Annotated in this window: 52 protein-coding genes, 6 tRNA genes and 1 other RNA gene (1 of these 59 running past the window's edge); 29 read left to right on the top strand and 30 right to left on the bottom strand. The window is 55.7% G+C overall.

What is annotated here, in order from left to right; all coding sequences use genetic code 11:
- Positions 1–78: 78 nt before the first annotated feature.
- The 4 genes from purC (at position 79) to ypfH (ending at position 4,543) form a co-directional block, all read left to right on the top strand.
- The gene (gene purC, locus HFD95_RS10035; protein ID WP_010260002.1) at positions 79–792 is read left to right on the top strand and encodes a phosphoribosylaminoimidazolesuccinocarboxamide synthase; all 714 of its coding nucleotides are present in this window, start codon (positions 79–81) and stop codon (positions 790–792) included.
- Positions 793–922: 130 nt separating this feature from the next.
- Positions 923–1,789 (top strand): neutral zinc metallopeptidase, encoded by an 867-nt coding sequence (locus HFD95_RS10030; RefSeq protein ID WP_033778684.1) that lies wholly within the window; start codon positions 923–925, stop codon positions 1,787–1,789.
- Positions 1,789–3,789 (top strand): tRNA(Met) cytidine acetyltransferase TmcA, encoded by a 2,001-nt coding sequence (locus tag HFD95_RS10025; RefSeq protein ID WP_167430187.1) that lies wholly within the window; start codon positions 1,789–1,791, stop codon positions 3,787–3,789. The genes HFD95_RS10030 and HFD95_RS10025 overlap by 1 nt, the downstream gene beginning before the upstream one ends.
- Before the next feature lie 73 nt (positions 3,790–3,862).
- Positions 3,863–4,543 carry an esterase gene (gene ypfH / locus HFD95_RS10020; protein WP_022624149.1) on the top strand — a complete coding sequence of 227 codons (681 nt, stop codon included), beginning with the start codon at positions 3,863–3,865 and terminating at the stop codon, positions 4,541–4,543.
- Between the two features lie 92 nt (positions 4,544–4,635).
- Here the strand turns inward: ypfH and HFD95_RS10015 are convergent, their stop codons facing one another.
- Genes HFD95_RS10015 through HFD95_RS10005 form a run of 3 tightly spaced genes read right to left on the bottom strand, consistent with a single transcriptional unit; the run spans position 4,636 to position 6,344 of the window.
- A complete protein-coding gene (locus HFD95_RS10015) occupies positions 4,636–4,824 on the bottom strand; it encodes a YpfN family protein (protein ID WP_003848800.1) in 189 nt (62 codons plus the stop codon).
- 22 nt (positions 4,825–4,846) lie between these two features.
- Positions 4,847–5,974, bottom strand: coding sequence for a succinyl-diaminopimelate desuccinylase (gene dapE / locus HFD95_RS10010; protein ID WP_010671351.1), 1,128 nt, complete (start codon positions 5,972–5,974; stop codon positions 4,847–4,849).
- A gap of 1 nt (position 5,975) precedes the next feature.
- A complete protein-coding gene (locus HFD95_RS10005; RefSeq protein WP_010671352.1) occupies positions 5,976–6,344 on the bottom strand; it encodes an ArsC family reductase in 369 nt (122 codons plus the stop codon).
- 284 nt (positions 6,345–6,628) lie between these two features.
- On the opposite strand from HFD95_RS10005, the gene HFD95_RS10000 reads away from it, so the two are divergent.
- A complete protein-coding gene (locus HFD95_RS10000) occupies positions 6,629–6,820 on the top strand; it encodes a hypothetical protein (protein ID WP_010259981.1) in 192 nt (63 codons plus the stop codon).
- 104 nt (positions 6,821–6,924) lie between these two features.
- Here the strand turns inward: HFD95_RS10000 and acrD are convergent, their stop codons facing one another.
- The 3 genes from acrD to narQ form a co-directional block, all read right to left on the bottom strand.
- Positions 6,925–10,041, bottom strand: a complete 3,117-nt coding sequence (gene acrD / locus HFD95_RS09995) for a multidrug efflux RND transporter permease AcrD (protein WP_033758593.1) — start codon at positions 10,039–10,041, stop codon at positions 6,925–6,927.
- 167 nt (positions 10,042–10,208) lie between these two features.
- Entirely contained in the window at positions 10,209–10,838 is a 630-nt protein-coding gene (locus tag HFD95_RS09990) for a response regulator (RefSeq protein ID WP_089415049.1), read from the bottom strand.
- Between the two features lie 136 nt (positions 10,839–10,974).
- Positions 10,975–12,663 (bottom strand): nitrate/nitrite two-component system sensor histidine kinase NarQ, encoded by a 1,689-nt coding sequence (gene narQ / locus HFD95_RS09985; protein ID WP_167430186.1) that lies wholly within the window; start codon positions 12,661–12,663, stop codon positions 10,975–10,977.
- 254 nt (positions 12,664–12,917) lie between these two features.
- Here narQ and HFD95_RS09980 point away from each other — a divergent pair, with 254 nt between their 5' ends.
- The 4 genes from HFD95_RS09980 to HFD95_RS09965 all read left to right on the top strand — a co-directional run bounded on the left by HFD95_RS09980 (position 12,918) and on the right by HFD95_RS09965 (position 16,950).
- Positions 12,918–13,190 (top strand): DUF1471 domain-containing protein, encoded by a 273-nt coding sequence (locus tag HFD95_RS09980; protein WP_167430185.1) that lies wholly within the window; start codon positions 12,918–12,920, stop codon positions 13,188–13,190.
- A gap of 278 nt (positions 13,191–13,468) precedes the next feature.
- Positions 13,469–14,965, top strand: a complete 1,497-nt coding sequence (gene ansP, locus HFD95_RS09975) for an L-asparagine permease (protein WP_010259970.1) — start codon at positions 13,469–13,471, stop codon at positions 14,963–14,965.
- Positions 14,966–15,107: 142 nt separating this feature from the next.
- Positions 15,108–15,686, top strand: a complete 579-nt coding sequence (nudK, locus tag HFD95_RS09970) for a GDP-mannose pyrophosphatase NudK (protein ID WP_010259968.1) — start codon at positions 15,108–15,110, stop codon at positions 15,684–15,686.
- Between the two features lie 190 nt (positions 15,687–15,876).
- Entirely contained in the window at positions 15,877–16,950 is a 1,074-nt protein-coding gene (locus HFD95_RS09965) for a DUF1176 domain-containing protein (RefSeq protein WP_167430184.1), read from the top strand.
- Here HFD95_RS09965 and ampH read toward each other — a convergent pair.
- The 5 genes from ampH to amiA form a co-directional block, all read right to left on the bottom strand.
- Positions 16,947–18,110, bottom strand: coding sequence for a D-alanyl-D-alanine-carboxypeptidase/endopeptidase AmpH (gene ampH / locus HFD95_RS09960; protein ID WP_010259962.1), 1,164 nt, complete (start codon positions 18,108–18,110; stop codon positions 16,947–16,949). The genes HFD95_RS09965 and ampH overlap by 4 nt on opposite strands.
- 256 nt (positions 18,111–18,366) lie before the next feature.
- Positions 18,367–20,367, bottom strand: coding sequence for a transketolase (tkt, locus tag HFD95_RS09955; protein ID WP_167430183.1), 2,001 nt, complete (start codon positions 20,365–20,367; stop codon positions 18,367–18,369).
- A gap of 57 nt (positions 20,368–20,424) precedes the next feature.
- Positions 20,425–21,375 (bottom strand): transaldolase, encoded by a 951-nt coding sequence (tal, locus tag HFD95_RS09950; protein ID WP_010259954.1) that lies wholly within the window; start codon positions 21,373–21,375, stop codon positions 20,425–20,427.
- Between the two features lie 346 nt (positions 21,376–21,721).
- Positions 21,722–22,636 carry an oxygen-dependent coproporphyrinogen oxidase gene (gene hemF, locus HFD95_RS09945; RefSeq protein ID WP_167430182.1) on the bottom strand — a complete coding sequence of 305 codons (915 nt, stop codon included), beginning with the start codon at positions 22,634–22,636 and terminating at the stop codon, positions 21,722–21,724.
- Positions 22,637–22,736: 100 nt separating this feature from the next.
- Positions 22,737–23,585 (bottom strand): N-acetylmuramoyl-L-alanine amidase AmiA, encoded by an 849-nt coding sequence (gene amiA / locus HFD95_RS09940; protein ID WP_010259947.1) that lies wholly within the window; start codon positions 23,583–23,585, stop codon positions 22,737–22,739.
- 207 nt (positions 23,586–23,792) lie between these two features.
- Between amiA and HFD95_RS09935 the strand changes: the two genes are divergently transcribed.
- From HFD95_RS09935 to HFD95_RS09890, 10 genes are all read left to right on the top strand, one after another.
- Positions 23,793–24,218 (top strand): GNAT family acetyltransferase, encoded by a 426-nt coding sequence (locus HFD95_RS09935; RefSeq protein WP_003848834.1) that lies wholly within the window; start codon positions 23,793–23,795, stop codon positions 24,216–24,218.
- Positions 24,208–24,675 carry a DUF2919 family protein gene (locus HFD95_RS09930; protein ID WP_010259942.1) on the top strand — a complete coding sequence of 156 codons (468 nt, stop codon included), beginning with the start codon at positions 24,208–24,210 and terminating at the stop codon, positions 24,673–24,675. The genes HFD95_RS09935 and HFD95_RS09930 overlap by 11 nt, the downstream gene beginning before the upstream one ends.
- Positions 24,676–24,740: 65 nt before the next feature.
- Positions 24,741–25,358 carry an RpoE-regulated lipoprotein gene (locus HFD95_RS09925; RefSeq protein WP_124890188.1) on the top strand — a complete coding sequence of 206 codons (618 nt, stop codon included), beginning with the start codon at positions 24,741–24,743 and terminating at the stop codon, positions 25,356–25,358.
- Between the two features lie 253 nt (positions 25,359–25,611).
- Complete coding sequence (locus HFD95_RS09920; RefSeq protein WP_167430181.1) at positions 25,612–26,628, top strand: sulfate ABC transporter substrate-binding protein; 1,017 nt, start codon at positions 25,612–25,614, stop codon at positions 26,626–26,628.
- Positions 26,628–27,461, top strand: coding sequence for a sulfate/thiosulfate ABC transporter permease CysT (cysT, locus tag HFD95_RS09915; protein WP_167430180.1), 834 nt, complete (start codon positions 26,628–26,630; stop codon positions 27,459–27,461). Before HFD95_RS09920 ends, cysT begins: the two co-directional genes overlap by 1 nt.
- Positions 27,461–28,336 carry a sulfate/thiosulfate ABC transporter permease CysW gene (gene cysW, locus HFD95_RS09910; RefSeq protein ID WP_010259929.1) on the top strand — a complete coding sequence of 292 codons (876 nt, stop codon included), beginning with the start codon at positions 27,461–27,463 and terminating at the stop codon, positions 28,334–28,336. Before cysT ends, cysW begins: the two co-directional genes overlap by 1 nt.
- Complete coding sequence (gene cysA, locus HFD95_RS09905) at positions 28,326–29,414, top strand: sulfate/thiosulfate ABC transporter ATP-binding protein CysA (RefSeq protein WP_033758582.1); 1,089 nt, start codon at positions 28,326–28,328, stop codon at positions 29,412–29,414. Before cysW ends, cysA begins: the two co-directional genes overlap by 11 nt.
- A gap of 81 nt (positions 29,415–29,495) precedes the next feature.
- On the top strand, positions 29,496–30,380 hold the full coding sequence (gene cysM / locus HFD95_RS09900) for a cysteine synthase CysM (protein WP_033788113.1): 885 nt from the start codon (positions 29,496–29,498) through the stop codon (positions 30,378–30,380).
- 168 nt (positions 30,381–30,548) lie between these two features.
- Positions 30,549–31,229: a response regulator transcription factor gene (locus tag HFD95_RS09895; RefSeq protein ID WP_033769729.1), complete on the top strand. Its 681-nt coding sequence runs from the start codon at positions 30,549–30,551 to the stop codon at positions 31,227–31,229.
- Positions 31,226–32,566: an ATP-binding protein gene (locus HFD95_RS09890; RefSeq protein WP_010259915.1), complete on the top strand. Its 1,341-nt coding sequence runs from the start codon at positions 31,226–31,228 to the stop codon at positions 32,564–32,566. The genes HFD95_RS09895 and HFD95_RS09890 overlap by 4 nt, the downstream gene beginning before the upstream one ends.
- 61 nt (positions 32,567–32,627) lie before the next feature.
- Here the strand turns inward: HFD95_RS09890 and crr are convergent, their stop codons facing one another.
- From crr to cysZ, 5 genes are all read right to left on the bottom strand, one after another.
- Positions 32,628–33,128: a PTS glucose transporter subunit IIA gene (gene crr / locus HFD95_RS09885; RefSeq protein WP_010259911.1), complete on the bottom strand. Its 501-nt coding sequence runs from the start codon at positions 33,126–33,128 to the stop codon at positions 32,628–32,630.
- 42 nt (positions 33,129–33,170) lie between these two features.
- On the bottom strand, positions 33,171–34,898 hold the full coding sequence (gene ptsI / locus HFD95_RS09880; protein WP_010259908.1) for a phosphoenolpyruvate-protein phosphotransferase PtsI: 1,728 nt from the start codon (positions 34,896–34,898) through the stop codon (positions 33,171–33,173).
- Positions 34,899–35,059: 161 nt separating this feature from the next.
- Entirely contained in the window at positions 35,060–35,317 is a 258-nt protein-coding gene (gene ptsH / locus HFD95_RS09875; protein WP_003848868.1) for a phosphocarrier protein Hpr, read from the bottom strand.
- 387 nt (positions 35,318–35,704) lie between these two features.
- On the bottom strand, positions 35,705–36,673 hold the full coding sequence (cysK, locus tag HFD95_RS09870) for a cysteine synthase A (protein WP_010671366.1): 969 nt from the start codon (positions 36,671–36,673) through the stop codon (positions 35,705–35,707).
- Positions 36,674–36,814: 141 nt separating this feature from the next.
- The gene (gene cysZ, locus HFD95_RS09865; protein ID WP_060680702.1) at positions 36,815–37,582 is read right to left on the bottom strand and encodes a sulfate transporter CysZ; all 768 of its coding nucleotides are present in this window, start codon (positions 37,580–37,582) and stop codon (positions 36,815–36,817) included.
- Between the two features lie 218 nt (positions 37,583–37,800).
- On the opposite strand from cysZ, the gene zipA reads away from it, so the two are divergent.
- From zipA to HFD95_RS09850, 3 genes are all read left to right on the top strand, one after another.
- On the top strand, positions 37,801–38,799 hold the full coding sequence (zipA, locus tag HFD95_RS09860; RefSeq protein ID WP_022624162.1) for a cell division protein ZipA: 999 nt from the start codon (positions 37,801–37,803) through the stop codon (positions 38,797–38,799).
- Positions 38,800–38,875: 76 nt separating this feature from the next.
- Complete coding sequence (ligA, locus tag HFD95_RS09855) at positions 38,876–40,903, top strand: NAD-dependent DNA ligase LigA (RefSeq protein WP_167430179.1); 2,028 nt, start codon at positions 38,876–38,878, stop codon at positions 40,901–40,903.
- Positions 40,896–41,114 (top strand): DUF3820 family protein, encoded by a 219-nt coding sequence (locus HFD95_RS09850; protein WP_003848878.1) that lies wholly within the window; start codon positions 40,896–40,898, stop codon positions 41,112–41,114. Before ligA ends, HFD95_RS09850 begins: the two co-directional genes overlap by 8 nt.
- Before the next feature lie 27 nt (positions 41,115–41,141).
- Here the strand turns inward: HFD95_RS09850 and HFD95_RS09845 are convergent, their stop codons facing one another.
- Complete coding sequence (locus HFD95_RS09845; RefSeq protein WP_031590532.1) at positions 41,142–42,152, bottom strand: bile acid:sodium symporter family protein; 1,011 nt, start codon at positions 42,150–42,152, stop codon at positions 41,142–41,144.
- Positions 42,153–42,246: 94 nt separating this feature from the next.
- Between HFD95_RS09845 and HFD95_RS09840 the strand changes: the two genes are divergently transcribed.
- Complete coding sequence (locus HFD95_RS09840) at positions 42,247–43,167, top strand: LysR family transcriptional regulator (RefSeq protein WP_010259882.1); 921 nt, start codon at positions 42,247–42,249, stop codon at positions 43,165–43,167.
- Here the strand turns inward: HFD95_RS09840 and HFD95_RS09835 are convergent.
- The 6 genes from HFD95_RS09835 to HFD95_RS09810 form a co-directional block, all read right to left on the bottom strand.
- Positions 43,164–43,505 carry a FlxA-like family protein gene (locus HFD95_RS09835; protein ID WP_010259880.1) on the bottom strand — a complete coding sequence of 114 codons (342 nt, stop codon included), beginning with the start codon at positions 43,503–43,505 and terminating at the stop codon, positions 43,164–43,166. The two genes, HFD95_RS09840 and HFD95_RS09835, sit on opposite strands and share 4 nt — an antisense overlap.
- Before the next feature lie 475 nt (positions 43,506–43,980).
- Positions 43,981–44,116, bottom strand: a non-coding RNA gene (locus tag HFD95_RS09830) — RtT sRNA.
- Positions 44,117–44,159: 43 nt separating this feature from the next.
- Positions 44,160–44,235 (bottom strand) — tRNA-Lys (locus HFD95_RS09825).
- A gap of 4 nt (positions 44,236–44,239) precedes the next feature.
- A tRNA-Val gene (locus tag HFD95_RS09820) sits at positions 44,240–44,315 on the bottom strand.
- A gap of 34 nt (positions 44,316–44,349) precedes the next feature.
- Positions 44,350–44,425 (bottom strand) — tRNA-Val (locus HFD95_RS09815).
- 41 nt (positions 44,426–44,466) lie between these two features.
- A tRNA-Val gene (locus tag HFD95_RS09810) sits at positions 44,467–44,542 on the bottom strand.
- A gap of 272 nt (positions 44,543–44,814) precedes the next feature.
- On the opposite strand from HFD95_RS09810, the gene gltX reads away from it, so the two are divergent.
- Positions 44,815–46,230: a glutamate--tRNA ligase gene (gltX, locus tag HFD95_RS09805; protein WP_010257834.1), complete on the top strand. Its 1,416-nt coding sequence runs from the start codon at positions 44,815–44,817 to the stop codon at positions 46,228–46,230.
- A gap of 33 nt (positions 46,231–46,263) precedes the next feature.
- Here the strand turns inward: gltX and HFD95_RS09800 are convergent, their stop codons facing one another.
- From HFD95_RS09800 to HFD95_RS09790, 3 genes are all read right to left on the bottom strand, one after another.
- Positions 46,264–46,617: a YfeC-like transcriptional regulator gene (locus HFD95_RS09800; RefSeq protein ID WP_010257835.1), complete on the bottom strand. Its 354-nt coding sequence runs from the start codon at positions 46,615–46,617 to the stop codon at positions 46,264–46,266.
- 24 nt (positions 46,618–46,641) lie between these two features.
- Positions 46,642–46,995 (bottom strand): YfeC-like transcriptional regulator, encoded by a 354-nt coding sequence (locus tag HFD95_RS09795; RefSeq protein WP_122889726.1) that lies wholly within the window; start codon positions 46,993–46,995, stop codon positions 46,642–46,644.
- Between the two features lie 111 nt (positions 46,996–47,106).
- On the bottom strand, positions 47,107–47,895 hold the full coding sequence (locus HFD95_RS09790) for a formate/nitrite transporter family protein (protein ID WP_010257841.1): 789 nt from the start codon (positions 47,893–47,895) through the stop codon (positions 47,107–47,109).
- A 359-nt stretch (positions 47,896–48,254) separates the two neighbouring features.
- Here HFD95_RS09790 and HFD95_RS09785 point away from each other — a divergent pair.
- Together HFD95_RS09785 and HFD95_RS09780 are read left to right on the top strand one after the other, a co-directional pair.
- Positions 48,255–48,330 (top strand) — tRNA-Ala (locus HFD95_RS09785).
- Between the two features lie 44 nt (positions 48,331–48,374).
- Positions 48,375–48,450 (top strand) — tRNA-Ala (locus tag HFD95_RS09780).
- Between the two features lie 326 nt (positions 48,451–48,776).
- Here HFD95_RS09780 and HFD95_RS09775 read toward each other — a convergent pair.
- Positions 48,777–49,967: a NupC/NupG family nucleoside CNT transporter gene (locus HFD95_RS09775; protein ID WP_010671371.1), complete on the bottom strand. Its 1,191-nt coding sequence runs from the start codon at positions 49,965–49,967 to the stop codon at positions 48,777–48,779.
- A 369-nt stretch (positions 49,968–50,336) separates the two neighbouring features.
- Here HFD95_RS09775 and HFD95_RS09770 point away from each other — a divergent pair, with 369 nt between their 5' ends.
- A complete protein-coding gene (locus HFD95_RS09770) occupies positions 50,337–51,578 on the top strand; it encodes an Nramp family divalent metal transporter (RefSeq protein WP_010257845.1) in 1,242 nt (413 codons plus the stop codon).
- A 362-nt stretch (positions 51,579–51,940) separates the two neighbouring features.
- Here the strand turns inward: HFD95_RS09770 and HFD95_RS09765 are convergent, their stop codons facing one another.
- Together HFD95_RS09765 and mgrA are read right to left on the bottom strand one after the other, a co-directional pair.
- On the bottom strand, positions 51,941–52,336 hold the full coding sequence (locus HFD95_RS09765; protein ID WP_167430178.1) for a DUF2502 domain-containing protein: 396 nt from the start codon (positions 52,334–52,336) through the stop codon (positions 51,941–51,943).
- A 172-nt stretch (positions 52,337–52,508) separates the two neighbouring features.
- Positions 52,509–53,498 carry an L-glyceraldehyde 3-phosphate reductase gene (mgrA, locus tag HFD95_RS09760; RefSeq protein WP_010257851.1) on the bottom strand — a complete coding sequence of 330 codons (990 nt, stop codon included), beginning with the start codon at positions 53,496–53,498 and terminating at the stop codon, positions 52,509–52,511.
- Between the two features lie 219 nt (positions 53,499–53,717).
- Between mgrA and ipdC the strand changes: the two genes are divergently transcribed.
- Together ipdC and glk are read left to right on the top strand one after the other, a co-directional pair.
- On the top strand, positions 53,718–55,370 hold the full coding sequence (gene ipdC, locus HFD95_RS09755) for an indolepyruvate decarboxylase (protein WP_167430177.1): 1,653 nt from the start codon (positions 53,718–53,720) through the stop codon (positions 55,368–55,370).
- 160 nt (positions 55,371–55,530) lie between these two features.
- Positions 55,531–56,496: a glucokinase gene (glk, locus tag HFD95_RS09750; RefSeq protein WP_010257856.1), complete on the top strand. Its 966-nt coding sequence runs from the start codon at positions 55,531–55,533 to the stop codon at positions 56,494–56,496.
- A 154-nt stretch (positions 56,497–56,650) separates the two neighbouring features.
- Here the strand turns inward: glk and HFD95_RS09745 are convergent, their stop codons facing one another.
- A protein-coding gene (locus HFD95_RS09745; protein WP_003848909.1) for a LytTR family DNA-binding domain-containing protein crosses the window boundary here: on the bottom strand, positions 56,651–57,135 show its 3' portion. The gene runs 244 nt beyond the window's last position; the window shows 485 of its 729 coding nt (coding positions 245–729); its start codon lies off the right edge, out of view; the stop codon is at positions 56,651–56,653.

Below are 57,135 nucleotides of genomic sequence, written 5' to 3'. Positions count from 1 at the left end.
TAAACGATTGCGTCAAGGCAATCGCCGCAGCGGCACTGGCCGCTGAACACCCGTTATTTCAAGTCTGGAGTGAACAAGATGCAAAAGCGAGCTGAGTTGTATCGCGGTAAAGCGAAAACCGTATACAGCACCGATAACCCGGATCTGCTGATACTCGAATTCCGCAACGATACGTCAGCAGGTGATGGCGCCCGAATAGAGCAATTTGATCGCAAGGGAATGGTTAACAACAAGTTTAACCATTTTATCATGACTAAATTGCAGGAAGCGGGTATCCCGACCCAGATGGAAGCGCTGCTGTCAGATACTGAAGCGCTGGTGAAGAAGCTGGAGATGGTGCCGGTAGAGTGCGTGGTACGTAACCGCGCCGCAGGCTCGCTGGTAAAACGTCTGGGCGTGGAAGAGGGCATTGTGCTCAATCCGCCGCTGTTTGATCTTTTCCTGAAAGATGATGCAAAGCATGACCCGATGGTCAATGAATCTTACTGCGAAACCTTTGGCTGGGTCAGCAAACAGAACCTGGCGCGGATGCAGGAGCTGACCTTTAAAGCCAACGAGGTGCTGAGCAAACTGTTCGACGATGCGGGCCTGATTCTGGTCGACTTCAAACTGGAGTTTGGTCTGTTTAACGGCGAAGTGACGCTGGGCGATGAGTTTTCGCCAGACGGTGCGCGCCTGTGGGACAAAGAGACGCTGGATAAAATGGATAAAGACCGTTTCCGCCAGAGTCTGGGCGGCGTGGTGGAAGCCTATGAGGCGGTTGCACAGCGGCTGGGCGTGAAGCTTGACTGAGTTTGCCTGCCGCGCAGAAAGAAAAAGGAGAGCCCCGGCTCTCCTTTTTTCATTTCAGGGTAAAGCTGGTGATTGCTGCCTCACACAACTAAAATCATGCCATCTGAAAAAATGACTGAGGGAATACAGCATGCGCTGGCAAGGGCGTCGCGAAAGCGACAATGTAGAAGACCGTCGCGATCAATCGTCCGGTTTAGGCGGCGGAGGCCGCCAGATTCGTCTGCCGCGCGGTAAAGGCGGTATTGTGCTGCTGATTGTCGTGGCCATCGCGGGTTATTACGGTTACGACCTGACCGCACTGCTGACAGGCGGCGAAGTTGCACCGACCAGCCAGCAGCAACAGCGCAGCGTCAGCGCCAATGATGATGAGGCTGCGAAATTCACGAAGGTGATTCTGGCCACCACGGAAGACACCTGGGGCAAACTGTTCCAGCAGATGAACAAACAGTATGTGCCGCCGAAGCTGGTGATGTATCGCGGCGCAACCCGCACCGGCTGTGGTACCGGACAGTCAGTCATGGGGCCGTTCTACTGTCCTGCCGATCAGACCGTCTACATCGACCTCTCTTTTTATGACGAGATGAAAACCAAACTCGGCGCGGACGGTGACTTCGCCCAGGGCTACGTCGTCGCGCATGAAGTTGGCCACCATGTCCAGAAACTACTGGGTATTGAACCGAAAGTGCGTGAGATGCAGCAGGGTGCCAGCCAGACGCAGGTCAATCAGCTCTCCGTCAAAATGGAACTGCAGGCGGACTGTTTTGCCGGTGTCTGGGGACACTATATGCAGCAGGAAAATATCCTTGAAGCGGGCGATCTGCAGGAAGCGCTGAATGCCGCCGAGGCAATTGGCGATGACCGCCTGCAGCAGAAAGGTCAGGGCCGCGTAGTGCCGGACAGCTTCACCCACGGCACGTCTGAGCAGCGCTACACCTGGTTCAAGCGCGGGTTTGATGGTGGCAATCCAGGACAGTGCAACACCTTCGCCAGCAACTGATGAGTCTGCAGCCTCTTACGCAGCTTATGCAGCAGGCCGGTGTGCGTCGTCTGGCGGTGATCAGCGGCGACCCGGCCTGGTGTTTACTAAGGGCTGCGGCGTGGCGTGAAACGCTGACCGGCGACTGGCTGGCGTTGAGCCCGGAACCGCTGTTCTCTGCTTCGGATAAAGGGCCGGGTCAGTATAAAACGCCGGTCCTGCACAAACAGCCTGCTGCGGTGCGCACGCTGCTTGGCCGTGAATTTCGTCATGCTCTGTTTGACGCTCGTCAGGGCTTTCATGCCGACGCTTTCGCTGCGCTGGCTGGCACGCTCACCGCCGGTAGCTGGCTGTTACTGCTGGTGCCGCCCTGGGAACAGTGGGCGAAGCAGCCTGACAGCGACAGCCTGCGCTGGGCCGATGTCGCTGAACCCATCGCCACCCCTTATTTTGTTCACCACCTGCAACAGCTGATATTAGCGGATGACCAGGTGCTGGTGGAGCGGCAGCATCAGCCATGCCGGTTTCCGGCGCAGCCGGACTGGCCGCAGTGGCACTGTCAGGCACCGCAGCAGCAGCAGGCGATACTCGATCAGCTGATGAGGCTGCCATCGGGGGTTGCCGTGCTGACCGCGCCCCGCGGACGCGGTAAATCGGCGCTGGCGGGTATGCTGGCGCGATTGAACGGACATTGTCTGGTGACGGCTCCGGCCAAAGCCTCAACGGAGGTGCTGAGCACCTTCGCCGCTGACGCTTTTCACTTTATGGCACCCGATGCGCTGCTGGCGCTGGAGACGCCGCCGCAGGCGGAATGGCTGATTGTGGATGAAGCGGCGGCGATCCCGGCACCGCTGCTGCAGGCGCTGGTCAGTCGATATCCCCGTGTATTGCTCACCACCACCGTACAGGGCTACGAAGGAAGCGGGCGCGGGTTTATCCTTAAATTCTGCGCCGGGCTTCCTGATGCACACTATTTTACGCTCGATGAGCCGCTGCGCTGGTCGCGTTTCGATCCGCTGGAGCAGTGGCTGAACCAGGCGCTGCTGTTTGACGATGCCGTCGCGACCGCACCCGATTCTCCTGTAACGCCTCATCGTGTTGAGCGCCACGATTTCAGCGCGCTGGAGGCCGCGTATCGTCTGCTGACCAGTGCACACTATCGTACCTCGCCACTTGATCTGCGCCGCCTGCTGGATGCTCCGGGTATGCAGCTGTGGCGGGCCGGCGACGCGTCGGCGTTACAGGGTGCGCTCTGGCTGGTGGAAGAGGGCGGTCTTGAACCTGCACTGGCACAGGCGGTCTGGGCGGGCACCCGGCGACCCCGCGGGAATCTGGTGGCGCAGTCGCTGGCAGCCCACGCTGGTCTGGCTGAGGCGGCGACATTGCGCTCGCTGCGCATCAGCCGTATTGCCGTGGCGGCGGAGCGGCGTCGTCTGGGAACCGGACAGCAGCTGGTTGCGGCAGCGGCCAGTGCGGCAGCCGGATATGACTACCTCTCCGTCAGCTTCGGCTACACTGAATCTCTCTGGGCGTTCTGGCGCGCCTGTGGCTTTAGCCTGGTGCGGATTGGCAGTCAGCGCGAAGCCAGCAGCGGCTGCTACGCGGCGATGGCCATGTTGCCCTGTTCTGCTGCGGGTGAGGCATTGCAGCACCGCGCGGCAGAACAGCTGGCGCGAGACTGGCCGCTGTTGCGCCAGCATATCGCACTGGAACTGCAGTTTGATCAGGTTACTGACGACGGATTGACCGCGCAGGATATTCGTCTGGCGGCGGGTTTTGCCTGGGCGCAGCGGCCACTGGAAGCGAGCCTGCCGGTGTTGCAGCGTCTGGTGCAGGCCAGTTCAGCCTCTTTACCGCTGCTGGCTGCGGCGGTGGCCACACCCACAGCCCTGGGCGAACTGGCCCAGCAGGCGGGAGTGAGTGGGCGCAAAGCGCTAGTCGCAGCGCTGCGGCAGCAGGCGGCAGCGGCCCTCCAGACACTGGGCGTTGATGCAGCCTTGCTGCACCTGCCGTTGAAATAATTCGACCAGCTGGTTCAAATTATCCTCATATGATTTTATGCCATGCGGCGTAGAGTGAACACAGGAGGTCAACATGACACTGAAATATGTAATCGTTCAACAGCCTGCCACCACAGCACAGCTGTTTCTGCTCTACCATGGCGTTGGCGATAACCCGGATTCAATGGGCGAGATTGGCAACTGGTTTGCCCGAACGTTTCCCGACGCGCTGGTGGTGTCCGTCGGCTCGCCTGGTGCGAGTCGTCAGTGGTTCGGCGAAACCGACCTGCACGATCAGACCGTCCAGCAGCGGGTTGATGCGGCCATGCCGCAGTTTGTTGGGTCTGTGCGTCACTGGCAAAAAAAGAGCAGCGTGCGGCCGGAAGCGACAGCCTTAATTGGCTTTTCGCAGGGCGGCAGTATGGTGCTGGAAGGGATTAAGGCGCATCCGGATCTGGCGGGCCGCGCGGTGGTGTTTAATGGCCGGTTTATCACCTTGCCGGAGAAGGCCAGCACCCGCACCACCATCCACCTGATCCACGGTGATTATGATGAGCAGGTCCCGCTGCACCATGCGCAGCAGGCGGAGCATCGGCTGACCGCCTGCGGTGGCGACGTTACCCTGGATATCGTTGACGATCTGGAGCACGCCATCGATCACCGCAGCATGGAGCTGGCGCTGAATCATCTGCGTTATACGGTGCCAAAACGCTACTTTGATGAGGCGTTAAGCGGCGCAAAACCGGGTGACGATGATGTTATCGTGATGATGTAAAAAGCCCCTGCGCAAGCTCGATCTTAACGCTGATGAGAGCTGATTTTGTGAAGAACCATAAAAAAGCCCCTGCATAGCAGGGGCTTTTTCGTTTACTTCTTCTTCGGCCAGTTGTCGTCGTCATCCCATTTATCGTTGAAATCACGATGCGGCGGCAGGTCAGGTTTGTTATCCATAAATTTTTTATGATCGATGCGTTTCAGATCTTTATAAACGTTCATCAGCACGCCAACCATCAGCAGGATCACCAGGATCCACCAGTAATCTTTAATAAATTCCATTTGCTGCTCCTTAAAACCGCCGTCAGGCGATCAGTTGTTCCATGATGCGTTGGTACATCCGGCTCAGCATCTGCAGGTCGGAGGCTTTCACACACTCATTGATTTTATGAATGGTGGCATTCACTGGCCCCAGTTCCACCACCTGTGCACCCATCCGGGCAATAAAGCGGCCATCGGAGGTTCCGCCCGTGGTCAGCAGCTGCGGCTTAATTTCATTATAGTGCGCTACAGCTTTCACGACGGCATCAACCAGCTTACCGCGCGTGGTCAGGAAGGGCTGGCCAGAGAGTTTCCACTCAATGGTGTAACGCAACTGGTGACGATCCAGCAGCTCTGCGACCCGCTGACGAATCATCTCATCGGTGAGTTCGGTGCTGAAGCGGAAGTTAAACTGCACAAACAGCTCGCCGGGGATCACATTGTTACTGCCGGTGCCCGCCTGGACGTTGGCAATCTGCATGCTGGTCGCCGGAAAGAACTCATTCCCCTGATCCCACTCGGTCGCGACCAGCTCGTTCAGCGCGGGCATCGCCCGGTGAACCGGGTTATCCGCCAGATGCGGATAGGCGACGTGGCCCTGCACGCCATGCACCATCAGGTTAGCGGTGATCGAACCGCGACGGCCATTTTTCACCACATCACCCACCACTTCTGTGCTGGAGGGCTCGCCGACCAGGCAATAGTCGAGCCGTTCGCGGCGCGCCATCAGCCGCTCAACCACTTTAACCGTGCCGTTGGCCCCGCTGGCCTCTTCATCAGAGGTAATCATAAAGGCGAGTCGCCCTCGGTGATTGGGACGCACCGCAACAAAACGTTCGGCAGCCACCACCATTGCCGCCAGAGATCCTTTCATGTCGGCCGCGCCGCGGCCAAACAGCATGCCGTCGCGGATGGTGGGTTCAAATGGCGGATTAATCCAGCGGCTGGCATCGCCAGGCGGCACCACATCGGTGTGACCGGCAAACGCCAGCGTTTCACCTTCGCCACGGGTGGCCCAGAAATTCAGGGTGTCGTCGATGTTCATCGTTTCAATCTTAAAGCCAATAGCTTCAAGACGGGCGATCAGCAGAGCCTGACATCCGGCATCATCGGGGCTGAGAGAGGGGCGACGAATAAGCTGCTGCGTCAGCTCAATGACCGGGCAAAACATATTATGACTTCTCCTGGATAGCATTCTGATAGGTGGCTTCGCTGAAACCGGCGAGCAGGGAGCCATCCGGGGCGCGCAACAGCGGACGCTTAATCATGGCGGGATGCGCCAGCATCAGCGCTTTGGCGCTGCTGGCATCGGTAACCGCGTCGCGATCACTCTCAGGCAATTTACGCCAGGTGGTGCCCCGGGTGTTAAGCAGAGCCTGATAACCCAGTGCATCGATAAACTCCTGCAGCAGGGCATCGTTCAGGCCATCCGCACGGTAGTCGTGGAAGTGATAGTCAACGCCTGCGTCTGTTAAAAAGCGCCGGGCTTTTTTTATGGTGTCGCAATTTTTAATCCCGAACATCACCCACTGCGTGCTCATTGCCCGATCCTTATTGTCCTGTGAGAAGTGAAAGCTGAAAAAAGCAGCCAAAGTGCGAGTTTACCATAGTGTGATCCGTTGCGGCATCTGCACAGGCGCGGGAATCGGGCCACAGAGCACGGCAGCAAGGTCATCGTCCGGCATCGGGTAAACGCTATCAATTTCGCAGCTAACCATTACCCTGCTTATCAATAAGAGCTTAGGAATTTCGCCATGTTGATAAAATAGTCTACCGCTGGGTTTAAAATAAATTATTTTCAACGGGGTTAAGGAGTTGCTGAAGTGTGCGTCAGCTTGCAAAACCAGCAACATTCATGTTTTTATGGCGTATGCCGATAGATATAACAGGTGTAAACGTATTCACCTGTATAAAAAAAGAGCGTAACATTGCCAGCACAATAAGAGAGGGCATTATGATTGACACCGAAATGGGAACCTGGAAAGAATTTATCGAAGCGATGTTACGCAACAAGTAACGCGCGAAGAAAAAGCAGGTTAATCCCGCTTGCTGGAATTCTTACCACACACAGAAATAAGGCGGCCACTGATATCAGTGACCGCTTTTTATTTGCGCCTCTACTTAGTCGAGCGGCTTCTCTTTGAGCGGGAAACGGCGGCGTACCAGTACAAAGAACAGCGGCACAAAAAAGATCGCCAGCAGTGTGGCAGAGATCATTCCGCCCATCACACCGGTTCCCACGGCATGCTGGCTGCCGGAGCCTGCACCGCTGCTGATCGCCATGGGCAGTACACCAAAGATAAAGGCCAGCGAGGTCATCAGAATCGGCCGCAGGCGCTGACGCGATGCCTCCAGCGTAGATTCCACCAGCTCGCGTCCCCGGCTGTTGATCTCATTAGCAAATTCTACAATCAGGATGGCGTTTTTGGCGGATAACCCCACTACCGTCAGCAGGCCAACCTGGAAATAGACGTCATTTTCCAGCCCACGCATCCAGGTGGCGATTAGCGCCCCGACCACGCCCAGCGGCACTACCAGCATCACCGAGAACGGGATCGACCAGCTTTCATACAGCGCGGCCAGGCAGAGAAAGACCACCAGCAGCGAAATCGCATAAAGTGCCGGTGCCTGCGAACCGGAGAGCCGCTCCTGATAAGAGGCACCGGTCCACTGGAACCCGACGCCCAGGGGCAGGGCATTAACCAGTTTTTCCATCTCATCCATCGCCGTGCCGCTGCTGACGCCGCTGGCCGCTTCGCCGACAATCTCCAGCGAAGAATAGCCGTTGTAGCGTTCAAGACGTGGAGAACCGGTCTCCCAGCGGCTGGTGGCAAATGCGGAGAAGGGCACCATTTTGCCGCTGCTATTGCGCACGTACCATTTGTTGATGTCGTCTGGCAGCATGCGGAATTCAGCGGCAGCCTGTACATAGACCTTCTTCACCCGGCCACGATCCAGGAAGTCATTCACGTAGCTGGAACCCCACGCGGTGGTCAGAGTGTCGTTGATGGTATCCAGCGACACGCCCAGCGCCTGCGCTTTACGTGCATCAACATCGATCTGCAGCTGCGGGCTGTCATCCAGTCCATTGTGCCGTACCCGCGACAGCGCGTTGTCATTGCCCGCCATCTCCAGCAGTTTGTCACGCATCGCCATCAGTTGGGTATGACCGACGCCCGCGTGATCCTGCAGTTGCAGGTCAAAGCCGGAGCTGCTGCCCATGCCGGTGATGGCTGGCGGGCTGCTGGCAATCACCCGACCCTCTTTAATCTTCTGAAACGCTTTCGTCGCGCGCTCGATAATCGCGAACGAGGTGCGATCGGCACCGGGCCGCGCTTCCCAGTCTTTGAGCCGCACAAACAGACGCGCCACGTTTTGTCCATTGCCGCCCGGACCTGCGCCGATGGTGGAGAAGACCGACAGCACGTTGGCCTTCTCTTCGGTGAGATAATAGTTTTCAACTTTGGCGACGACGCTGGCAGTTTGCTCGAGCGTCGCGCCTGCCGGAAGCTGAACCTGCGTCAGGAATACGCCGCGATCTTCCAGCGGCAGAAACGACGTCGGCAGACGCAGAAACAGAAAGGCCATCAGGCCGATGATGCCGAGATAGAGCAGCAGCCAGCGACCGCCCTTGCGCAGGATACCCGCGACCCCGCGCTCGTAGCGGTCAGCATTGCGATTAAAGTGACGATTGAACCAGCCGAAGAAGCCGCGACGCTCAGGCTGCTCGCCCTGCGAAACGGGTTTGAGCAGCGTGGCACAGAGCGCCGGTGTCAGGATCATCGCCACCAGCACCGACAGCACCATCGCCGACACAATGGTAATTGAGAACTGACGGTAGATGGCGCCGACGGTGCCGCCGAAAAACGCCATCGGCACAAACACCGCAGAGAGCACCAGCGCGATACCCACCAGCGCGCCCTGAATCTGGCCCATCGATTTTCGGGTGGCGGCACGCGGCGAGAGTCCCTCTTCATGCATGATACGTTCAACGTTTTCCACCACCACGATGGCATCATCCACCAGCAGCCCGATTGCCAGCACCATGGCAAACATGGTCAGGGTATTGATGCTGAATCCGCAGGCATAGAGCACGCTGAAGGTGCCGAACAGTACCACCGGCACTGCAATAGTAGGAATTAAGGTGGCGCGGAAGTTCTGCATAAACAGGTACATCACGCCAAATACCAGCACAATCGCCTCCAGCAGTGTCTTCACCACATCGGTGATTGACGCTTTAACGAAAGGGGAGGTTTCATAGGCGATTTTTGCTTCCAGACCGTGCGGGAAGTAGTGGGACAGCTCCTCAATGCGCGCCCGCACCAGCTTATCGGTGTTCATCTCGTTGGCACCGGACGCCAGCTTCACCCCCAGGCCTGACGCGGGCTGGCCGTTGTAACGACTCAGATAATCATACTTCTCAGCGCCCAGCGCCACGCTGGCGACATCGCCCAGCGTCACCACCGAACCATCGGGATTGTTCTTCAGGGTAATCGCCCGGAACTGCTCAGGGGTCTGCAGCATCGACTGGGCGTTGACCGTAGCGTTAAGCGCCTGTTTCTCTACCGACGGCAGGCCACCCACCTGACCCACGGCAACCTGGGTGTTCTGCGACTGGATCGCACTGACCACATCTTCCGTGGTCAGCGAATAGGCGATCAGTTTATTGGGATCGAGCCAGATACGCATCGCATATTGCGAGCCGTAAGCGTCAACCTGGCCGACGCCATCAATACGGCTTAGCGGATCCTGAATATTACTGGCGACATAGTCTGAAATATCCTGCTTATCCATGCTGCCGTCGGTTGAAACGAATGCCACCATCAGAATATTACTGTCACCGGTTTTATTGACGGTCACACCCTGCGACTGCACCGCCTGTGGCAATTTGCGCAGTGCGGATTGCAGCTGGTTCTGTACCTGCTGACGGGCTTCATCGGGATTGGTCCCGGCGGTAAAGGTGAGGGTGATCTGTGCCTGGCCGGTGTTGCTGCTGTTAGAGGACATGTACATCAGATTATCGATGCCGGTCATGTTCTGCTCGATCACCTGGGTAACGGTGTTTTCCAGCGTCTGGGCGGATGCGCCCGGATAGTTAGCGGTGATGCGCACGTTGGGCGGTGCCAGATCGGGGTACTGTTCAATAGGCAGCGAAATAATCGAAAGCGTGCCACACAGGCACAGCAGAATCGCCAGAACCCAGGCAAAGATAGGGCGGTCGATAAAGAAATTCGACATTAAATCGACACTCCTCACTACTTTTATCGTTGGTCAGGCCCACCAGCAACGGGCGCTCTGGCAGGAAAATCGGCGGGTCTTTGCCATGATTCTCCGCCGCCGTTTACTCTACGTGCGGCAGCGGGGGAAATCGTGGAGAAATTGAGGAGAAAATGTAAATTCGTTGGCTATTTGCGGCTTTCAAGCCACATCACCGTGGCGGCGACGCGTGAGCGGACATCCAGTTTCCGCAGCAGGTTACGAATGTGCACTTTTACCGTCTCTTCAGAGATATGCAAAATAGCGGCAACCTCTTTATTCGACAGGCCACGCGCCACCTCCTGCAGCACATCCCGTTCGCGCCCGGTGAGCTGACGCAGAGGATCGGCACTGTGCTGGCGATTAGCCAGATAGCGGGTGACGCCCTCGCTGAAGACCTTTTCGCCCCGCGATGCCTGCAGGATATGCCCCAGCAGGACCTCCGGCTCGCTGTCCTTAAGCAGATAGCCGTCAGCACCGGCATCCACCATGGCAAAAATATCGCTGCGGGCGTCAGAAACGGTCAGCACCAGAATGCGCGAACTGATCCCTTCATGGCGCAGCGCCTTCAGCGTATCCAGTCCGGACATGCCTTTCATATTCAGGTCGAGCAGAATGATGTCCGGTTCCTGATGACGGGCCTCCGCCAGCGCTTCAGTGCCGTTGCTGGCTTCGGCGATCACCTCCAGCCGGGGATCCAGCGCCAGCAGCTGACGGACACCGCGGCGCATCAGCGGATGGTCATCCACAATCATCAATGTTAATGCGGGCTGTTGCATATTTTCTCCGTTGCATGGGTTTCAGACTGCGGCAGATCAGACGGTATTGTTCAGGGACAACATCCTGTTCTGTATCGAATAGTCCGCGGTCAAAAACCAATGGATTATTTAATGAATTAAGACCCGCTCTGGCCTGCTATTCCAGCGGGCGCGCCGGTTGTGGTGGAAAACGCAACTCCACCCTGGTACCCCGTGGCTGTGCGTGGAGGGTCAGATGGCCACTCAGGCGCTGAGCGCGCTCCGCCATAATAGTCAGGCCGTAATGGCCCGGCGGTTCCTCAGTGCTGTTCATCCCCACGCCATCATCCGTAATCGTCAGTAAGTGCTCACCTTTTTCACTGTGCTGATAATCCACCCGGATAACCTGCGCACTGGCGTGACGAATCGCATTCAGCAGCGCCTCACGGACGATCTGCAACACATGCACCTGCTGTTGTGCTTCCAGACTCTGCAGGCCGGTCTGATAGTTAAAGTGTATCTCTGCGCTGCTCTTCTCCTGCAGCGAGGCGATCATCGCCTGCATGGCCGCCACCAGATCCGCCTGCTCAATGGTCAGACGGAAAGTGGTCAGCAGCTCACGCAGCTGACGATAGGCCTCGGCCAGCGCCTGATCGAAGTCCGCGATAATGGTATGGGCGGCACTATTGTCTTTATCAACGGCGCGGCGCAGCAGGGTCAGCTGAATGCGTAAAAACGAGAGCGACTGCGCCAGCGAGTCATGTAATTCCCGGGCAATGGTCGTGCGCTCTTCAATCAGCAGCATCTGCTGATACTGCTGCTGTGCCTGCCAGATCCAGATAGCCCGTCCCAGCATCGCCGCCAGGCTGCGCATCAGTTCATCCGGAGGCGAGGCACCAGCTGTCTGCCAGCGCAGCTCGCCAATCTGCTGCTCGTCCTGCTGTAACGGCAGACGTTGCCACTGACCGGCTGCCTGATCATCACCGGCGCGAAACTGAAACTGGTCGCTGTCGAGCCGGATCGCCGTCAGTTTCTCGCGCGTCAGTACATTGGTTAACACGGCTTCAAACAGTGCCGGATGCAGCGGGCTGGCGGTCAGCATTTGTGAGCTGTCATAGAGTAGCGACAGCGTGCGATTAGCCTGGGTTAAATCTTCTGTTTTGGCGCGCACCGTACTTTCCAGCAACTGGTAGTGCGAATGCAGCCGTGCCGCCATGCCGCTGAAGGCATGCGACAGCACCCGCAGTTCATTCTGCTGCTCAACGTGCAGCGGTGGAAAAGCAAAGTTGCCGCTCTCTACGTAGCGACTGGCGGTGACCAGCGCATTAAGCGGGCGCACCACCTGCAGTCGGGTAAAGCGAATCGTCATCAGTGCCAGCGCCACAATCGCAATCACCCCCACCAGGCTGCTGGCGGCCACCAGATGCATTTTCAACTCGGTATAGCGTTGCAGACCCAGCACAAAGCGATCGATTTCACCGACGTAGATCGGCACCTGCTGCTGATAAGCCACGGTATCGCCCTGTTGCAACTGTTGCTGCAGCGAGGGCCAGGCGGCACGCAGCCGTTGATAGCGAACACTTACTTCACGGGGTACCCAGGGCCGATCAAGTTTCTGCAGCACCGGGGCATCCAGCGTTTGCTGATAGCGCGCCAGATGATGAGCCAGATTTTGCGGCTGACGGCTGGCATCCCAGGCCATGCGATAGCTCTGCATACGTAGTGAACCCGCCAGATTGATCGCCTCCGCGTCGCGCTGGCTGCTCAGGAGCGTGACTAATGCCAGACCGGTGGTGAGCAGCGACAGCAGGACAATGGCGCTGAGCGCCTGAGCGATGCTTTGAGTTACGGAACGTTTAACAATCACATGAATGGCCCTGTTGAGAGTGCGGGAATTATAAGAGCGCATTAACGTAACGCAAATGATCCCTTCCTTGTTTATCGCACAGGACGTTACACATCGCACATAAAATGACCGCAACTGACAGTTCCCAGGACGTGCTGCTGTTCAACGCTTAAAAAAGGAACAGGTTTACATCGTCCCGATGTTGCTTTTCATTGCAGCGTTAATAATTCATCCAGTCATCAACTCAACCCTGAACACAGATTAAGGAGCATCCAATGAAAAAGCTGAATGCTGTCCTGGCGGGGGCATTACTGGCTACCGCCTCATTTGCCACTTTCGCCGCCGCGCCGGTCGATCAGTCGCAGGCGCAGAATATGCAGAGCATCGGTAGCGTTTCGGTCTCCGGCGTTCGCGGCTCGCTGGACGATGCAAATCGGCAGCTGTCGCAAAAAGCGGAAGAGATGGGCGCCAGCCATTACCGCGTTATCGGTGTTGATAACCCAGGCGACTCCAGCCTGTGGAGCGGCACCGCAGAGATTTATCGCTAACCCAACCCTCCTGTTTCCATCCCTGTAGCTTTTACCGGCCTGAAAATGGCCGGTTTTTTTGTTTTTGTGCATCAGGATGGATTCTTACAAATCAGCCTGTGCATCTGCCCGGTATATTTTGCTTCGTTCTTGCAGAACGGGTAGGATTCATCGCCGTAAATTCCCGCGCTGCCTGGCACTCACTCACAGGCAAACGCACAGAGGAAAATACCCCATTTCACAGGGCATTACGCCTGAAATGGGGGCGACGACTGATAGTCAGGACAAACAGGAATGCTATGAAATCTAAAAACAAAACCCCAGGCGAGATGCGCGCTGCGAAACGACGCTGGCTCAACTCTCATGACGCCGGCTACCAGAAGGCGATGGGTAACCGTCACGTACAGATGATTGCGATCGGCGGTGCCATCGGTACCGGTTTGTTCCTGGGCGCAGGTGGCCGTTTGCAGGCTGCTGGCCCCGCCTTAGCCATCATCTATCTGGTGTGTGGCATCTTCTCCTTCTTTATTCTGCGTGCGCTGGGCGAACTGGTGTTACACCGTCCCAGCAGCGGCAGCTTCGTCTCCTACGCCCGTGAATTCCTGGGTGAGAAAGCCTCCTACGTGGCGGGCTGGATGTACTTCGTCAACTGGGCAATGACCGGCATCGTCGATATCACCGCCGTCGCGCTCTACATGCACTACTGGGGCGCGTTTGGTGATGTGCCACAGTGGGTGTTCGCCCTGGGCGCGCTGGCGATTGTCGGCACCATGAACATGATCGGCGTAAAGTGGTTTGCCGAGATGGAGTTCTGGTTCGCGCTGGTGAAAGTGCTGGCGATTGTGATCTTCCTGGTGGTGGGCGTGGTGTTCCTTGGCACCGGCAAACCGCTGGATGGCAACAGCACCGGCTTCCATCTGATCACCGATAACGGTGGCATGTTCCCACACGGCTTACTGCCTGCGCTGGTGCTGATTCAGGGTGTGGTGTTCGCCTTTGCCTCTATCGAACTGGTAGGTACGGCGGCGGGGGAATGTAAAGACCCGAAAACCATGCTGCCGAAAGCGATCAACAGCGTGATCTGGCGTATCGGCCTGTTCTACGTCGGCTCTGTGGTCCTGCTGGTGCTGCTGCTGCCGTGGAACGCCTATCAGGCGGGTCAGAGTCCGTTTGTTACCTTCTTCTCGAAGCTGGGCGTGCCTTACGTTGGCAGCATCATGAATATCGTGGTGCTGAGTGCGGCGCTCTCCAGCCTGAACTCGGGCCTCTACTCAACCGGGCGTATTCTGCGTTCCATGTCGATGGGTGGCTCTGCACCGAAATTCATGTCTAAGATGAACGGTCAGCAGGTGCCTTATGCCGGTATTCTGGTGACCATCGCCGTCTATGTGATTGGTGTGGTGCTTAACTACTATGTGCCTTCTCAGGTGTTTGAGATCGTCCTGAACGTCGCCTCCCTGGGGATTATCTCCTCCTGGGCCTTTATCGTGGTTTGTCAGCTGCGTCTGCGCAAAGCCATTAAAGAGGGCAAGGCGGATGATGTCAGCTTCAAGCTGCCAGGCGCGCCGTTTACCTCATGGCTGACGCTGCTGTTCCTGTTCAGCGTACTGGTGCTGATGGCGTTTGACTACCCGAACGGGACTTATACCATCGCCTCCATTCCGCTTATCGCGGTATTGCTGGTGCTGGGATGGTTTGGCGTGCGTAAACGTGTTCACGCCATAGCTGAGACCGAACAGGATCATCACGAAGAGGAGCCTCAGCCGACCCGACTGGCTGACGACACCTCGCGCTGATAAGCGCTGCAGCAATCAGGCCAGCCTTCGGGCTGGCTTTTTTTTGGCGTAAACCGCCTCATTCACCGCGAGAATTAGGATAGTTTTCCCGCAAGCTTGCCCCTATGATGAAAGGCTCCCTTTATGCGGTAGCGGAGTCCTCATGTCGTTTAAGATCAACATCATCAAAGATAAGCTCCTGTCCGAAAACTGGTTTGTGCTGCGTAACTACACCTATGAGATCACCGATCGTCGTGGTGAGGTTATCCGCCATAAACGTGAAGTCTACGATCGCGGAAACGGGGCGACCATCCTGCTCTATAACCGTGAAAAGAACAGCGTGGTCCTGACGCGGCAGTTCCGTATCGCCACTTACGTCAACGGTAACGAGGGCGGCATGTTAATTGAAGCCTGCGCTGGCTTGCTGGACGACGACTCTCCGGAAGATTGCATTCGCAAAGAGGCGATTGAAGAGACCGGTTATGCGGTGGGCGAGGTGGAGAAACTCTATGCCTGCTATATGTCGCCGGGCGGCGTCACTGAATTGATCCACTTTTTCGCAGCGGAATATAATGAATCGCTGCGCGACAATGCGGGCGGCGGCGTTGAAGATGAGTCGATCGACGTGCTGGAGCTGCCTTTCCCTGATGCGCTGGCGATGGTCGCCGATGGCCGCATTCGCGACGGCAAAACCGTCATGCTGTTGCAGCATGCGCAGATTGCTGGCTGGCTGATACCATAAAAAATCATGCAGTTAGCCTGTTGCAGCGTGACGGCGTTTAGCGTGGAATAGTGAAACATCATCCACTTTCCATGCACGCTTTTTAAGCAGTTAACTGCGCTTTTTGCACAGGTTCACAGAATGGGAACCCTGGCAGGGCCGTTGATGCGCTATCCTCTCCACTCTGGGTATTCGGGGATCGATTTTCTTAATGTCGTATTGGATGAAATCGCTGTGGCTGTTGCCGTCTCTGTGGGTTGCCTGTGTTCAGGCGGAACCGTTGCAAAAGTCATTCAACGACTGGCAAATCACCTGCAACAATGAAGCCTTTTGCGTGGCGCGCAATATTCCGGGCGACAAAGGGTTAGTGATGACGATTTCGCGGCATGCGGGCGTCAACGATCGCCCCTTGCTGCGAATCGACTACGGCAGTGCCTACAGTGGCGCGCTGCCTGGCGGTTCGCTTCAGGACAACCTGCTACTAGATCAGCGCCGTCTGAAACCCGACCTCAAACACTGGACGGTTGAACCGCATCATCTCGCCACCAGCAATGCCATCGCAATTGATGAGTTTCTTGATCTGGTGATGGAGGCGAAAACCCTTCAGCTCACTTTCGATCCCAATGCGCTGATCTCCCTGCGCTGCATGAAGGCCGCGCTGTTGCTGATGGATGACACCCAGGGGCGGGTCAACAGCATGAGCGCATGGGTCAAACGTGGCGATCGCGCCAGCTGGGATGTCCCACCACCGCCTGCGCTGCCGCCCTTGCCGCCTGCTGTCGAGCCACCCGCGGCATTGACGCGCGATGAGACCAGCGGATTAATTGATTACGGCACCTGGCGGGTCAATACCGACTCCTGCTCACTCGATCCACTGCGCCGTGAAGTCAGCGTGGCGCCACTCACCGATCAGCGCGCGCTGCTGCTGGTGAGTTGTGAAATGGGGGCTTATAACGTGATCGATCTGGCGTTTGAAGTGACGCGCAGCCAGCCGTATGTCGCGCGCGGCATCACCTTAACTCTGCCGTTTACCCCACCAGGTGCCAGTGATCGACAGCTTGAGCTGATTAACGCCGAATATGATGCGGCCAGCGGCCAGCTCTACACCTTTGGTAAAGGACGTGGATTGGGTGACTGCGGCAGTGCCACACGCTGGCAGTTTGATGGCACGCGTTTTGTGTTAGCGGAGTATGCGGAAGAGTCGACCTGTGACGCCTGGCACAGCAGTGATGACTGGCCAACCCTGTGGGTCAGCCAGTCTGACGGTGGCGTACAGCAGCGTTAACGAATCGCCTGCACCATCATCGGCGAGCCAAGCTGATTACCGACCAGTTCGGCCAGCATATTATTCACGCCGTCGCTCATTGGCGTAAAGCGGGTCAGCGGCGAGCGTGTCACCACCACAAATACCCCTACGTTATGCTGCGGCACCATCGCCATATAGGTGATGAAACCGCCGCCGCCGCCGGTTTTCTGAATAATGCCAGGGCGACCATTTTTCGGCCCCATAAAGACCCAGCCCATCCCCAGCGCATCCGCTTTGCCTGGCACATCCATGCCTTCTACCTTGCTCAGCTGATCGCGACGATAGATCAGCGTTTGCAGTCGATCGATCTGCGGCGTGCGGTGGTTAACCGAAGAGTTAAGGAACTGCTGCATCCAGCGGCCCATATCATCCGGCGTGGAGTAAACACCGCCGCTGCCAATCGCCGCCAGGGTGTTATTGCACGGACTGGCCCCTTTTTCCGCCACCATCAGGCGTCCGCACTGCTCAGGCGACGGCGTAAACGTCGTGTCCTTCATGCCGAGCGGTCGGGTAATCAGCTGCTGAAACAGTGCCGGATAGGGTTTGCCGGTGGCGCGCGACAGCGCATCACCCAGCAGATCGTAGCCCAGGTTGGAGTAGGCGGCACTGCTGCCTGGCGCCGCTTTGAGGTTAGCGCGCGACAGCCACGCCCAGCGTTCACCACGGGTCGGCCAGACAAATACCGGACGCTGCGCTTTGCCGCCTGGCTGTTCGCGAGGCAGTCCGCTGGTGTGGGTCGAGAGATTGATCAGGCGAATGGGCTGACCATTGTAGGTGGGCACGCGTGAACCCGGCGGCGCATATTTACTCAGGGGATCGTCGAGGCGGATCTGTCCGCGCTCAGCCAGCTTCACCATCACTTCACTGGTCATCAGCTTACTCAGCGAGGCGATGCGAATCAGCGAATCTTTCTGCGGACGGACATTGTTGCCGGGACGGGTTTCACCAAAGCTGGCGAACACCCGCTGATTACCATCAATCGCCACCAGTGCCATGCCGGTTGCACCGCTGCCGTAAAAGATATGTTCCGCATAGCGATCAACAATCTGAGAGGCCAGCAGTGGATCGGGCGCGACCTGCGCCATGCTTTTTAATGGAAGCAGTGAAACCATCAGGGCCAGTAAATAGGGTGTGCGCATGTTCAACGGAAGTGGCTTCGCTATAAAATCGGAGGAAATCTGCCTTCACTCATCGGGATGCATCAGGACAGAACCGCGTTATCCCGGCAGAACAACAGCAGGAACAGACGGACAGCCAGCGCACAGGCAGCATTAAGTATGACGGCTCTATAGTAATGAGTTTGCGCAGGGCGGGAAGAGGGGAATGGAGTTTTTTTTATGTATCAGGCTATAAGTGGAAATGGCCCTTCCCGGTGAGCCGGGAAGGGCATAAGCATTAAACTGGCTTGAGTAATGCTTCAGCGTGGCTGACGATATTCTCAACCGTGAAGCCAAACTCCGGGAACAGCTGACTGGCCGGGGCGGATTCACCAAAGGTGGTCATACCGACAATCGCACCGTCCAGACCGACATACTTGAACCAGTAGTCAGCAATACCCGCTTCTACCGCCACACGCGCTTTCACGCCGCTCGGCAGTACGGATTCGCGGTAAGCGGCATCCTGCGCATCAAACAGGTCAGTAGAAGGTAGTGAAACCACCCGAACCTTGTGACCGCCTGAAGTGAGCTTATCCGCTGCACCCAGGGTGATCTCAATCTCTGAACCGGTCGCGATCAGAATCACTTCTGGTATGCCGTCGCAATCCTTCAGCACGTAGCCGCCGCGTTTGATGTTTTCGATCTGCTCCGGGGTACGTTCCGGCTGCAGCAGATTCTGACGCGAGAGGATCAGCGCTGTCGGACCGTGATGACGTTCGACGGCGGCTTTCCACGCTACAGCCGTTTCGACCTGATCGCACGGACGCCATACGCTCATATTTGGCGTCAGACGCAGGCTGGCGATCTGCTCTACCGGCTGGTGCGTCGGGCCATCTTCGCCCAGACCGATGGAGTCATGGGTGTAGACCAGAATCTGTCGTGCCTTCATCAGCGCAGCCATACGCGCGGCGTTACGCGCATATTCAACAAACATCAGGAAGGTTGCGGTGTAGGGAACGAAACCGCCATGGTGCGCGATACCGTTACCAATCGCCGTCATACCAAATTCACGCACGCCGTAGTGAATATAGTTACCGGCCGGATCCTCTTTGATCGATTTAGAACCTGACCAGATGGTGAGGTTACTCGGTGCCAGGTCAGCAGAACCGCCGAGGAACTCCGGCAGCATTTTGCCGTAGGCTTCCAGCGAGTTTTGTGACGCTTTACGGCTGGCGATTTTCTGCGGGTTAGCCTGCAACTCCTGAATGAACCGGGTCGCTTCGGTTTCCCAGTTGGCGGGCATTTCGCCATTCATCCGGCGCTCATACTCTTTCGCCAGCTCTGGATGGGCTTCTTTGTAAGCCGCAAATTTTGCATCCCAGGCTTTTTCACGTTCAGCACCCGCCGCTTTGTCATCCCACTGCTGGTAGATTTCAGCCGGGATCTCAAACGCCGGATAGTTCCAGCCGAGCTGTTTGCGGGTCAGGGCAACTTCTGCCTCACCCAGCGCCGCGCCGTGCGACTCCTCTTTACCGGCTTTGTTCGGCGAACCGAAACCGATAATGGTGCGGCAGATAATCAGTGAAGGCTTATCGGTGACGCTCTGCGCCTCTTTGATCGCCTCACGAATGGCATCAGCGTCATGGCCGTCAATGTCGCCAATCACATGCCAGTTGTAGGACTCAAAGCGTTTATGGGTGTCGTCAGTAAACCAGCCTTCGGTCTCGCCATCGATCGAGATACCGTTATGGTCATAGAAGCCGATCAGTTTGCCGAGACCCAGGGTCCCCGCCAGTGAACAGACTTCGTGCGATATGCCTTCCATCAGACAGCCATCGCCCATAAACACATAGGTGTGGTGATCGACAATCTCATGATCCGGACGGTTAAACTGCGCGGCCAGCGTGCGTTCTGCAATGGCTAAGCCCACGGCGTTAGCCAGTCCCTGACCCAGCGGGCCAGTGGTGGTTTCAACGCCTGGGGTGTAGCCGATTTCCGGGTGACCTGGCGTTTTAGAGTGCAGCTGACGGAAATTTTTCAGCTCTTCAATCGGCAGGTCATAACCGCTCAGGTGCAGCAGGCTATAAAGCAGCATCGAGCCGTGGCCGTTGGAGAGGATAAAGCGGTCGCGATCAAGCCAGGCGGGATTGGTCGGATTATGCTGGAGGAAGTCGCGCCACAACACTTCGGCGATATCGGCCATTCCCATTGGCGCACCGGGGTGGCCTGAATTTGCCTTCTGTACCGCATCCATGCTCAGTGCACGAATCGCGTTTGCCAACTCTCTGCGTGAGGACATAAAGTTCTCCCTTGTTATGCATCAGGGCGGGAAAGTCCCGCCCGACTAAAATAAAGACTACAGGCGTGCGGCGAGCACATCTTCCAGCTTCTGCTGGTCAACCGCGAACTGGCGGATGCCGTCAGAAAGTTTTTCAACTGCCATCGGATCCTGATTATGTTCCCAACGGAACTCCGCCTCGGAGAGCGGCGACGGCTGGTGGAAGCCTTCAGTTGAAGGCTCCAGTTTGCGCTCAAGCGGCGCATCACTGTTCTGCAACTCTTCCAGCAGGTTAGGTGACAGGGTCAGGCGGTCACAGCCTGCCAGTGCGATAATCTGCTCCACTTTACGGAAGCTGGCGCCCATGATGATGGTGCTGTAACGGTGCTTCTTGTAGTAATCGTAGATGCGACGCACGGATTTCACGCCCGGATCTTCATCCGCCACGTAGGGGTCCATGGGCTTGCGCGAGTTATACCAGTCGTAGATGCGGCCAACGAACGGGGAGATCAGGAACACGCCCGCTTCGGCACAGGCACGCGCCTGAGCAAAGGAGAAGAGCAGTGTCAGGTTGCACTGGATGCCGTTTTTCTCCAGCTCTTCCGCTGCGCGGATGCCTTCCCAGGTTGAGGCCAGCTTAATCAGTACGCGTGAGCGATCGATACCGTGCTCTTCATACATCCGAATCAGTTTTTCTGCTTTGGTCACACACATGCCACGATCGAAGGAGAGGCGCGCATCCACTTCGGTCGAAACACGGCCCGGTATGCTTTTCAGGATTTCCATACCAAGGTTGATCGCCACTTTGTCGCTGGCGTTGATAATCTGCGTCTCTTTGCTGCCGCCCTGTTTTTTGGCGTACTCAATCGCGTCATCCATCAGGTGCTTATACCCTTCGAGACCGGACGCTTTCAGAATGAGTGAGGGGTTGGTGGTGGCGTCTTCCGGATGGTAATTACGAATCGATTCGATATCACCACTGTCCGCCACCACGGTGGTGAACTGTTTTAGGGCTTCTAGCTGGTTCATCTCTAAACTCCTTGAAAAGAAAAATGAAAGCGAACAGGGGGCACCTCAGGCCTCGCAGCCGGTCTGTGGCATGTTCTGCTACCGGGAACGCGGACCCATAACATTGCAACAGAGAGTTTCTGATGAAAATGCGGTTTCTCTGATTGTTGCGCTGCGAGGCGGTGCGAAGGAGCCGTCATGCGGTGTTAACCGTGGGGTGCGCCATATTCCATCCTTAAGCATAGCAGTCAGGAGGAATGACGCAGGCCACACTGTAGCAATCCGTGCCCTGTAAAAAAGAAGAGGCCGATCAGGCGAGAGGTAAGCGCAGCGCGGGTTGAGACGCGCGCTGCAGCGGCAGAAACGATCAGACTGGCAGATTCAGCCAGTTCTTCACCGGCAGGAAATCGCGATAGAGGGCGGCTTCAGGCGAGTCGGCATCGGGCTGATAATCATATTCCCAGCGCACCAGCGGGGGCATCGACATCAGGATCGACTCAGTGCGACCGCCGGTCTGCAGACCAAACAGCGTGCCGCGGTCCCACACCAGATTAAACTCCACATAGCGACCACGGCGATAGAGCTGGAACTGACGCTCACGATCGCCCCACGGGTGATCTTTACGGCGCGCCACAATCGGCCGATAGGCATCCATAAAGCCGCGGCCAACCGCCTGCATGAAGCTGAAGCTCTGCACAAAGTCGGGCGTATTGAGATCGTCAAAAAACAGGCCGCCAATGCCGCGCTGCTCATCACGATGCTTCAGATAGAAATAGTCATCACACCACTTTTTATAGCGCGGATAGACATCCTCGCCAAAAGGCTGGCAGAGGTCAGCGGCGGTCTGGTGCCAGTGCAGCGCATCTTCTTCGAAGCCATAAAAAGGGGTCAGGTCAAATCCGCCACCAAACCACCAGACGGGATCGGCACCCGGTTTCTCCGCGATAAAAAAGCGCACGTTGGCGTGGCTGGTGGGCACATAGGGATTGTTCGGGTGGATCACCAGCGACACGCCCATCGCTTCAAAGCTGCGACCCGCCAGCTCCGGCCGGTGTGCAGTGGCGGATGCCGGCATCTGATCGCCATGCACGTGCGAAAAGTTGACGCCCGCCTGCTCAAACACCGCGCCGTTGCGCAGCACGCGGCTCTGACCGCCGCCGCCGCCAGGGCGCTGCCAGCTATCTTCAGCAAACGCTGCGCCGCCATCTTCAGCCGCCAGCTGGTTACAAATCTCATCCTGCAATGCGAGCAGGAACGCTTTTACGCGGGAAATATCAGCCATTTTTTCGCTTATGGTTTGTCAAAGTCTGAAGCGATTATACGCAAAACCGCGCCGCTTGCATGAGTGCGGCGAGTCGCACGGCCTGAACCGACGACATGCATCAGGCGTTGCGGCGATCAAACTCATCAAAGTAATTGACGATGCCGCTGGCAATAGCCGAGGCGATTTTCTGACGAAACGCGGTGGTGCCGAGCAGCTGCTCTTCACGCGGATTAGTAATAAAGGAGGTTTCGACCAGCACCGAGGGGATCGACGGTGACTTGAGTACTGCGAAGGCCGCCTGCTCGGTGTGCTGGCTGTGAAGATGATGAACCGGGCGGATCTGATCCAGTACATGCTTGCCCAGCGTCAGGCTGTTTTTGATGGTGTCCGTCTGCACCAGATCGAACAGGATCTGCTGCAGATAGTGATCCTGCTGCTGCGCTTTCACGCCACCCAGCTTGTCCGCATCGTTCTCCCGCTGTGACAGATAGCGCGCCATCGAGCTGCTGGCACCGCGATTAGAGAGCGCAAACACCGAGGCACCGCTGGCATCGGGACTGGTAAAACCGTCGGCATGAATCGACATAAAGAGATCTGCGCCGTGCTGGTGGGCGATCTCCACCCGCTGATAGAGCGGAATAAAGTGGTCGCTGTCGCGGGTCAGACGCACTTCTATGCGCGGATGGCTCTGTAGCTGACGCTGCACGTTACCGGCAATCTCCAGCACGATGTGTTTCTCTTCTGAACCCTCTTCGCCAACGGCACCAGAGTCGATGCCGCCGTGACCGGGGTCGATCATCACGATACGTTTCCCGTTCTTTGCGGGCGGGGCAGGGCGCGAGTGACGATTTGCACCAGTAAGCGCAGACTGCTCTTTAGCCTGAACCGCGCGCGGCGATAAAATGGCCAGAGCCAGCCCGGAAAGCAGTAACTGACGGCGATGAATCAAACGTTTAAGCAGGTGCATGTGCGGGTCCGGTAACAGGAATCTTGCCGGTGTTATAGCCTAAGGGGCTGCTGCCTGCGATCACAGAACCATTTCAGGGCATTACTTTGTATTGCAGGTCGCGAACAGTAAATTTGCGCTTTTTTATTTGTCGCCCGTCATGGAGGGTTGCGTGCGGCAGAGAATGCGTGATAATCAGCAAATTGTGCTTATTTGCAGGTAAAGAAGATGGAAATCCGCGCCTTCCGCCAGGAAGATTTTGAAGAAGTGATCACCTTATGGGAACGTTGCGATTTGTTACGGCCATGGAACGATCCGGAGCTGGATATCGAACGCAAAATGAATCACGACCCCGATCTCTTTCTGGTCGCTGAAGTGGGCGGCGTGGTCGTGGGCACACTGATGGGCGGCTATGATGGCCATCGCGGCGCGGCTTACTATCTGGCCGTGCATCCCGACTATCAGGGACGCGGCTTTGCGAATGCGTTGATGAACCGTCTGGAGAAGAAGCTTATCGCGCGCGGCTGTCCGAAACTGCATCTGATGATCCGCGAAGAGAATGATCAGGTGGTGGCGTTCTATGAGAAGCTTGATTATGAGCCGGTCGATGCGCTGCTGTTTGGTAAACGTCTGATCGAAGATCGTGAATACTAAGCCGTCACCGGGCTATCTGCCGGACGAGTATGACGCCAGAGGGCAGCTGCGGCTGCCGTTTCTTTTTTGGCTGATCCTGTTACTCCAGGCACGGACCTGGCTGCTGCTGGTGATGGCCGGTGCGTCTCGGCAGCAGGGCAACGATCTGCTGGCGCTGTTCTATCCGGATCGTCAGGCGTTCTGGATCGGTCTTGCGCTGGGTTTACCGGCGCTGGCGGGCCTGCTACTGACCGGGTATCGCACCCGCCTGCCGCGACTCTGGCAGCACTGGCGCAGCGTGCTGGCGCTGTCGCTGCTGGTGAATCTGCTCTGGCAGGGAATGCAGTTTGTGCAGGGCGATCTGCTCACCTCACCGCTGCCATTGCTGCTGACGCTCTTTGACCTGCTGGCGCTGATCTGGCTGCAATCCAGCCGCCGCTGTCGCGACTGCTTTCTGCCCGAACATCATCTTCACTAAACTTTTTGTCGCTTTGCGACTCCAATCAGTTCCGCCTTTCCGGCATCGCATTTACAGGAGTTCTCATGAAAGCTGTTCGTTCCACGCTACTGATCGCCGCGGTTGTACTGAGCGGCTGTGCCAGTTCGGGTTCCGGCGCTGACAGCAGCCAGCAGGCAAGCTGGTGGAATCCGCTGACGTATCACTGGTCTTCGGCGCTGCCGTGGAACTGGTTCGGTTCCTCGCTGACCGCGACTGAACAGGGTGTGGGTGGGTTAACTGCCTCGACCGCCATGAAAGAGGACGCGATTAATGCCGGACTGAACGGTGACTATAACCTGCGTCAGGGCATGCGCAGCCAGAACGGTCAGGTGGTCTCTTTCTGGCAGGCGCTGGATGATGGCAACGTTAAGCTGGTGATTTACGGGCAGTCGCAGGTTGAACGTATTGAGGTCATGGACAGCGCAATCGCCAGCAGCGATGGCAGCAAAGTGGGTGATCTCTTCAGTAATAAGTTCAGCAAAGCCTTCGACAACTGCACCTTAGCCAGCGGCACCGATGCGCGTGACGTGGCATGCCGTGCGCCTGGCAGTCAGCATCTGACCTATGTTTATCAGGGTGACTGGCATGGACCGGAGGGATTAATGCCCTCGGACGATACGCTGAAAAGCTGGAAAATCAGCAAGATTGTCTGGCAGCGTTAATCCCTCGTCTTCAGCGCGCCGCCCGTCAGGCGGCCGCTGAGCCTCCCGAAACCTTTGACGGCGCGCACGGCACGGGGTTCCTCCTACCTATCGGCTTTTGCTGATTTCTGCATAAACAGTGCCGTCGTCTTATGCTTTTTTCGACTTTGAAATCATCAAACGATATATAAAACCGTTACTGGTTTTCACTGAGTTATAAATAAACTGGTGCCTCAGCGGGTGAGATCCGCATCAAACTTTTTCAGGGTGCCAAATGACATTACAAGCGATGAAAAAAATCGTGAGCGGTATCGCGTTGTCGCTGAGCCTGGCCGGCGCAGCCAATGCCACTGAACTCCTCAATAGCTCTTACGATGTTTCGCGGGAGCTGTTTGTCGCCCTGAATGCTCCCTTCGTTAAACAGTGGGATGCCAGTCATCCCAGCGATCCACTGACCATTAAGATGTCGCACGCCGGTTCATCGAAGCAGGCGCTGGCTATCCTGCAGGGACTGCGCGCGGATGTCGTCACATACAATCAGGTTACGGATGTGCAGGTGCTGCACGATAAAGGCAACCTGATTGCCGCAGACTGGAAAAGCCGTCTGCCGAATAACAGCTCGCCTTTCTACTCCACCATGGCGTTTCTGGTGCGCAAAGGGAATCCAAAACAGATTCACGACTGGTCAGATTTGACCCGCAGTAATGTGAAGCTGATTTTCCCGAATCCGAAAACCTCAGGTAATGGCCGCTACACCTATCTGGCCGCCTGGGGCGCAGCGGAGAAAGCGGACGGGGGCGATCAGGCCAAAACCCGTGCCTTTATGACGCAATTTCTGAAAAACGTTGAAGTATTCGACACCGGTGGTCGCGGTGCCACCACGACCTTTGCTGAGCGTGGCCTGGGCGACGTATTAATTAGCTTTGAGTCCGAAGTGAATAACATCCGCAACCAGTACGGCAAAGATGAGTATGAAGTGGTGGTGCCGAAAACCAACATTCTGGCGGAGTTTCCGGTGGCATGGGTGGATAAAAACGTCGCCACCAATAAAACCGCTGATGCGGCCAGCGCTTATCTGAACTATCTCTATACACCTGAAGCGCAGAATATTATTACTCACTACTACTATCGCGTGAACAATGCACAGCTGATGGCGGAGCAGAAAGATCGCTTCCCGCAGACCAACCTGTTCCGGGTGGAAGAGGCGTTTGGCGGCTGGGATAAGGTGATGAAGACGCACTTCGTCAGCGGCGGTGAGCTTGATAAGTTGTTAGCGGCGGGGCGCGGATAATGTTTGCAGCCAGCCAGAAACGCGTGTTGCCCGGCTTTGGTCTCAGCCTCGGCACCAGTCTGCTCTTTACCTGTCTGATTCTGCTGCTGCCTATCAGCGCGGTGATCATGCAGCTGTCGCAGATGACGCTGCAACAGTACTGGGATGTGGTGACCAATCCGCAGCTGATTGCCGCCTATAAAATAACGCTGCTCTCTGCAGGCGTCGCCTCACTGTTTAATGCGGTGTTCGGCATGCTGATGGCATGGATCCTGACCCGTTACCGTTTTCCGGGGCGGACGCTGCTGGATGGCCTGATGGATCTGCCGTTTGCACTGCCTACGGCGGTGGCGGGTCTGACCCTGGCCGGACTCTTTTCGGTCAACGGCTGGTATGGACAGTGGTTCGCTCAGTTCGACATCAAAATTTCCTATACCTGGATTGGTATCGCCATCGCCATGGCCTTTACCAGCATTCCGTTTGTGGTGCGTACCGTACAGCCGGTGCTGGAAGAGTTAGGCCCGGAGTATGAAGAGGCGGCCGAAACGCTGGGTGCCACGCCGTGGCAGAGCTTCCGCCGCGTCGTGTTGCCGGAAGTGGCACCGGCGCTGCTGGCCGGAACGGCGCTCTCCTTTACCCGCAGCCTGGGTGAATTTGGTGCGGTGATCTTTATTGCCGGTAACATCGCCTGGAAAACGGAAGTCACCTCGCTGATGATTTTTGTCCGGCTGCAGGAGTTCGACTATCCGGCGGCCAGCGCCATCGCCTCGGTAATCCTGGCGGCATCGCTGATTCTGTTATTTGCGATTAACACATTACAGAGCCGCTTTGGCCGTCGTCTGGGAGGTCACTAATGGCTGAGGTTTCACAAATTAATCACGCTGCTCGTCAGCCAGTGAACTGGGGCAAGTGGCTGCTGATTAGTATCGGCGCGCTAATCTCGATTCTGCTGCTGGTGGTGCCGATGGCCTCCATCTTCTGGGAAGCGCTGAATCAGGGGCTGATTGTCGCTCTCAGCAATCTGGCGGATCCGGACATGCTGCACGCCATCTGGCTGACCGTGATGGTGGCGCTGATCACCGTACCGGTTAACCTGGTGTTCGGCACGCTGCTCGCCTGGCTGGTGACGCGCTTTACCTTTCCGGGTCGTCAGTTGCTGCTGACCCTGTTTGATATTCCTTTTGCCGTGTCGCCGGTCGTGGCCGGTCTGATGTATCTGCTGTTCTGGGGCGTTAATGGCCCGGCAGGCGGCTGGCTGGATGCGCATAACATCCAGATTATGTTTGCCTGGCCTGGCATGGTGCTGGCGACGGTATTTGTGACCTGTCCGTTTGTGGTGCGCGAACTGGTCCCGGTGATGCTGAGTCAGGGCAGTCACGAAGATGAAGCGGCGGTGCTGCTGGGCGCCTCTGGCTGGCAGATGTTCCGCCGCGTAACGCTGCCGAACATTCGCTGGGCGCTGCTGTATGGCATCGTGCTGACCAACGCCCGTGCGATTGGTGAATTTGGTGCGGTCTCGGTGGTATCGGGATCGATTCGCGGTGAGACCTACACATTACCGCTTCAGGTTGAATTATTGCATCAGGACTACAACACCGTTGGCGCGTTCACCGCGGCCGCCCTGTTAACCCTGATGGCAATTGTGACGCTGTTTCTGAAAAGCATTGTGCAGTGGCGTTTAGAGCAACAGCACAAACGCCTGCAACAGGAGGGAAATCATGAGCATTGAGATTAACAAGATCAACAAATCCTTTGGTCGCACATCGGTGCTGAACGATATCTCTCTGGATATTGCCTCGGGTGAAATGGTGGCGCTGCTTGGCCCATCAGGCTCGGGTAAAACCACGCTGCTGCGCATTATTGCCGGGCTGGAGCATCAGAACAGCGGTCAAATCCGTTTTCATGGTAACGATGTCAGCCGCCTGCATGCTCGCGATCGTCAGGTCGGTTTTGTCTTCCAGCACTACGCGCTGTTCCGTCATATGACGGTATTCGACAACATCGCCTTTGGCCTGACCGTGCTGCCGCGTCGTGAGCGTCCTTCAACGGCGGAGATCAAACAGCGTGTTACCCGTCTGCTGGAGATGGTGCAGCTGGCTCATCTGGCGAATCGCTTCCCGGCACAGCTGTCGGGCGGCCAGAAACAGCGTGTGGCGCTGGCGCGTGCGTTAGCGGTTGAACCGCAGATTCTGCTGCTGGATGAACCCTTTGGCGCGCTGGATGCTCAGGTGCGTAAAGAGCTGCGCCGCTGGCTGCGTCAGCTGCATGAAGAGCTGAAATTCACCAGTGTGTTTGTCACCCACGACCAGGAAGAGGCGATGGAAGTGGCGGATCGCGTGGTGGTGATGAGCCAGGGCAATATTGAACAGGTCGGCACGCCAGATGATGTGTGGCGCGATCCGGCGACCCGTTTTGTGCTGGAATTCCTGGGTGAAGTGAACCGCTTTGATGGCGAGATTCAGGGATCACAGTTCCACGTTGGCGCGCACCACTGGCCGCTGGGCTATACCTCGGCCCACCAGGGCGCGGTTGAGCTGTTCCTGCGTCCGTGGGAAATCGACGTGTCACGCCGCAGCAGTCTGGAAACCCCGCTGCCGGTACAGGTACTGGAGGTGAGCCCGCGTGGACACTTCTGGCAGCTGGTCGTCCAGCCTGCAGGCTGGCAAAGCGAGCCGGTCTCGGTGGTGTTTGAAGGTGAGCAGACAGCGCCGATTCGCGGCGAGCGTCTGTTTGTTGGCTTGCAGCAGGCGCGTCTCTATAAGGGCGATACGCCACTGCGCGCAGTTGCCTTTGCACAAAGCGCCTGATATTTTCTCTTCAACACCGGGCGGGAGTGACACTCCCGCCTTTTTTTCGCATCTGGTTTGTAAGATGCCAGGAACCGCACCGTGACGACTCTCGAAAATACCATCGGCAATACCCCGCTGATTAAGTTGCAGCGCCTTACGCCCGCCAACGGCAGCGAGGTCTGGCTCAAGCTGGAAGGCAATAATCCGGCAGGTTCGGTAAAAGATCGCGCGGCCTGGTCGATGATCAATCAGGCAGAGCTGCGTGGTGATATTTCACCTGGCGATCAGCTGATTGAAGCCACCAGCGGCAACACCGGGATTGCGCTGGCGATGATCGCGGCGATGAAAGGCTACCGACTTCGCCTGCTGATGCCCGACAACATGAGTCAGGAGCGGCAGGACGCGATGCGCGCCTATGGCGCAGAGTTAATCCTGGTGCCACGTGAACAGGGCATGGAGGGCGCACGCGATCTGGCGCAGGCGATGGCGGCGCGCGGTGAAGGCCGGGTGCTGGACCAGTTTAATAATCCCGATAATCCGCTGGGTCACTATCAGACCACCGGCCCGGAATTGTGGCAGCAGTCGAACCAGCGCATGACCCATTTTGTCTCCAGCATGGGCACCACCGGCACCATTACCGGCGTAGGACGATATCTGAAAGAGCTCAACACGGGCGTGCAGGTGATCGGTTTGCAGCCCAGCGAAGGCAGCAGTATTCCAGGCATTCGTCGCTGGCCGCTGGCCTATCTGCCGGGGATCTACCGTCCCGATCTGGTGGATGATGTGATAGATATGACGCAAAAGGAAGCGGAAGAGACGATGCGCGCGCTGGCACGCCGTGAAGGCATTTTCTGTGGCGTCAGTTCAGGCGGCGCGGTGGCGGGTGCGCTGCGCATTGCGCAGGCCAATCCTGGCAGCGTGGTGGTGGCGATCGCCTGCGATCGCGGTGACCGTTATCTCTCTACCGGACTCTATCATCAGTAACCTCTGCTGATGCGGAATCAGGCCTGTGCGTGCATTTACTGCCCACAGGCCTTTTTTTAACCCCAATTTTCAGTGCCAGATAGACTGAATCTGTAAGGATCGCGTAAATCAGGCTGCGCGAATGTTCAGCACAGGACAAAATAGCGGCAATTCTCCAGAGAGATAACCATGAAAATTTTGCTTGTTGATGATGATGTCGAATTAGGCACGATGTTAAGCCAGTACCTTATCACCGAAGGGTTTGATGCCCAGCTGGTTCTGACCGGCAGCGCTGGCGTGCAGGGCGCGTTATCGGGAGAGTTCACCGCCATGATCCTGGACATTATGCTGCCCGACATGAGCGGCATTGATGTGTTGCGTCAGGTGCGCCAGAACAGCCGGATACCGGTGATTATGCTGACCGCCAAAGGCGATAATATTGATCGCGTGATCGGTCTGGAGATGGGCGCGGATGACTATATGCCCAAGCCCTGCTATCCCCGAGAGCTGGTGGCGCGTCTGCGCGCCGTATTGCGCCGTTTCGAAGAGCAGGCACCGCAGCCAGACGCCAGAGAGCCGCTGCGCTGGGGAGAGCTGATGCTTAATCCCGCCACCCGCATAAGCGAATGGCAGGGTAAAACCTTTGATCTGACGGCGTCGGAATTTAATCTGCTGGATCTGCTGCTGCGTGCGCCGGACAGAGTGGTGTCAAAAGATGAGCTCTCCGAAAAGGGACTCGGTCGTCCGCGTGAAGCCTATGACCGCAGCGTCGATGTGCATATCAGTAACATTCGTCAGAAGCTCAGTGCATTAACCGCTGACAGCATCAACATCGAAACCGTTCGCAGCATCGGTTACCGTATTCGATGAAGCAGAGTTACCGTGGACGCATGTTCTGGAAGATCTTTATCGGCTTCTGGATCGTTTTCGTCATTATGAGCCAGCTTATCTGGCTCGGCTTTACGCTCTCCGGTAAACGGCATGAACCGCCTGAACTCGTGGCTATCCGTCGTATTGTGGATCTGCAGATGACCTCCGCCGCGTCAGTGCTGGAGCGGGGCGGGCCTGATGCGCTGAATGCGATGCTATCGGACTGGGATAACAGCGACCGGCAGTTCTTCCACGTCACCCAACAGACAAAACCGTCACAATCAGAAAACAGCGGCAACCTGGATATCAGAGGGCGTTTTCCTGAAGAGGTGGTGCGCTGGGTTCGCGGCGCGGATGGCAAAGCCTATCAGCTGCGCTACGACCTGGATGGCATGCGTAAAGACAGCACGCTGAACATGATGCCGCGCAAATTTCTGAATATTCCTGAGCCGATGTTTGTCTTCGCCGGTTCGGTGGGATTGCTGTTCAGTCTGCTGCTGGCCTGGAATCTGACGCGACCTATGCGTCAGCTGCGGGAAGGATTTTCCCGCGTGGCTGAGGGCGATTTAAGCGTGCGGCTGTTTCCGATCATGCGTAAGCGCCACGACGAGATCTCAAACGTCGCTGAAGCCTTTGACGCTATGGTCGAGCGGCTCGATACCCTGGTGCGCGCACGTGAAGAACTGTTGCATGATATCTCACATGAGCTTCGTTCACCGCTGGCGCGACTGCAGCTGGCGACCGGGCTGGCCAGACAGACGCCAGAAAGTGTGAACAGTTCGCTTGATCGCATTGATGAAGAGGCGCGTCGGCTGGACAAGATGATCGGTGAACTGCTGACACTGTCGCGGGCTGAGCATGAAAGCATCCCGGATGAGCAATATTTTGATCTGACCGGCTTGCTGCAGGCGGTTATTACCGATGTCCGTTATGAAGCGCAGATCCCAGGCGTGCAGGTAGAGTTGCAGGTCGACGATCGCGCTGATTACACCGTGCGAGGCAATGCAGAGCTGATACGGCGCGGAGCAGAGAATGTATTACGCAATGCGCTGCGCTTCTCTCAGCCAGGGCAGCGGATTGATGTTCATCTGCGCGCAGAACAGCAGTGGCTGGTGATTCAGGTGCGCGATCAGGGGCCGGGTGTCGATGAGGATAAACTCTCCAGCATCTTTGACCCGTTTGTGCGGGTGAATTCGCCGCTGATGGGCAAAGGTTATGGTCTGGGACTGGCTATCGTGCGCAAGGTGGTGCTGGCGCATCATGGTGAGGTTGAGGCAAGAAACCGGCCAGAAGGCGGACTGGAACTGACGCTGCGTCTGCCGCACTGGCAGCCCTGAACAGGCAGAAAGCAGAAACGATAACGGCACCCGCGGGTGCCGTTATGTTATGAACGAATGCTTACTTTCTGATGCGAATCACCGGCGTTTCGCCGACGGTGACCTGGCCAGTCAGCTTAATCAATTCCTTGATTTCATCCATGTTGGAGATGACAACCGGTGTCAGGGTTGATTTCGCTTTCTCTTCCAGCAACGGCAGGTCAAACTCGATAACCACGTCGCCTTTTTTGACCTTCTGGCCTTCTTCAGCGATGCGTTTGAAGCCTTCACCTTTCAGTTCTACCGTATCGATACCGAAGTGGACGAACAGCTCAATGCCATTGTCTGATTCGATCGAAAAAGCGTGATTGGTTTCAAAAATCTTACCGATAGTGCCATCAACAGGAGCAACCATTTTGTTGCCGCTGGGCTTGATGGCAATCCCGTCGCCCACGATTTTTTCTGCAAACACCACATCTGGTACGTCTTCAATGTTCACGATTTCGCCTGACAGAGGCGCTACGATGTCAATTGTCCCAGCGCTATCCGTTTTTTCGCCAAAAAGTTTAGAAAACAAACCCATGATCTTCTCCTAAGCAGTAATTTGGGGCCAGCATCATGCGGATTAGCAGAGCGTTTTTTCCTTAATGAACTTGTTTACCAGGTTCATTAAATCTTCCGCTGTCGGTTGAGCCAGTGCCTGCTCCGCCAATGCCTTCGCATCTTCAAAATTAGTATTACGAATGATTTTCTTGATGCCAGGGATAGAAATGGCACTCATGCTGAACTCGTCCAGCCCCATTCCCAGTAACAGTAGTGTAGCACGTTCATCACCTGCCAGCTCACCACACATGCCGGTCCATTTACCTTCAGCGTGAGATGCATCAATGACTTGCTTGATTAAGTTAAGCACAGACGGCGCCATTGGGTTGTACAGGTGCGAGATCAAATCATTACCACGATCGACCGCCAGAGTATACTGCGTCAGATCGTTTGTCCCAATACTGAAGAAGTCGACTTCCTTCGCCAGATGATGAGCAATCACGGCTGAAGCCGGGGTTTCCACCATGATGCCGACTTCAATGCTCTCATCAAAGGCTTTACCTTCTTCACGCAACTGCGCTTTCAGCAGTTCCAGTTCCGCTTTCAGGCTGCGTACTTCTTCAACCGAAATAATCATCGGGAACATGATGCGCAGTTTACCGAAAGAGGAGGCGCGCAGGATGGCACGCAGCTGCGCATGCAGAATCTCTTTGCGGTCCATGGCGATACGGATAGCGCGCCAGCCGAGGAACGGGTTCTCTTCTTTTGGCAGGTTCATGTAAGGCAGGTCTTTGTCGCCGCCGATGTCCATGGTACGCACGATAACGGCCTGTGAACCCATAGCTTCAGCGACGGCTTTATACGCCTGGAACTGCTCTTCTTCGCTTGGCAGTGAGTCACGATCCATAAACAGGAATTCGGTGCGGTAGAGACCCACGCCTTCAGCGCCGTTACGTTCAGCACCGGCGATATCGCGCACAGTACCGATGTTGGCGCAGACTTCAACCTGATGACCATCCAGCGTAACGGCTGGCAGATCTTTCAGCTTAGCTAATTCATGTTTTTCCGACAGATACTGGTTCTGTACGGCTTTCAGCTCTTCCTGAATCGCTTCTGAAGGATTGACGTGAATCGCATTGTTAACGCCATCCAGAATCAGGAAATCGCCATTTTTCACCGTGACGGTCACATTGCCGGTACCGACAATGGCTGGGATCTCCAGCGAGCGCGCCATGATTGAGGTATGTGAGGTACGGCCACCCAGATCGGTGATAAAGCCCAGCACCTTCTTCAGGTTCAGCTGTGCGGTTTCTGACGGCGTTAAATCTTTTGCCACCAGAATGGATTCGTCCGGAATAGCGCTCAGGTCAACGATATGCAGACCGAGGATGTTTTGCAGCAGACGCTTACCGATGTCACGTACGTCAGCCGCACGCTCTTTCAGATATTCGTCATCTAACTCCTCCAGTGCTTTCGCCTGGCCATCGATGACCGAGTAAGCAGCAGCATCGGCAGAAGCGTGATCTTTTTTGATCAGGTCGATGATTTCCTGCTCCAGCTCTTCATCTTCCAGCAACATAATGTGGCCTTCGAAGATTGCTGCTTTCTCTTCACCGAGGGTTTCACCCGCTTTGACGCGAATCGCTTCCAGTTGTAATGCCGCTTTGCTGCGGCCATCGAGGAAGCGCTGAACTTCCTGCTCAACCTGGTCATCAGAAATTTTCTTGCGGTTGATGACGATCTCGTCTTCTTTCAGCAGCAGTGCTTTGCCGAAAGCGATACCTGGTGATGCTAAAATGCCTGAAATCATAACGCTACCTTTTAATCACGATGGCTGATGGGACTCTGTGCGGTGCCATTGTCGCGGGACACGTACTCTACGAAAGCAATAACGCGGACAGGTTGTCCGCGATCAAGATGTTTGCACTCAATGGCGCAGAGGAGTCGATTTGCTGGAGAGCTGAGCGGAGATTACTCCAGTTCAGCCATCAGTTTGACCAGATGCTCAACTGCTTTCTGCTCGTCTTCACCTTCCGCGGAAAGGGTCACAACCGTTCCCTGGGTTAAACCCAGTGTCTGCAGCTTGAACAGGCTCTTCGCGCTCGCTGATTTACCGTTAGAGGTCACGGTAATTTCTGACTGGAAAGCTTTGGCTTCTTTAACGAATTGCGCAGCTGGGCGAGTGTGCAGACCGTTTGGTGCAGTAATGGTAACTTCTTGCTGGAACATTCTATTTCCCCAACGTTATCAGGATGAGTGTTATGGATCTAAAGTCTAGCCTGGAGCCTTTACTTTAGCCTGTGTAGGTGCGCGGGTATAGCTTCATGCTGACCAAAGACGCGCATGCGTCAAATCTACAGTCCGTTGCGTCTCAAAACCGATTCTACACGTCACCGGTTAATTATGCCGTGATTCGCCGTTTCACTGAATCCGTAAATCGATTCAGCTTGATCCACTTCAAACGCGGATTAATTTCAGGCATCGAAATAATTGGCAGTCTAAATACCAGAGCGGCGTCACTGAAATCAATCTGCCGGGTGATGAAAGTGAGATCTGCACCACAAAAAAGCACCCGATTGGGTGCTTTTTTCTCCATTTTCGGACTATCGGCCTCTGCTACTGAAGCTCTTTTTCAGTGAAGAGATCGGCAAACAGGGCAGTACTCAGATAGCGTTCACCGGAGGAGGGGAGGATCACCACAATATTTTTGTTGGCGAAGGCTTCATCTTCCTGCAGCTTCAGCGCCGCGGCAACGGCAGCACCGGATGAGATACCGGCCAGAATACCTTCCTCTTCCATCAGCCGACGCGCCGTACTGATCGCTTCTTCATTGGTGATGGCCACGACGCGGTCCACCAGATTCAGCTCAAGGTTGCCCGGGATAAAGCCTGCGCCGATACCCTGAATTTTGTGTGGGCCGGGCTTGATCTCATCGCCCGCCAGCGCCTGAGCAATCACCGGGGAATCGGTCGGCTCAACCGCGACGGTAATCAGATCTTTTTTGCCTTTGGTGTTTTTGATGTAGCGGCTCACGCCGGTCAGCGTACCGCCGGTGCCGACACCGGCAATAAAGACATCCACTTCGCCGTCCGTGTCTTCCCAGATTTCCGGGCCGGTGGTCTTTTCATGGATTTCCGGGTTGGCCGGGTTGCTGAACTGCTGCAGCAGCACATATTTATCCGGATTGCTGGCAACAACCTCTTCAGCTTTACTGATGGCACCTTTCATGCCTTTGGTGCCTTCGGTCAATATCAGCGTCGCGCCCAGCGCCTTCAGCAACTTACGGCGCTCCACTGACATGGTTTCTGGCATCGTCAGCGTTAATTTATAACCGCGCGCTGCGGCGACATAGGCCAGAGCAATACCGGTGTTGCCGCTGGTCGGTTCAACCAGTTCAACACCCGGTTTCAGAATACCGCGTTTTTCTGCGTCCCAAATCATATTGGCACCGATACGGCATTTTACGCTGAAGCTCGGGTTACGGGATTCAACTTTCGCAAGGATGCGGCCGTTACCGATGCGGTTCAGTCGAACCAATGGCGTATGACCAATTGTCAAAGAGTTGTCTTCATAGATCTTACTCATAGCCTGTCCTTAACTGTATGAATTATTGGGAACCCTATGAGCATACCTTTTCTGCCTGGTGGCGGAAGGAAAGAAATCGTATATCTATATGTCGCCCGGCAATAAGCCCTGCTAAAAAGAGCATAAGGCGCGCTGATGAATTTAACGCAACTCATGACGTGCCAGCGTTGACCGGTAGCGATCGACCCACATGGCGGTGGCACCGCAGACGGCAACCGGCATGATCACCAGGTTCAGAACCGGGATCATGGTGAACAGACTGATTAGCGCGCCAAACTGCATATTGGCCGTTTTGTGTTGACGCAGGGCGTTGCGCATCTGCTGAAACGGCACTTTGTGGTTATCGAACGGATAGTCGCAATACTGGATGGACAACATCCAGGCGCTGAACAGGAACCACAGCACCGGCGCAACGGTCTGGCCAAAGCCAGGAATAAAGTAGAGCAGCAGCAGTCCCAGCGCGCGGGGCAGGTAATAACCCAGTTTTTGCATCTCGCGCTTCATAATGCGCGGCACATCCTTGATCATTCCAGCCCAGCCGCTGTCCGGCAGAGGCTTGCCTGTCAGGCGGCCTTCCAGCTGCTCGGCCAGCAGGCCGCAAAACGGAGCGGCAATTAAGTTTGCCAGGGTCGAAAAGAAGTAGCTAAACACCAGCACAATCGCAATCACCGACAGCGGCCATAACAGATAGCTCAGCCACTGCAGCCAGTCCGGAATATGGGCCATCAGCCGCGGGATCCAGTCACCGAGACGATAGAACAGCCAGATGAAAGCGCCACCCAGCATCACGATATTGATCAGCAACGGCATCACTACAAAGCGGCGAATGCCAGGCAGACGTACCAGTTTCCAGCCCTGGCTAAAGTAGTGCATGCCGTTAAAATTTGAGACGGAATTCTCAATGGCCATAAAGCCAGTTCTCCTGAAGATGTTAAGGCGCGCCCACTATAACCTGGCTTTTTCTCCAGGCCAGGTGCCGTTTGGGTAAAAAAACAGCGAAAAAGCGTGGGTTGCCTATCTTATTTGTCAGAAAATAGTGCACAGACTTGCACTTGTGTAGCAGGGCAAATACAGTTAGAGGATAAAGTTTGCCGCGGTGGCAAGGTATTGGAACAACAGAGAATACAATGATGCAGGATTTGCGTCTGATATTAATCGTTGTTGGCGCGATCGCCATTATAGCGCTCCTTCTTCACGGGCTGTGGACCAGCCGTAAAGAGCGTTCGTCAGTGTTCCGCGATCGCCCGCACAAACGTCTAAAACAACGTGATGAAAATGATGAGCAGGACCTGATTGACGACGAGGATGATGGCGTCGGCGAGGTTCGCGTTCGTTCTGATCGCAACGTACATCAGGAACCGCGTTTCGATGAGATTCGCGAGCCACAGCCAGAAGCGCCGCGTAAGCCTGCGCCCGCTGAGCCTGTGCGTCAGCCTGCGCCACGACCCGCACCGCAACCCGAACCTGAAAGCGACCCGCTTTTTAACACGGCACCGCAGCCTGCTCCGCAGTCGCGCCCTGAACCGGTTCGTCAGCAGCCCGCACCCACCTTTGTCGCGCCGCCCGTTCAGGCCGACCCACTGCTGGATCTCGACCCGCTGGAATCTGTACAGCCAGCACCGCAGTACCAGGCAGAACCTGAGCCGCAGCCTGAAGTGACACCGGCGCCCGCGCCAGCACAGCCTGCTGCTAAAGCGCCAGCGGAAAAACCGAAAGAAGCGGTACTGGTGCTGCATGTTGCCGCACACTCGGGCGGTGAACTGAACGGTGAGGCACTACTGCAGGGTATTCTCCAGGCGGGCTTCCAGTTTGGTGAAATGAACATTTTCCATCGTCATCTCAGTCCGGCTGGCAGCGGCCCTGTATTGTTCAGTCTGGCCAATATGGTTAAGCCGGGCTCATTCAATCCTGACCTGATGACCGATTTCAGCACGCCTGGCATCTCTATCTTTATGATGGTGCCTTCTTATGGCGATGCGAATCAGAACTTCAAGCTGATGCTGCAGTCGGCTCAGCGTATCGCTGATGATGTAGGTGGCGTGGTGCTGGATGATGAGCGTCGCATGATGACGCCACAGAAGCTGGAAACTTACAAAGCGCGTATCCGCGATGTGGTTGGCGTCTGAGACCTGCGCTAAACGCTATCTGAATTGTTAAAAACAAACCCCCGCCTGTCGGGGGTTTTTTATCTGATGGGGCTTTATGAAATCCGTCCAGGATCACATCACCGAACTGCGCACCACGTTGCGCCATCATGAATATCTCTATCACGTTATGGATGCGCCGGAAGTGCCGGATGCTGAATACGATCGTCTGATGCGCGAACTGCGTCAGCTGGAGGAGGAACACCCGGATCTCATTACGCCAGACTCGCCGACACAACGCGTGGGTGCCGCGCCGCTGACGGTCTTCGAGCAGGTGCGCCATGAAGTCCCGATGCTGTCGCTGGATAACGCCTTTGATGAAGCCACGTTTATGGCTTTCAACAAGCGGGTGCAGGATCGCCTGAAAAGCAGTGACGACATAACCTACTGCTGTGAACTCAAGCTCGATGGCGCTGCGGTCAGCCTGATGTATGAAAATGGTCTGCTGGTCCAGGCCGCAACGCGCGGTGACGGCACAACCGGCGAGAACATTACCGCCAATGTCCGCACCATTCGCGCTATCCCGCTGCGGCTTAAAGGCGACAACATTCCGGCACGGCTGGAAGTGCGTGGCGAAATATTTATGACGCAGCGCGGCTTTGAAAAGCTGAATGAGGAAGCACGCCGGACTGATGGCAAAGTCTTTGCTAATCCGCGCAATGCAGCAGCCGGTTCTCTGCGTCAGCTGGATCCGCGCATTACCGCCAAACGTCCGCTGACCTTCTTCTGCTACGGTTTTGGCCTGCTGGAAGGCGGTGAGATGCCGCACAGTCACATGGGGCGTCTGCAACAGTTTAAAGCCTGGGGCCTGCCGGTCAGCGACCGCATTAAGCTGGTGAACAACGCAGAAGAAGCCCTGGCCTTCTATCGTGATATTGAGCAACAGCGTCCGAATCTGGGTTTTGATATTGATGGCGTGGTGATCAAAGTCGATTCACAGGAACTGCAGGAAAAACTGGGCTTTGTGGCGCGCGCGCCGCGCTGGGCGATTGCCTTTAAATTCCCGGCACAGGAACAACTGACCTGGGTGCGGGACGTCGAATTTCAGGTTGGCCGCACCGGGGCTATCACACCGGTAGCTCGCCTTGAGCCGGTGCAGGTCGCGGGCGTGATCGTCAGCAATGCCACGCTGCATAATGCGGATGAAATCGAGCGGCTGGGATTACGCATCGGCGATCGGGTGGTCATTCGCCGCGCCGGTGATGTGATCCCGCAGGTGGTCAACGTGGTGCTCGCCGAGCGCCCTGAACAGACGCGTGAAGTCCTGTTCCCGGCACACTGTCCGGTTTGTGGTTCCGAGGTTGAACGGGTCGAAGGGGAATCGGTCACGCGCTGCACGGGCGGTTTAATCTGCGGTGCTCAGCGCAAAGAGGCGCTGAAGCATTTTGTCTCGCGCCGGGCACTGGATGTTGATGGCATGGGCGATAAGATTATCGACCAGTTGGTGGAGAAAGAGTACGTCAACACACCTGCGGATCTGTTCCGTCTCACGGCGGGCAAACTGACCGGACTGGATCGCATGGGGCCGAAATCGGCGCAAAACGTTGTCGACGCGCTGGAGAAAGCGAAATCGACTACGCTGGCGCGTTTCCTCTATGCACTGGGCATTCGTGAAGTGGGTGAAGCCACCGCTGCCAATCTGGCTAACCATTTTGGTGAGTTGCAGAAGGTCATGGATGCCGATCTTGAGGCGCTGATTGCGGTGCCGGATGTCGGCAAAGTCGTTGCGGCACACGTGCGCAACTTTATGGAAGAAGAAAGCAACCGTGAGGTTATCCGCCAGCTGGTCGAGGATATCGGTATTCACTGGCCGCAGGTGGTGGTGGTGAGAGCCGAAGAGATCGACAGTCCGTTCGCGGGTAAAACGGTGGTGCTGACCGGCTCACTGTCGCAGATGAACCGCGATGATGCCAAAGCGCAGCTGATCGCACTGGGCGCAAAAGTCAGCGGAAGTGTTTCGAAGAAAACCGATTTGCTGATTGCCGGTGAAGCGGCCGGTTCAAAGCTGGCGAAAGCAGCGGAGCTTGGCATTGAAGTGATTGATGAAGCAGAAATGATCCGCCTGCTGGGAGCCTCAGATGGATGAACATCAGCTGGTGGCGATAGCTAATACGCCTATGCCGTTTGGCAAATATAAGGGGCGGATGCTGATCGATCTGCCTGAGCCTTATCTGCTGTGGTTTGCCCGCAGTGGGGACTTTCCGTCTGGTCTGCTGGGTGATCTCATGCAACTCACCCTGACAATAAAAATTGAGGGTCTGGAAGGGTTAGTTAAACCGCTTCAGACCCGTAAGTAACGCTGCCCGCACTGGCGGGCAGCCGATCTATTTCTGAGACTCCATCACCGAATCTTTGACCTGCACAGCCTGCTGCTTCTCATTGGTCTTCTTATAACGTCCGGCAATAAATGAGCAGACCATCAGCTGTACCTGATGGAAAATCATCAGCGGCAGCACAATAATCCCCACGGTACTGGCCGGGAACAGGATATTCGCCATCGGCACGCCATTCGCGAGACTCTTCTTCGAACCACAAAACAGCACCACAATCTCATCGGCGCGTTTAAAGCGGAACAGACGCGAGGCCAGCAGGTTGATAATCAGCACGGCGGTCAGCAGAATGATTGAGCCTGCCACAATCCACAGCAGCGTAATCAACCCAACGCGATGCCAGATGCCATTAACCACCGCTTCACTGAAGGCGGAGTAGACCACCAGCAGAATCGAGGTCTGGTCGGTTTTGCCAATCAGGCTGCGGTGCTTCTCAACCCAGCCACCGATCCAGCGCCGTGAGAGGTGTCCCAGTACGAAAGGCACCATCAGTTGCAGCATAATCTTCCCGATCTGCTCCAGTCCATCGCTGGGCGCGCTGCTGTGAATATCCATCACCAGGTTCACCAGCAACGGCGAAATAAACACACCCAGCAGGCTTGATGCAGAGGCGCTGCATACCGCTGCCGCAACGTTACCGCCCGCCATGGAGGTAAACGCGATAGCGGATTGCACGGTCGCAGGCAGGATACAGAGGTAGATAAAGCCGGTATAAATTTCCGGGCCGACATTAACCGGATGCCACCAGACCAGCAACAGACCCAGCACCGGAAACAGCACAAAGGTGCTGAACATAATCCACAGATGCAACCGCCAGTGACTGCTGCCTGAGATGATCTTTTCACGCGACAGCTTGGCACCATGCATAAAGAACAGCAGTGCTATCGCTGCCGTCGCGAGATAGCTGAATATATCAACGTAGATCCCTCTGGCTGGCAGAAAAGAGGCCAGCAGCACGGTGATGATGAGTTTAATCATCATCGGATCGAGTTTTAAAAATCCCATTGTTAAATTCCGGTAAATTTTCAATAGCGCGATTGTGCGTGAAACCTGTTTAGAAATAAAATTGATTTATTGAATTAATCTATGAGCAGAATCGATGAATTATACCCTGCGTCAGCTACGAACCTTTATTGCGGTGGCACACTATGGCGGATTCAGCCAGGCGGGGCAGGCGATAGGTCTGAGTCAGTCGGCGGTCAGCCACAGTATTAAAGAGCTGGAAGCGGAAACCGGCGTGCGATTGCTGGATCGAACCACCCGGGAGGTGATGCTGACTGAAGCGGGAAAACAGCTGGCGTCACGCATGGAGCGCCTGCTGGAGGAGATTCATACCACGCTGCTGGATATCCGCAGTTTTGGCGAACAGCGCAGTGGTACCGTCAGGGTGGCAGCCAGCCAGACCATTTCCGCTCATCTGATGCCGCAATGTCTGGCCGCCAGCCAGCAACACTTTCCTGACATCAAAGTGATACTGCACGATCGCGCCCAGCAGTGGGTGCTGCAAAGTGTGCGTAACGCCGAAGTCGATTTCGGGATTGTGATTGGGCCACTCAGCGACAGCGATTTTGACAGCATCGCGATTCTGGATGAGCCTTTCCTGCTGCTATGCCGTGATGATGATCCGCTGGCGCAGGTGGAAAGGGCAGAATGGTCAATGCTGGATGGCCGCACCATGGTGCTTCAGGACTATGCTTCGGGTAGTCGGGTCCTCATTGATGCGGCGATGCAGCAGCAGAATATCAGGGCTGAAGTCGTTCAGGAGATTGGTCATCCCGCTACGCTGTTTCCGATGGTACAGGTGGGGATCGGCATCAGTATTCTGCCCGCGCTGGCGTTACCGTTACCGGCGGATCGCGCATTAACGGTGCGGCGTCTATATCCTGAAATCAATCGCAGCCTCACGCTGATCAAGCGTAAAAACCGCTCGCTTACGCCTGCTGCCGAAGCGATCTGGCAGGAGGTGCGCCAGCAGGCGACGCTGCTGGCGCAACAACGCGAGGCCAGGCCCGCATTTTAGATGTAGACGTCAATTTTGTTGGTGTCGGTAGGGCGGTTAATCCCGTCTGCTTTGCTCTCACTGACGGACGAGCTGTCACTCTTTGGCTGATCCTGCTCGGCCTGCTTCTGTTCCAGCTGAGCAATCTGTGCCTGCAGCATGGTGATTTGTGACTGATACATCTGCTGCATTTCAGACTTCTGTTCGTCAGTCAGTTCTTTGTTGTCGGCCAGCTCTTTGACTTGCGTTAAGACGTTCTGAATCTGTTTATTCAGCGCCGCGACCTGCGAGGCAACACTGCCGCCACCGCTGTCACCGCCACTGACTGCACTGCTTAGAATTCCGGAAATTGAAGACATCATTTTTCTCCCTGTAAGTTGTCAGATACGTTATCGGCACGCTGTGAAACGACTTGAGAGCTGAAATTGTTAAGTTTGCGAAAAGGTGAGAGCTTATCTGTTAAGCCAATGTCAGTGCAGCAGAAAAAAAACAGGCACCAAAAAGGGCTAAAAGACAGCAGATAAACTTAAAGCGAGGGGATCACAGGCCTGTAGCAAAGCATCGCGGGACAGGGACAAAAACGCCGGGAGCGTTTTTGAACAACGCAAAGCGTTGGCCCGTCTGCGGGCGCACCTCAGGGATGAGGTGCGTAATCGCCCGCGCTGAGCCTGCCATGGATGGCGATTTTGCGTCTTTGCGAAAGGCCTGTGCTCCCTGAGCCAGCACTTTGTTTAAAGTCTGAAATAGCTGGAAAAAGCAGTTCCACTCTGAAGCGCAGGAAATCCCTCAATAGCAGAAACGAATAAAGCGCCTTAAAGGCGCTTTATTCTGAATTGGTGGGTCGTGCAGGATAGCCTCGGCCCGTCGTGGGCCTCGCCCTGCGGGTGATGCTGTCGCATCAGCCTGAATCGCTCCCGGCGATTCAGTCGAACCTGCAGCAGGTTCTCACCCTGCACGGTAAAGTCCGTGCCCCGGAAACGAAAAAAGCGCCTTAAAGGCGCTTTATTCTGAATTGGTGGGTCGTGCAGGATTCGAACCTGCGACCAATTGATTAAAAGTCAACTGCTCTACCAACTGAGCTAACGACCCGAAGTGGTGGGTGATGACGGGTTCGAACCGCCGACCCCCTCCTTGTAAGGGAGATGCTCTACCAACTGAGCTAATCACCCACTTCGTACTTCAGTACTACTAACAGGCAAGATATGGTGGGTGATGACGGGTTCGAACCGCCGACCCCCTCCTTGTAAGGGAGATGCTCTACCAACTGAGCTAATCACCCATATCTTCATACCTGTTCACTGCGGGCCACGCTGTTAAGAGTGGTGGGTGATGACGGGTTCGAACCGCCGACCCCCTCCTTGTAAGGGAGATGCTCTACCAACTGAGCTAATCACCCCCGCTGTGTGGAGTCGCATTATAGGGATAGTTGATTTTGAGTCAACGCTTTTTAAAACATAAATGTGCGTTCGGTTTATTTTTAAACACCCTGTCGCGCTTTTAGCCAATGTGCTGGTTTTACTGGCAGAAAAGCCCCTTTTCCCGGGCGGCAACTGGCGGGCATGCATTGAGGATTCACCGTCAGATGCTAGAATGTGCCCACTGTTTTTTCGCGTCTAACCTGTTTTTTGTCATCCAGACAGAGAACCCGCGCATCTAAGGCAATACTCAATGAAAATCAAAACACGCTTCGCGCCCAGCCCGACTGGCTATCTGCATGTAGGTGGCGCCCGTACCGCACTTTACTCCTGGCTCTTTGCCCGTCACAACCAGGGCGAGTTCGTGCTGCGCATTGAAGATACCGATCTGGAGCGCTCCACGCCGGAAGCTATCGAAGCCATCATGGATGGCATGAACTGGCTGAGCCTCGACTGGAATGAAGGCCCTTACTACCAGACAAAACGTTTTGATCGTTACAACGCGGTCATTGATGAAATGCTGGAAGCGGGTACAGCCTATAAATGCTACTGCTCTAAAGAACGTCTGGAAGCGCTGCGTGAAGAGCAGATGGCCAACAACGAAAAGCCGCGTTACGACGGCCGCTGCCGTGACAGCCATGAACATCATGCAGATGATGAGCCGTGCGTTGTGCGTTTCCGCAATCCGCAGGAAGGTTCGGTCATCTTTGACGACCAGATCCGTGGCCCGATTGAGTTCAGCAACCAGGAGCTGGATGATCTGATCATCCGCCGCACCGATGGTTCGCCAACCTACAACTTCTGCGTCGTCGTGGATGACTGGGATATGGGCATCACCCATGTGATTCGCGGTGAAGACCACATTAACAACACGCCACGTCAGATCAACATCCTCAAAGCAATTGGCGCGCAGGTTCCGGTGTATGCCCACGTCTCAATGATCCTGGGCGATGACGGCAAAAAGCTCTCCAAGCGTCATGGCGCGGTAGGGGTGATGCAGTATCGTGATGATGGCTACCTGCCAGAAGCGCTGCTCAACTACCTGGTTCGTCTGGGCTGGTCACATGGCGATCAGGAAATCTTCAGCGTGGCCGAAATGGCTGAGCTCTTTACCCTGGATGCAGTCAGTAAGTCTGCCAGTGCGTTCAACACTGAGAAACTGCAGTGGCTGAACCATCACTACATCAATACGCTGCCGCCAGAATATGTGGCGACACACCTGCAGTGGCATATTGAAGAGCAGAAAATTGATACCCGCACGGGGCCGGAACTGGCGAAGTTGGTTGGTCTGTTAGGCGAGCGCTGCAAAACATTGAAAGAGATGGCTGCATCCTGCCGCTACTTCTATGAAGACTTTGCAGAATTTGATGCCGATGCCGCGAAGAAACATCTTCGTCCGGTAGCGCGTCAGCCGCTGGAAGTGGTACGCGATAAGCTGGCCGCGATCGAAGAGTGGACGGCTGAAAACGTACATCAGGCTATTCAGAGCACCGCAGATGAGCTGGAAGTCGGGATGGGGAAAGTGGGCATGCCGCTGCGCGTGGCCGTAACCGGTGCCGGTCAGTCACCCGGACTGGATGTCACCGTGGAAGCAATAGGCCGCAGCCGCAGCGTTGCACGTATTGAGCAGGCGCTGGCCTTTATCAGTGAGCGGGAAGCGCAGGCTTAATAAACAGAACCGGAAGCTTCGCGCTTCCGGTTTTTACTCTTCAGTGATATCCAGACGCTGCAACATGCCTTTAATACCTATCCGTAATATCAGCGCTGACAGCTGCTCCTGTTCAGCCTGACTCATTTGCGGAACCGCATTTACTAACAGTGCCGTCAGTGAATCTGCCGGAACCCTGTACATTGCGGCAGGTTCGTGCAGGCTACGCGTCGAATGGATAAATTTTTCTACGCGATCATCGACATGAATCAATCGCGCCTTGCCGCCCTGAATGCCGGGTCTGGGCAGGGTGGTCCAGTTTTCGCGCTTAATCCATTTGTTCACTGTCTGTCGGCTCAGGCCCGTCTCTGAGGCGAGTTCTTCGGGTGTTAACCATTCCTTTTTCATCATACCTTCCCTGATAAATACACCTTACTCTTCGCTGATTCCCAGTCGCTGCAAAACGCCCTTGATACCTTCGCGTAAGATTAGTGCAGTGAATTGATCCTGCTCGTCCTGAGTCATTTGCTGGACGGAACTTATTAATAACGCAGGTAATGAATTAGACGGAGTGCCATAAGTTGCCGTCGGCTCGTTAAGGTTACGGGTCGACTGAATAAAATTTTTCACGCGCTCATCAATGTGAATCAATCGGGCTTTACCGCCTTGCACACCGGGCTTCGGCGTGGTCGTCCAGTTTTCCCGCTTGATCCATTTATTCACCGTTTGCCGACTGTAACCCGTCTCTGCAGCCAGCTCTTCGGGGGTAAGCCATTCCTTTTTCACGATGCAGTCCCTGATTAATACATTAGCAGGACATATTACAGCAAAACGTAACGGGTGAAAGTAACTGAAGCTGAAATTGCCTTTTGTCTCTCGACAAAAGGCAAAACATCATTACTGAGGATTACTGGCGGGTTCAGCGGCAGGGCGGAATGCAAGGAAATAGGCCAGACCAACGAACACGGCACCACCCACGGCATTGCCTGAGAAGACGGCAATAAAATTAGGGAAGTACTCTGCCCAGCTCATCTGACCGGCAAAAATGGCGGCCGGAATAATAAACATGTTAGCGACAACGTGCTGGAAGCCAATGGCCACAAATGCCATCACCGGGAACCACATGCCGAAGATCTTGCCGACCACATCTTTACTGGCAAAGGCCAGCCATACCGCCAGGCAAACCAGCCAGTTACAGCCGATACCGGAAATAAAGGCGTGCAGGAAATCAGCGTGGACTTTTGCAGAAGCGATAGCAACGGTCTTCTTCAGGTAATCGCCCTCGGTCATACCCAGCATGTGACCAAAGAACCAGGCGACAGCCACGCTGCCGAGAAAGTTAGCCAGGGTAACCCAGAACCAGTTGCGCGCCACGCTCATAAAGCTGATGCGACGGGCGAACCAGGCCACCGGTAAGGTCATCATATTACCGGTCAGCAGTTCACCACCCGCCAGCACGGTCATGATGATCCCCACCGGGAAGACCGCGGCACCTAACAGGCCACCAAAAGAGCCCCATTCAGCGGGAAGGGTGTTGATCACGTGAAGATCCAGCAGGAAGCCGGTCGCAATAAATGCGCCCGCCATAAAGCCGAGAATCAGAAGGATGCTGACAGGTGCACGGCTTTTAGCCACGCCTGACTGGATCGCCAGTTGTGCGATTTCTTTAGGTGTATGCAGCGACATAGTATCTCAGTAGTTTTTTTATGATTAATGGGACGATAACGCCTGGTGGACGCGTGGTGCGCGGGAGAGGGTCCCGGGTACCACTAAATTAGCGGGCTAAGTTTTGCATGCGAAAAAGCCGAAGACAAGAAAATTCCTATAACATATTTAACCGTGAATTAACCTGACGGCAGACTGAATAACAGTTAAAAAACGGTCCTGTGTGAACAGACACGATTTTCCCCTGCAGCATGCTGCTGAAACTTCGCAGGTTGCCGCCTTTTTCAGCGATCAAACAGAGAATGTCATTTTGCCGTTGACACCCCGGAGGGGGTTTCATATTATGCCGTCCGTCGCTTAACGCGACAGTTTTTCGGTTCGGGGCTATAGCTCAGCTGGGAGAGCGCCTGCATGGCATGCAGGAGGTCAGCGGTTCGATCCCGCTTAGCTCCACCAAACTTCTTCCCGAAAGTTTGGCACTGAAAAACGATTCCAGATGTGGGGGTATAGCTCAGCTGGGAGAGCGCTTGCATGGCATGCAAGAGGTCAGCGGTTCGATCCCGCTTATCTCCACCATTTTCTGACACGCCGTTGTCAAAATCCTTTCTGATTAATCTCTTATTCGCCAGTTGCTGCGGATCCCAACGCTATTGCTTTGCCATTCACGCTGCTGCGCACGCTTAATTGCGTTATTAACCGGCATAACCTGTCATGACATCCGATGCTGTTTGCAGGACGTTGTGCCGCCTCTCGTGCACGATCTGAATGCAGATGTGACATGTGCAATGAAAGAGGTAACGCGGGAAAGGGGAATCAGCGGGAAGCAGAACAAGGATAGAGCAGAAAGAGAAGGGCGAGACCTGCTCGCCCTTTGATGCTTAGAGTAGTGCGCAGAACCGTGCTTAGAACGCCAGAACCAGACCGGCGATAGCGGCGGAAAGCACGCTGACCAGCGTAGAGCCGTACAGCAGCTTCAGACCAAAGCGGGAAACCACGTTACCCTGTTCTTCGTTCAGACCTTTAATCGCACCGGCCACGATGCCGATAGAAGAGAAGTTAGCGAACGAGACCAGGAACACAGAAAGAATACCTTCTGAATGTGGTGACAGCTGACCCGCGATTTTCTGCAGATCCATCATGGCAACAAACTCATTCGACACCAGCTTGGTCGCCATAATACTGCCGACCTGCAACGCTTCGCCAGCAGGTACGCCCATCACCCAGGCAAACGGATAGAAGACAAAGCCGAGAACGCCCTGGAAAGAGATGCCGAAGATCAGATCAAACAGCGCATTCAGACCTGAAATCAGCGCGATAAAACCAATCAGCATGGCGGCAACGATAATCGCGACGCGGAAACCGGCCAGGATATACTCGCCCAGCATCTCAAAGAAGCTCTGGCCTTTGTGCAGATCCTGCAACTGCAGATCTTCTTCGTTTTCTACACGATAAGGGTTGATCAGCGACAGCACGATAAAGGTGCTGAACATGTTGAGCACCAGCGCGGCGACTACATACTTCGGCTGCAGCATGGTCATGTAGGCGCCGACAATCGACATCGATACGGTCGACATCGCGGTCGCGGCCATGGTGTACATGCGGCGCTGTGACATTTGGCCCAGGATATCTTTATAGGCGATGAAGTTTTCTGATTGTCCCAGTATCAGAGAACTCACGGCGTTGAAAGATTCCAGTTTTCCCATGCCATTCACTTTCGACAGTACGGTACCAATACCGCGAATCACCCATGGCAGGATACGGAAATGCTGCAGAATACCGATCAGCGCAGAGATAAAGACGATAGGGCACAATACGTTAAGGAAGAAGAAGGCCAGACCTTTGTCGCTCATGTTGCCAAAGACGAAGTTAGTACCCTCAGCGGCATACTTCAGCAGATGGTCAAAGAAGCCCGCGAATCCTTTGACGAAACCGAGTCCCGCTTCTGAGTTCAGGAAGAACCAGGCGAGCACAATTTCAATCACCAGTAGCTGTATAATGTAGCGAATGCGAATGCTTTTACGATCGTGACTAACCAGCAAGGCGAGTATCCCGACCACCACCAGTGCTAAAAGAAATTGCAAAATATGGGACATGGTTGCTCCAAATTTGAGGAGGGTTGTATTTTGTTGCGTATTCTATGTAACGCGTTACTTAAAAACGAGATCTGAACCACAATATAAGTATTCGCTATCGTTATATTTTCCAGAAAAGTTCCAGAGATCACGTCCTGTTTACAAATACTTCACTTCAGATAACCACATAATTATTGTCTGAATTTTACACCGGGCGTAAAGTGACACTATTGCTCACATTTTTAGCAATCACATCCTTTACTGTAATGTATAGCAATGGCTATACTTTATAGCAGCATCTATTACACCGATAACAACAAACGAATTTCACTTGCACCTGCTAACCCCTAAGCTGCCGGGGCAGGCAAATGTTCAGACAGGGTACCGGATATGTTTGAAAGTCGTACCGCCGAGCGCGCCGCTCGCGGAGTCAGAAAAGTCAAACTCGCACTACTGGGGCCCGCTTTTATCGCCGCTATCGGCTATATCGATCCGGGCAACTTTGCGACCAACATTCAGGCGGGCGCTGCTTACGGCTACAAATTGCTGTGGGTGGTGGTATGGGCCAACATCATGGCCATGCTTATTCAGCTGATGTCAGCAAAGCTGGGTATCGCTACCGGCAAAAACCTCGCTGAACACATCCGCGATCGTTTTCCCCGGCCTGCCGTCTGGTTTTACTGGGTGCAGGCGGAAATTATCGCCATGGCCACTGACCTGGCGGAATTTATCGGTGCCGCGCTGGGGTTCAAACTGCTGCTCGGCATTTCTTTGATGCAGGGCGCGGTGCTGACAGGCATCGCCACGTTCCTGATATTGATGTTACAGAGCCGGGGGCAAAAGCCGCTGGAGCTGGTGATTGGCGGACTTCTGCTGTTTGTGGCGGCGGCCTATATCGTCGAACTCTTTTTCTCCCAGCCCAGTGTCAAAGAGCTGGTGATCGGCATGGCGCTGCCCGCGTTACCAACGTCGGATGCCGTATTCCTGGCGGCGGGTGTGCTGGGTGCGACCATTATGCCGCACGTGATTTACCTGCACTCCGCGCTGACGCAGGGCAAAAGTGAGGACAGCAAAGGTCAGCGGTACTCCTCAACTAAACTGGATGTGGCGATTGCCATGACCATCGCCGGATTTGTTAACCTGGCGATGATGGCGACTGCCGCAGCGGCGTTTCACTTCAGCGGCCACAGTAAAATCGCTGAACTCGATCAGGCCTATCTGACGTTGCAACCGCTGTTAGGTCAGGCAGCGGCGACGGTGTTTGGTCTGAGCCTGGTGGCCGCCGGATTATCTTCAACGGTGGTCGGTACGCTGGCAGGGCAGGTGGTGATGCAGGGCTTTATCCACTTCCATATTCCCCTGTGGGTGCGCCGAACCGTCACCATGCTGCCCTCCTTTATTGTCATCTGGGCAGGCTGGGACCCGACAAGGGTGCTGGTGATGAGTCAGGTGCTGCTGAGTTTCGGTATTGCGCTGGCGTTGATTCCGCTGCTCTCCTTTACCGGCAACCGCGAGCTGATGGGCGATGATATGGTTAACTCGCGTCTGATGCAGAATACCGGGCGACTGATCGTGCTGCTGGTGATTACGCTGAATCTTTACCTGCTGGTGGGTGAAGCGCTGGGGCTGTAGCGGTTATGGTAAACAAGAAAACGCCCGGCTATGCCGGGCATTTTCTTGTTGGCAACGTCTGGCCAGGTTCGCAGTGATACCGAGCCAGCGCAGGAAACACGGTCAGATCGGAAAGACGCAAAATCCGTCATCCATGACATGCTCGGCCCGCGCGATTACGCACCTCATCCTTGAGGTGCGCCCGTAGCCGGGCCAACGCGTTGCGTTGTTCAAAAACGCTCCCGGCGTTTTTGTCCATGGCGCGGGACGCTTTCCTCTTCTGACCGTGTTCCCTGCGCGTTGAGTTTATGCGTTGCGGCCAGAATCACACTGATTGAAGTCTTTGTGTTGTCTGAAACGCCCGGTTCTGCCGGGCGTTTTTATTAATGGCGATCGTGTCCGTGATGGTCTGGACCGCGATGGTCAGGACCACGACGGTCATGATGATCCCAGCCACGATCACGATCGCGGCGATACTGATGTTCCCAGCGACGCTCACGGTCGCGCTCATGCCAGCGGCGTTCGCGCTCCCACTGCTGCTGACGACGCCACTCTTCGTGTCGCCACCAGCGGCGTTCGTTGTAAGAATAGCGGTCGTTCCACCAGCGCGGTTCACGCCAGCGACCACCATCCCAGTAATAGCCACGGCGATCGCGATCGCCAAGATTCAGGGTGACGCCGGGGGCCAGAGTAATAGAGGCACTGGAGGCCTGGGCTTTGTGGTGTGCCAGCGGCGACAACAGGGCCAGCAGGGCAGCAAAAATAAGGGCTCTTTTCATTTTCTTCTCCTCATCAACAGTCTGACGCTGTTGCGGCGCAGCGATTATGCCTGCGTATTGCTGTTGTTACCGCATCATTGTGTCGGAAGATTGTGAGGAAATTGGGGAGAGAAAGGGGTTTGAGACTATTCTGGCGCAGAAAACGCCCGGCCTCAGCCGGGCGCTAAAACCGTTACAGCAGCGCCGCGTCAATCGCAGCTAACTCGCTGTCGCTGAACTGACGGCGAGCGAGCATCGCCACCGCGTCATCGATCTGGGCTGTTTTGCTGGCTCCGATCAGTACTGAAGTCACACGCTCATCGCGCAGCACCCACGCCAGCGCCATCTGCGCCAGCTTCTGTTCGCGCTGCTGCGCAATAGCATTAAGCTTGCGGACTTTCTCCATCTTCTCATCCGTCAGCTGGTTCTCATTCAGGAACTTGCTGCCGCTGGCCGCGCGCGAATCTTCCGGAATGCCCTGCAGATAGCGATCGGTGAGCACGCCGCCTGCCAGCGGAGAGAAGGCGATACAGCCGACGCCCGCATCGCCCAGCGTCTGAATCAATCCCTGCTCAGGTGTGCGTTCAAACATCGAATAGCGCGGCTGGTGAATCAGACAAGGGGTGCCGAGATCGCGCAGGATAGCTATCGCTTCGGCGGCGAGATCGGCCGGATAGTTAGAAAGGGCAGCGTAAAGCGCTTTGCCCTGGCGCACCACATGATCCAGCGCGCGCATCGTCTCTTCCAGCGGGGTTTCCGGATCGGGACGGTGATGATAGAAAATATCCACATACTCCAGCCCCATTCGCTTCAGGCTCTGATCCAGACTGGCGACCAGATATTTACGCGAACCCCAATCCCCATAAGGCCCCTGCCACATGGTATAGCCCGCTTTAGTGGAGATGATCAGCTCATCACGATGGGCACGAAAATCTTCCCGCAGAATACGCCCGAAGTTCTCTTCGGCTGAGCCAGGGGGTGGACCGTAATTGTTGGCTAAGTCGAAGTGCGTGATGCCAAGGTCAAACGCATGACGCAGCAGCTCACGGCTGTTATCGACCCGGGTACTGTCACCAAAGTTATGCCACAGTCCCAGCGAAATGGCGGGCAGTTTGATTCCGCTGCGGCCGCTGCGGCGATATTCCATCTGTTGATAGCGATCGGGATGAGGGAAAAGGGACATTCAGCGCTCCTGGGTAAAAACGGGGATATGTGCCAAAAGTCTATCAGTGTATACGGTTACACTCAGTGACAGCGCGCTGCAATTCGCATTTTTACAGAATATTCCGCCAGCGTAACGTCGCCTTTCCAGCCATTGCGGCTGGCTAAAATAGCGGCACGCCTCGCTAATTTCATCCTGTGTCAGATACTTAACCCGACTCTTCCCTGAAAGGAATGCGCAATGTCCACGTTCACTGTTGGAGATTACCTGCTGACCCGTCTGCAGGAGATTGGTGTAAAGCATCTGTTTGGCGTGCCGGGCGACTATAACCTGCAATTTCTTGACCACGTCATCGCCCATCCGGCCATCAGCTGGGTAGGCTGCGCTAATGAGCTTAACGCAGCCTATGCGGCAGACGGTTATGCACGCTGCAACGGCGCGGGAGCGCTTTTGACCACCTTTGGTGTGGGCGAGCTCAGCGCGATTAATGGCATTGCGGGCAGTTATGCCGAGTATCTGCCGGTGATCCATATCGTTGGCGCGCCTGCGACGCAGGCCCAGTTGCAGGGGGATTGTGTTCATCATTCGCTGGGCGATGGCGATTTCCAGCATTTTATTCGCATGGCCACAGAAGTCAGTGCGGCAACGGCACAGCTTACCGCCGACAACGCCACGGCTGAGATTGATCGGGTGATCGTCAGTGCGCTGCAGGCCCGTCGTCCCGGCTATTTGTCGCTGGCCGTCGACGTGGCGGCCATGGAGGTGCAGCCACCCGCGCAGCCCCTGAACAGTCATCAATCCTCTTCGCCCGCTGCGCGTCGCGCTTTCAGCGATGCGGCGGAACGTTTGCTGGCACCGGCGCAGCGGGTTTCACTGCTGGCCGATTTTCTTGCGCTGCGCTGGCAGCAGCAGTCCGCACTGGCCGCGCTGCGTGAACAGTGTGCGATTCCCTGTGCCAGCCTGCTGATGGGCAAGGGGGTTCTGGATGAACAGCAGCCGGGTTACGTCGGTACCTATGCCGGTGAGGCCAGCGCAGGTCAGGTGTGCGAACAGATCGAGCAGGTGGATGTGGCGATCTGCGTCGGGGTGCGATTTACCGACACCATTACTGCAGGCTTCACGCAGCAGTTTAACCCTGAGCGACTGATTGATCTGCAGCCCTTCAGCGCCAGCGTGGGCGGTGAAAATTTTGCGCCGCTGTCGATGGCGGATGCGCTGAGCGAGCTGCTGCCGCTGTTTGAACGCTATGGCCAGCAGTGGCAACCCGGCGCCACGCCGCCCGCCGCGCAGCCTGCAGAACCGGCGGCAGCGATCAGCCAGCAGGCGTTCTGGCAGGCTATGCAGGCATTCCTGCAACCCGGCGACCTTATTCTGGCCGAGCAGGGGACAGCCGCCTTTGGGGCCGCCGCGTTAAGATTGCCCTCGCAGGCGCAGCTGGTGGTTCAGCCATTATGGGGATCAATCGGCTATACTCTTCCGGCAGCATTTGGCGCGCAGACTGCCGATCCTGATCGCCGGGTTATCCTGATCATCGGGGACGGTTCGGCGCAGCTGACAATTCAGGAACTGGGTTCGATGCTGCGTGACCAGCAGCGACTGATACTCTTTTTGCTGAATAATGAAGGCTATACCGTCGAACGGGCGATTCATGGCGCAACACAACGTTACAATGATATTGCCCAGTGGAACTGGACGGCCTTACCGCACGCCCTTAGCCTGCAGGGCCAGGCGCAGAGCTGGCGTATCAGTGAAACGGTGCAGTTAGAGGAAGTGATGGCGCGACTCTCAGAGCCGAAGTGGCTCTCTCTGGTTGAAGTCGTCATGCAGAAAGAGGATTTGCCGCCACTGCTACGAAAAGTCACCGCCTGCCTGAATCAACGCAACGGCGGCTAAGATTCAGATAGTTGCCGCTGTGCAGGGTGGACTATCGCGGTTAGGCTGTAGCACACCTGAGTAAGACGCTCACCAATCGCACCGGTGAGCGTTGTTGTTTTATGGGCAGAATTTTATAGTGTCCTCCAACTCTTAAGACCCCAAGCGGAGCAACAGAAGAATGACAACCTATGCCTTGGTCGGCGATGTCGGCGGTACTAACGCACGCCTCGCCCTGTGTGAGGTGGAAAGCGGCAGCATCACCCAGGCCAAAACATTCTCAACATCAGAATACGACAGCCTCGAAGCCGTCATCCGCCACTATCTTGATGAACAACAGCAGGACGTTAAAGATGGCTGTATTGCCATTGCCTGCCCGATTACCGATGACTGGGTTGAAATGACCAACCATGACTGGGCGTTTTCCACGCGCAAGCTCAAAGAGAACATCGGTTTTGAACACCTGGAAATCATTAACGACTTCACTGCGGTATCTATGGCGATCCCGATGCTGACCGCCGAAAACGTGATTCAGTTTGGCGGTACAGAGCCAGTCAAAGATAAACCTATCGCGATTTATGGTGCCGGCACCGGATTAGGCGTCAGCCATCTGGTGCATGTGGACAAGCGCTGGGTCAGCCTGCCAGGTGAGGGCGGTCATGTCGACTTCGCTGCCAACAGCGAAGAAGAAGATCAGATCCTGGAAGTGCTGCGCGAAGAGCTGGGCCATGTTTCAGCGGAACGTGTGCTGTCAGGTGCCGGTCTGGTTAACCTCTATCGTGCGATAGTTAAAGTGGATAATCGCGTGCCGGAAAACCTGAAGCCGAAAGATGTCAGCCAGCGTGCGCTGGATGACAGCTGCACCGACTGCCGTCGCGCGCTGTCAATGTTCTGCGTCATCATGGGCCGTTTCGGCGGCAACCTGGCGCTGAATCTCGGCACCTTTGGTGGTGTCTATATTGCCGGTGGCATCGTGCCACGCTTCCTGGAGTTCTTTAAGTCGTCGGGTTTTCGTGCGGCGTTTGAAGATAAAGGCCGCTTCCGCGACTATGTTGCCAGCATCCCGGTTTATATGATTACGCACGACCAGCCTGGCCTGCTGGGCGCGGGCGCGCATCTGCGCCAGACGCTGGGTCGCGAAATCTGATTCTGTTTTACCTCGCGCGCACTGCCATTCTGCGCGCGAGCGATTTTCCCGATCTGCCTGCTTCAGCGGGGCAGGATCGGGAAATCCCCCGGACTTTTTGCTGCTCTCCTGCTTCGCCATCCCCCTTTCTGAACAGGCCTTTAACCCTCCTGCGCTACAGGCGCATCAGCTGTCGAAACTGCTTCACCTTACTGCGGCTGACCGGCACCTGAAACTCCAGATCGCGCAGCTTCAGCAGATAGGTATTGTTAAACCACGGCTCGATTTCACGAATCTTGCTGAGGCTGACGCAGTAAGAGCGGTGGCAGCGGAAAAATTGCTGTTCCGGCAGGCGTGAACAGAACTCGGTAATATTCATCGACATCACGTAGGATTCGCGCCGGGTATAAACAAAGGTCAGCTTCTCATGCGCCTCAACGTAGTAAATATCATTCACGTCAGTGACGATAATGCGCTCATCTTTGATCAGGTTGACCGTCTGCGGCGCGGGCGTGGCGCTGAGATGGCTGACCGCCTGCTGCGCCTGCGCTGTGGCTTCGAGCTTGTTTAGCATGGTGACAATCCTCGACTCCTGATAGGGCTTGAGAATGTAGTCAAACGCCTCCAGCTCAAACGCTTCCACCGCATGCTCTTTCCACG

Source organism: Pantoea sp. EKM10T (genome assembly GCF_011800685.1).
In the GTDB taxonomy this organism is placed as follows: domain Bacteria; phylum Pseudomonadota; class Gammaproteobacteria; order Enterobacterales; family Enterobacteriaceae; genus Pantoea; species Pantoea agglomerans.
The sequence above is the reverse complement of the archived record's forward strand: the minus strand, read 5'-3'. Positions and strand labels throughout refer to the sequence as shown.

Bases quoted from the DNA above. Each gene is read 5' to 3' on its own strand.
- purC (WP_010260002.1), top strand. From the start codon at position 79: ATGCAAAAGCGAGCTGAGTTGTATCGCGGTAAAGCGAAAACCGTATAC.
- HFD95_RS10030 (WP_033778684.1), top strand. From the start codon at position 923: ATGCGCTGGCAAGGGCGTCGCGAAAGCGACAATGTAGAAGACCGTCGC.
- HFD95_RS10025 (WP_167430187.1), top strand. From the start codon at position 1,789: ATGAGTCTGCAGCCTCTTACGCAGCTTATGCAGCAGGCCGGTGTGCGT.
- ypfH (WP_022624149.1), top strand. From the start codon at position 3,863: ATGACACTGAAATATGTAATCGTTCAACAGCCTGCCACCACAGCACAG.
- HFD95_RS10015 (WP_003848800.1), bottom strand. From the start codon at position 4,824: ATGGAATTTATTAAAGATTACTGGTGGATCCTGGTGATCCTGCTGATG.
- dapE (WP_010671351.1), bottom strand. From the start codon at position 5,974: ATGTTTTGCCCGGTCATTGAGCTGACGCAGCAGCTTATTCGTCGCCCC.
- HFD95_RS10005 (WP_010671352.1), bottom strand. From the start codon at position 6,344: ATGAGCACGCAGTGGGTGATGTTCGGGATTAAAAATTGCGACACCATA.
- acrD (WP_033758593.1), bottom strand. From the start codon at position 10,041: ATGTCGAATTTCTTTATCGACCGCCCTATCTTTGCCTGGGTTCTGGCG.
- HFD95_RS09990 (WP_089415049.1), bottom strand. From the start codon at position 10,838: ATGCAACAGCCCGCATTAACATTGATGATTGTGGATGACCATCCGCTG.
- HFD95_RS09980 (WP_167430185.1), top strand. From the start codon at position 12,918: ATGAAAAAGCTGAATGCTGTCCTGGCGGGGGCATTACTGGCTACCGCC.
- ansP (WP_010259970.1), top strand. From the start codon at position 13,469: ATGAAATCTAAAAACAAAACCCCAGGCGAGATGCGCGCTGCGAAACGA.
- nudK (WP_010259968.1), top strand. From the start codon at position 15,108: ATGTCGTTTAAGATCAACATCATCAAAGATAAGCTCCTGTCCGAAAAC.
- HFD95_RS09965 (WP_167430184.1), top strand. From the start codon at position 15,877: ATGTCGTATTGGATGAAATCGCTGTGGCTGTTGCCGTCTCTGTGGGTT.
- ampH (WP_010259962.1), bottom strand. From the start codon at position 18,110: ATGCGCACACCCTATTTACTGGCCCTGATGGTTTCACTGCTTCCATTA.
- tkt (WP_167430183.1), bottom strand. From the start codon at position 20,367: ATGTCCTCACGCAGAGAGTTGGCAAACGCGATTCGTGCACTGAGCATG.
- tal (WP_010259954.1), bottom strand. From the start codon at position 21,375: ATGAACCAGCTAGAAGCCCTAAAACAGTTCACCACCGTGGTGGCGGAC.
- hemF (WP_167430182.1), bottom strand. From the start codon at position 22,636: ATGGCTGATATTTCCCGCGTAAAAGCGTTCCTGCTCGCATTGCAGGAT.
- amiA (WP_010259947.1), bottom strand. From the start codon at position 23,585: ATGCACCTGCTTAAACGTTTGATTCATCGCCGTCAGTTACTGCTTTCC.
- HFD95_RS09935 (WP_003848834.1), top strand. From the start codon at position 23,793: ATGGAAATCCGCGCCTTCCGCCAGGAAGATTTTGAAGAAGTGATCACC.
- HFD95_RS09925 (WP_124890188.1), top strand. From the start codon at position 24,741: ATGAAAGCTGTTCGTTCCACGCTACTGATCGCCGCGGTTGTACTGAGC.
- HFD95_RS09920 (WP_167430181.1), top strand. From the start codon at position 25,612: ATGACATTACAAGCGATGAAAAAAATCGTGAGCGGTATCGCGTTGTCG.
- cysT (WP_167430180.1), top strand. From the start codon at position 26,628: ATGTTTGCAGCCAGCCAGAAACGCGTGTTGCCCGGCTTTGGTCTCAGC.
- cysW (WP_010259929.1), top strand. From the start codon at position 27,461: ATGGCTGAGGTTTCACAAATTAATCACGCTGCTCGTCAGCCAGTGAAC.
- cysA (WP_033758582.1), top strand. From the start codon at position 28,326: ATGAGCATTGAGATTAACAAGATCAACAAATCCTTTGGTCGCACATCG.
- HFD95_RS09895 (WP_033769729.1), top strand. From the start codon at position 30,549: ATGAAAATTTTGCTTGTTGATGATGATGTCGAATTAGGCACGATGTTA.
- HFD95_RS09890 (WP_010259915.1), top strand. From the start codon at position 31,226: ATGAAGCAGAGTTACCGTGGACGCATGTTCTGGAAGATCTTTATCGGC.
- crr (WP_010259911.1), bottom strand. From the start codon at position 33,128: ATGGGTTTGTTTTCTAAACTTTTTGGCGAAAAAACGGATAGCGCTGGG.
- ptsI (WP_010259908.1), bottom strand. From the start codon at position 34,898: ATGATTTCAGGCATTTTAGCATCACCAGGTATCGCTTTCGGCAAAGCA.
- ptsH (WP_003848868.1), bottom strand. From the start codon at position 35,317: ATGTTCCAGCAAGAAGTTACCATTACTGCACCAAACGGTCTGCACACT.
- cysK (WP_010671366.1), bottom strand. From the start codon at position 36,673: ATGAGTAAGATCTATGAAGACAACTCTTTGACAATTGGTCATACGCCA.
- cysZ (WP_060680702.1), bottom strand. From the start codon at position 37,582: ATGGCCATTGAGAATTCCGTCTCAAATTTTAACGGCATGCACTACTTT.
- zipA (WP_022624162.1), top strand. From the start codon at position 37,801: ATGATGCAGGATTTGCGTCTGATATTAATCGTTGTTGGCGCGATCGCC.
- ligA (WP_167430179.1), top strand. From the start codon at position 38,876: ATGAAATCCGTCCAGGATCACATCACCGAACTGCGCACCACGTTGCGC.
- HFD95_RS09850 (WP_003848878.1), top strand. From the start codon at position 40,896: ATGGATGAACATCAGCTGGTGGCGATAGCTAATACGCCTATGCCGTTT.
- HFD95_RS09845 (WP_031590532.1), bottom strand. From the start codon at position 42,152: ATGGGATTTTTAAAACTCGATCCGATGATGATTAAACTCATCATCACC.
- HFD95_RS09840 (WP_010259882.1), top strand. From the start codon at position 42,247: ATGAATTATACCCTGCGTCAGCTACGAACCTTTATTGCGGTGGCACAC.
- HFD95_RS09835 (WP_010259880.1), bottom strand. From the start codon at position 43,505: ATGTCTTCAATTTCCGGAATTCTAAGCAGTGCAGTCAGTGGCGGTGAC.
- gltX (WP_010257834.1), top strand. From the start codon at position 44,815: ATGAAAATCAAAACACGCTTCGCGCCCAGCCCGACTGGCTATCTGCAT.
- HFD95_RS09800 (WP_010257835.1), bottom strand. From the start codon at position 46,617: ATGAAAAAGGAATGGTTAACACCCGAAGAACTCGCCTCAGAGACGGGC.
- HFD95_RS09790 (WP_010257841.1), bottom strand. From the start codon at position 47,895: ATGTCGCTGCATACACCTAAAGAAATCGCACAACTGGCGATCCAGTCA.
- HFD95_RS09775 (WP_010671371.1), bottom strand. From the start codon at position 49,967: ATGTCCCATATTTTGCAATTTCTTTTAGCACTGGTGGTGGTCGGGATA.
- HFD95_RS09770 (WP_010257845.1), top strand. From the start codon at position 50,337: ATGTTTGAAAGTCGTACCGCCGAGCGCGCCGCTCGCGGAGTCAGAAAA.
- HFD95_RS09765 (WP_167430178.1), bottom strand. From the start codon at position 52,336: ATGAAAAGAGCCCTTATTTTTGCTGCCCTGCTGGCCCTGTTGTCGCCG.
- mgrA (WP_010257851.1), bottom strand. From the start codon at position 53,498: ATGTCCCTTTTCCCTCATCCCGATCGCTATCAACAGATGGAATATCGC.
- ipdC (WP_167430177.1), top strand. From the start codon at position 53,718: ATGTCCACGTTCACTGTTGGAGATTACCTGCTGACCCGTCTGCAGGAG.
- glk (WP_010257856.1), top strand. From the start codon at position 55,531: ATGACAACCTATGCCTTGGTCGGCGATGTCGGCGGTACTAACGCACGC.